Raw genomic sequence first — 57671 nt, forward strand, 5'->3', positions numbered from 1 at the left:
CCCCGCCCGGGGCCGTGCTGGTGGTGCTCAGCCAGGTGCCCGCCGGCACCCACACCCGGTGGCGCGGCGGCCCGCTCGCCGGACGGCCGGATCTGCGCCTGGTCCACGTGCCGGAGAACCTGCGGCTCGGCGAGGCGCTGGCGGACTTCCTGGAGCCGCCGCGCCTGGTGATCGGCGCCGAGGACGCGGACGCCGCCCGGCAGGCCGCGGCCCTGTTCCCCACCGTCGAGCCGGCCCGGGTCTCCCTCACGGAGGCCGAGTTGGTCAAGCACGCCACCAACGCCTACCTCGGGCTGTGTGTCGCCTTCGCCAACGAGCTGGCCTGGATCGGCTCCCGGCTGGGCGCCGACCCGACCGTGGTGGCCCGGCTGCTCAAGACCGACCCGCGGATCTCGCCCAGGGCCCCGCTGCTGCCCGGTGCCGCCTTCTCCGGCAGCACCCTGCAACGGGACCTGGTCGCCCTGCGCCGCCTGGGCGACGAGCACGGCCGGTCCGAGCTGTTCGCCACGGTGCTCGACGCCAACCGGCGGCACGCCCACTTCGCCGTCGACCTGCTGCGCGCCCACTACGGCGAGCTGGCGGGACGGCGCGTCGCCGTGGCCGGACTGACGTACAAGCCGACCACGGGGACGCTGCGGGACTCGCTGCCGCTGCGGCTGGTGCGCGGCCTCCTCGCGGAGGGCGCGGTGGTGTCGGCGTACGACCCGCTGGCCGAGGAACTGCCCGGCGACCTGGCCGTGGAGCGGGCCGGATCGCTGGCCGCGTGCGTCAAGGGCGCGGACGCCCTGCTCATCGGCTCGGCGCTGCCGGAACTGGCCGGTACGGACTGGTCCGGACTGGCACCCGCCGAACGCCTGGTGGTCGACGGCTGCGTGGCGCTCTCCCCCGAGGTGCTGCGCGCCGCGGGCTGGCGCTACCTCGGCATGCGGCCGGCCGCCGCGGACGGCTGACCGCCCAGGATGAGGTCGACGGCGGCGGCGGTCGAGGTCACCCGCTCGTAGGGCGGCCGCGGGGCCCGTTCGCGGTACCCGCGGTCGATCCACACCGCGCGGCAGCCCGCCCGGTGCGCGGCGCCGATGTCCCGCCAGCGGTCGCCCACGACCGTGCAGTGCGCGAGATCGGCGCCGAGGCCGCGCGCGGCCTCGACCAGCAGACCGGGGCCGGGCTTGCGGCACGCGCACCCGGAGTCGTCGTCATGGAAGCAGGTGAAGAAGGAACGGGTGGACAGCCCCAGACCGTCGGCGACCGCGCCGTTGATGCGGTGCACCGTCTCCTCGGTCATCAGCCCCCGCGGCACGTCCGGCTGATTGGTCACCACGGCGACCCCCCAGCCCGCCTCGGTCAGCCGGCGCACCGCGTCCGGCGCGTCCTCGTCGAGCCGTAACTCCGGCAGCGACCGGGGCGGATACGGCCGGCCGTCCCGTACCAGGGCCCGCACCAGCACACCGTCCCGGTCGAAGAGCACCGCGGGCCGTGAACCGCTCATGTTGCCTCCAGAGTCAGGAAGTTCCGACATGCATCATGACCCAACCGCCCACTCCGACGGCCTGACGGCGGCGGACCTGGTCCTGTCCGCGCAGGACTACGACTTCCTGCTGATCGAGCGCCCGGACTTCCCCGGGGTGATCGGTGTGGTCCATACCTACCGCGGGCGGGCGGACGCGTCCGCGGTCCGCAAGACGCTCTCCCGGCTCGCCCCCTACCTGGGCCGGCTGGGCGCGGTGCTGCGCAGAGCACCCCAGGACGCGGCCGAGCCGTACTTCGAGCCGGTGCCGTTCGACCCCGGCGCCCAGGTGGAGGAGTGGGCCACGGACGAGGAGTGGCCCGGCGCCGTACTCGCGGAGATCACCCGGCGGCAGCTGCCCGCCGACCGGCCGCTGATGCGGGTGCACGTCATCCAGGGCCCCCGCTCCTGGTGGCTGGTGTTCAGCTTCCACCACGTCACCATCGACGGCGCCACGATGGGCCGCCTGCTGCGCACCGACCCGGACCGCGACCCGGTCCCGCCCGAGCCCGCCCCCCTCACCGCGGAGACGGCCCTGCGGGTACGGCGCGACGCGCTCGACGCCACCCTGCCCGTCCGCACGGACGACTCCGCCACGGCGGCCGAGGGCTTCCCCGCGATCCTGCCCCCGCACTGGCGGCACCGGTCCCTGGCCACGGTCACGCTCGACGACCGGTGGCGGCGGCTGCGCGAGCGGACCGGCGCCACCAAGGGCGCCCTGGCCGCCTGGCTGTCCGGCGCGGCGATCGCGGGCGCGGTCACCGCGGCCCGTGGCGGCTGCGCCACCCTCGGCCTGAACGTCACCGTCGATCTGCGCCGCGCCTCCCCGCCCCCCATGGGCGGCAACTGGACCAGCACGATCCTGTGCCCCTGGACCCCCCGGGCGGAACCGGGCGAGAACCTGGCGGCGATCGGCGCCCGGCTGAGCGGCGCGGACCGGACCGAACTGGCCCGCCAGGCCCTCGCCTACGAGCACGAGAGCCGGGACGTGCCGTACGCCGTGCGCAGGGAGGCGGCGGCGGGCTGGGGCGAGAACAGCTTCATCGTCACCCCGGACGGGCAGCGCGCGGACTGGCACGCGATGGTGACCGTCCTGCCCCGACTGCCCGCCTGGCACGAACCGGACGAGTGCACGGGCCACTTCGTCCTGCCCGGCGCCTGGCTCGGCGCCCCCTGGTCACTGACCTGGGGAGTCGGCGAGGACAGCGCCTCGGTGTGCGCCCTGTCCAGCTCCCCCGCGGAGCCCGCCCAGGCCCTCGTCGACGCCCTGCTCCGGGCGGCGGACAACCCACCGGTCCTGCCCTCCGCCACTCCTGCCTGACCGGCCATCACCCTCCACGAGACGGGACGACAGACATGAAGAACTACGACGAGAAGACGTACGGCGACCAGATCGCGGACGTCTACGACGAGTGGCCGGGGGACGCGGGCCCGCCGCCGGACGGCAGGGAGGCCGCCGCGTTCATCGCCGCGCTGGCGTCCGGCCGTCCCGTGCTCGAACTCGGCGTCGGCACCGGCCGGGTGGCGTTCCCGCTGGCCGAGCTGGGTGTGGAGGTGCACGGTGTGGAGTCCTCCGAGCCCATGCTGGACAAGCTGCGCGAGAAGGCCGCGGCGCACCCCGACGGCCGGCGCGTCGTGCCCGTGCTGGGCAACTTCGGCAAGCTCGATCTGGGCGGGCAGCGGTACTCCGTCGTCTTCGCGGCGTTCAACACGCTGTTCTGCCTGCTGAGCCAGGACGAGCAGATCGACTGCATGCGCCAGGCCCGCGAACTGCTCGGTCCGGGCGGCACGTTCGTCGTGCAGTGCCTGAACCCGGCGGGCCAGCAGCTGGCGAACGGCAGCACCTTCGGCACCGTGGAGCTGGAGGACCACGCCGTCCACCTGGAGGCGAGCAGGCACGACCCGCTGGCCCAGACGCTCAGCGCCCACCACATCGTGCTCAGCGAGGACACCGGTGTCCGCCTCTTCCCGTACCGCCTGCGCTACGCCTATCCCGCGGAGCTGGACCTGATGGCGAAGGTGGCCGGGCTGGAACTCGTCGAGCGGCACGCCGACTTCGAACGCGGGCGCTTCACCGCGGCCAGCCGGTACCACGTCTCGGTGTACCGAGCGGCAGCGTCGGCATGAGCGAGGCGGAGTCCCTGGCCGGCACCGCCTTCAGCACGGCGGCACGGCTCGGCGCGGACCGTACGGTGGTCCAGCTGGTCCGGACGACGGTCGAGGACACGGTGGTGGACGCGGCGGTGGACGCTGACTCCGCGCCAGGGCACGAGCGCAGCGACCGGTTCGAGATCGCCGTACGGGTCCACCGGGACGGAGCCGTCGGAGTCGCCGGCGGCCCGCTGCTGGGCCGGTCCGGCGTCGTCGACCTGGCCGAACGCGCGGTGGAACTGGCCCGCGCCTCGGCCCCGGGCCGCCCGGGCATCCCGGCGCGGCACCCCGCGCCCGCGGAACCCGAGGAGCGCTCCTACCGCGGCCCGGTGGCCGTGGACCCCTTCGCGCTGTCCCCGGGCGAACGGGCCGAGCCGCTGCGCGAGGCCCGCGCCCGGGCCCTCGCGGTCCCGGGCTGTACGCACGCCGTGGCCAGGGCGAGCGCGTACCGGCGCGACAGCAGGCTGCTGTCCAGCGACGGCGGCCGGCTCCGTCTGGAGCTGACCCAGGCGGGAGGCTGGGTCAGCGCCGGGGCCGACGGCCCCTCCGGCCCGGCCACCCGCAGCTACCCCGAGCGCACCGGCCGTCACGACCAGGGCGGCTGGGAGCACGTCCTGGCGCTGGACCTGCCCGGCGGCGCCGAACGCGCGGCCCGCGAGGCGGTCCTGCTGTCCCGGGCGAAGCCCTGCCCCTCCGGCACCGGCCCCGTGGTGATCGACTCCAGCCAGCTCACCCTCCAGATCCACGAATCCATCGGCCACCCGCTGGAGCTGGACCGGATCCTGGGCTGGGAACTGGACTACGCGGGCGGGTCGTTCGTCGGCCTCCCGGACGTGGGGCACCTCGCCTACGCGTCGGACCAGGTGACCGTGGTCGCCGATCCGGTCTCCGGACGCGGCGTCGGCAGCATGCCGTGGGACGACGAGGGCACCCCGACTGCGGTGACCCCGCTGATCGACCGGGGCCGGCTGGTCGGGCTGCTGAGCAGCGCCACCAGCACGGCCGCGGCCGGGCTGCCGCCCGCCCCGGGCAGTGCGCGCACCGAGGGCGCGGGCCTGTCGCTGGTGCGCATGACCAACATCAATCTCCAGCCGGGGTCCGGTTCCCTGGAGGACCTGCTGTCCGACCTGGGTGACGGACTGTTCCTGCGCGGCAACCAGTCCTTCTCCATCGACGACGACCGGGACCGCTTCCACTTCTCCTGCGAGCTGGCCTGGAGGGTACGCGGCGGACGGCTGGTGGAGCCCCTGCGGGCGCCCCGCTATCACGGCCGCACGCTGGACTTCTGGCGCTCCTGCCGACGGGTCGCGGGCCCGGAGGAGTGGGCGATGCACAGCGTGACCTTCTGTATGAAGGGCAACCCCATCCAGACGGCCCGGGTCGGCCACGGAGCGGCCCCGGCCCTGTTCTCGGAGGTGTCGTACGGCTCCTGGGAGTGACCCCCGGGGCCGGGGTCCTCACCTTCCGCGCTGCTGCCTCGGTGGCCCGCCCCCCGGTGACGGCCTGCCGCCACGGCCGCCCTGGGGACGGCCGCCCCCGGGACGGCCGCCCGCGCCCGTATGCGGTCGCGCGGGCTGATGCGCGGCGAACAGCGCCGCCCAGTCCCCGGCGTCCAGATCCTTCACCCGCGTCTCGGGGAAGACTTCGGCCCGCCGCAGCCAGTCCGCCGGCTTGCGCACGTTCACCCGCCGGGCGGCCTCGCCGATCGTCAGCTGACCGGTGTTGAACACGGCCCCGACCAGTTCCTGGTACGCGGTTCGGTCCCGCCAGGGCACGAGCGGATCGCGGCGGGGATCCACGAAGAGCGTCGCGGTGTCGGTCTTGGGAACGGGACGGAAACAATGACGGGGAAACTCGAGCCCCAGATGGAACGTGAACCAGGGGCTCCACTGCGCGTTGAACAGATTCCCGCCCCAGGCGCCGGCCCGCTTGCGGGCGAACTCCAGCTGGAGCAGGAAGACGCCTTCGACGAAACGGTGCGGGCCGTAGCCGAGGCAGGTGCGCAGAATGTCGGTGCTGGCCCCGAAGGGCAGATTTCCCACGATCCGGAAGTGTTCGGCGTCCGGCCGCCAGGACAGGAAGTCCTGATTCACCATGGTCACGTGCGCGGGCAGTTCCTTGGCCAGCAGTTCCGCCCAATGGCCGTCGATCTCCACCACGGTCAGCGGCTCGCCGCGCCTGGCCAGCTCCTTGGTGATCATCCCGGAGCCCGGGCCGACCTCCACGATCGGCAGCCCCTCGACGACGTCGATCTGCGAGGTGAAACGACGCACGGCCGTACCGGACTTGAAGAAGTTCTGCCCCCAGACGCGGCGCCGCTCGTCCGCGTTCCCCGGCACCGCCGGTCCGCCGCCGCCACGGCCGCGTCCCGCACTCGCGCCCCCGGCCTGACGTAACCCGGCCGCACGCCGGCTTTCCGAAGCACCTTGTCCGGCCGGTTTCCTGCCCTGACCCCGGCCTTTCCGGTGCGTCGCTCCCCACTCGGTCATTCGGCCAGCCTAAGCCATATGTTCTGACGCACCGCCAAAAACGGGTCACGCGACCGGATTTGAGCCTGACCAGCCGTCAGCGCCTCTTGGGAACACAGGCAGAACACAATTAATTGAAGATCGAAACTATCGGAATCAGTAATTCCGCCATCCCGGTCACAACCAGCCGGACCGCCTTATCGCGGCCACACCCAAGGCGCCGAGACACAGACACCGACCGACCGCCAACTGTCGATCACGAAACCCCGGCCGCCCCGGGGCACCCGCACCCGCACCCGCACCCGGAGAACGCAAAGACCCCAGATCAGACATCTGACCTGGGGTCCCACTGGAGCCGCTTTCGGGATTCGAACCCGAGACCTACGCATTACGAGTGCGTTGCTCTGGCCATCTGAGCTAAAGCGGCGCGTCGTCCGCACTATGGTGCGATCGGCGACGTCGGTAAGTCTACACAGTTTCCGGGAGTGCTTCGCACCAGCCCCCGGGCGGGGCCCCGGGGCCGGCGCGGCTGCCGGTGACAGGCCGGCGCGGGGTCAGGAGCAGCGCTTCCCGTCCGCCGGCGGGGTGCCGCGCAGGAGGTAGGCGTTGATCGTGCGGTCGACGCAGTCGCTGCCACGGCCGTAGGCGGTGTGGCCGTCGCCGTCGTAGGTGAGGAGGCGGCCGGAGGAGAGCTGACCGGCCAGCGACTCGGCCCAGCGGTAGGGGGTGGCGGGGTCGCGGGTGGTGCCGACCACGATGATCGGCTTCGCGCCCTTGGCCTCGATGCGGTGCGGCTCCCCGGTGGGCGCGACCGGCCAGTACGCGCAGTTCAGCGCGGCCCAGGCCAGGCTCTCACCGAAGACCGGGGAGGCCTTCTCGAAGGCGGGCAGCGCCTTGCGGACGTCGTCGGGGCCGTCGAAGGAGGGCGGGAGGTCGAGGCAGTTCACGGCGGCGTTGGCGAACATCAGGTTCGAGTACGCGCCGTCCCCGTCCCGCTCGTAGTAGCTGTCGGAGAGCACCAGCAGGCCCGCGCCGTCGCTCTCCTTCATCGCCGAGGCCAGCGCCTCGCGCAGCTGCGGCCAGGCCGACTCGTCGTACATCGCCGCGATCACCCCGGTCGTGGCCAGGGACTCGCCGAGCCTGCGGCCGTCCGCGTCACCCGCGGGGATCGGCCTCGCGTCCAGCTTGTCGAAGAACGCCTTGAGGTTCTTCCCGGCCTGCCGGGGGCTGGTGCCCGGGCCGCCGAGCGGGCAGTCGGTCTGCCGCACACAGTCCTTCGCGAACGCCTGGAACGCGGTCTCGAAGCCGGCCGCCTGGTCCAGGTTCATCCGGCGCGCGGGCAGGGATGGGTCCATCGCGCCGTCCAGCACCAGCCGGCCCACCCGCTGCGGGAAGAGCCCGGCGTACGTCGCCCCGAGGAAGGTGCCGTACGACGCCCCCACATACGTCAGCCGCTCGTCGCCCAGCACCTCCCGCAGGATGTCCATGTCCCGCGCCGCCTCGACGGTGGACACGTGCCGCAGCAGCTCCGGCGCGTCCGCGCCGCACCCCTCGGCGAACTTCTCGTACGCGTCGACCAGCCCGTCCGTCTCCCGCTGGTCGTCGGGGGTGACGTCCGTCTGCGTGTACGTGTCCATGTCCGGCCCGTCCAGGCATTCGACGGGCTCGCTGCGGGCGACGCCGCGCGGGTCCACGGCCACCATGTCGTACCGCGCGCGGACCTGGGCCGGATAGCCGATCCCGGCGTACATCTGGAGGTACCCGATCGCCGAGCCGCCCGGCCCGCCCGGGTTCACCAGCAGCGAGCCCAGCCGCTCGCCGGGCCCGGTGGCCTTCTTGCGGGCGACCGCGAGCCGCACGTCGTCCTTGCCGGGATCGGCGTAGTCGAGCGGGGCGCGCAGGGTGGCGCACTCGAACCCGGGGGCGCCGCAGGCGCGCCAGCTCAGCTTCTGGCCGTAGTACGACGCCAGGGCGGACGGGGTGGCGCGGGGCAGGGCGGTCAGCGCGGCCTCGCCCGCCTGCGCCGCCCGCGCGGCCGAGCCGACGGAACTCGTGGAACTTCCGGTGCTGCAGGCGGAGAGGACCAGCGCCGCGGCGGCGAGGAGGACGGCTCCGGTACGGGACCTGGACCTGGACCTGCGGTGGGGACGCCTTGAGTTCATTCAGCGAGCGTAACGCTGCGCGACGATCCGTACGCGGTCCGTGCGAGGCGTGCCACGGACGGGTGGCGGTTGTCCAACGGATGAGGTACGCCGTCAATCCGTCGACGGGATTCACCCTGGCTCTCTCCGCCCGGGCCCGGCGTTCAGCCCGCTCTCAGCGCCATCGTCATCGCCTCCACCGCGAGCAGCGGAGCCACGTTGCGGTCCAGGGCGTCCCGGCAGGCGCCGATCGCCTCGATCCGGCGCAAGGTCGACTCCGGGGAGCTGTCGCGGGCGATCCGCTCCAGGGCGTCCTCGGCGTCGGTGTTGGCCAGGGCGATGCGGGAGCCCAGCTGGAGGGCGAGCACATCGCGGTAGAAGGCGGTGAGGTCGGTCAGGGCGAGGTCGAGGCTGTCGCGCTGGGTTCGGGTGCGGCGGCGCTTCTGCTTGTCCTCCAAGTCCTTGATCACACCCGCCGTGCCGCGCGGCATCCGGCCGCCCTGCACCGCGCCGAGGGCCGTCTTCAGCTCCTCGGTCTCCTTGGCGTCCATCTCCTCGGCGAGCTGCTTGGCGTCCTCCGCGGCGGCGTCCACCAGCTCCTGCGCGGCCTTGAGCGCGCCGCCGACGTCCGCGACGCGCAGCGGCAGCTTCAGCACCGCGGCGCGGCGCCCCCGCGCGGCCGGGTCGGTGGCCAGGCGCCGGGCCCGGTCGACATGACCCTGGGTGGCCCGGGCGGCCGCGGCGGCGACCTCGGGGTCGATGCCCTCCCGGCGGATCAGCATGTCGGTGACGGCGGCCACCGACGGCGTACTCAGGTTCAGGTGGCGGCAGCGGGAGCGGATCGTCGGCAGCACGTCCTCGATGGACGGCGCGCACAGCAGCCAGACCGTGCGCGGAGCGGGCTCCTCCACGGCCTTCAGCACCGCGTTGGCCGACTTCTCGTTCAGCCGCTCGGCGTCCTCGACGAGGATGACCTGCCAGCGGCCGTTCGCCGGTGAGGTGAACGACTTGCGGACGGTGTCCCGCATGTCGTCGGCGAGGATCTGGGTGCCGACGGCGGCGACGGTGGAGACGTCGGCGTGGGTGCCTACCAGGGCCGTGTGACAGCCGTCGCAGAACCCGCAGCCGGGCGCCCCGCCCAGCGCGCGGTCGGGGCTGACGCACTGCAGCGCCGCCGCGAACGCCCGGGCCGCCTGTGTACGGCCCGCGCCCGGCGGTCCCGTGAACAGCCACGCGTGCGTCATCTTCGACGCCTCCGGCAACGGCGCGTCGGCCGCGACCGCGGTGACCAGGGCGTCGGCGTCCCGAGCCGCGGCCTCCAGCTGCGTGCTCACCCGCTCCTGCCCGACGAGGTCATCCCACACCGACATGGGCCACCGTGCCCTTCCGTCCCGCTTCCGATACGCCCTCCATTGTGCGGGGCCCCACTGACAACGGGGGACGCCCGCACACCGGCGGAGGCGGAGGCGGAGGCGGAAGCGGAGGCGGAGGCGGAGGCGGAGGCGAAGTCAGGGCCGGGGACCGGCTCCGACCGAGGCCGGCGGCGGCACCGCGTGGCTCAGCGGCCCTTGCCCCGCCCGCCCCCGCGGCGCCCCTCGTCCCCGCGCTCGTCCTCCCGCGGACCCAGCAGTTCGTCCGCCAGTGTCGGCAGGTCGTCCAGCGGGGTTTCCTCGGCCCAGTCGGACCGGGGGCGGCGCGGTGCGTGGCCCTCCGCGTCGACCTGGGGCAACTCGCGCGTACGGTCGTCGGAGCCGTCGGCGGGCCCGGCCTCGCCCCGCTCGTCACGGAAGAAGCCCCGCGGAACCCGGTCCGCCGGACCCTCCCCGCGCACCGGGGGCAGCACCGCCGTCTCGTCGGCGGCCCCCGGCACGACCGGCGGCAGCACCGCCGTCTCGTCCACGGCACCCGGCGCGGCCTCCGCCACCGGCGGCTGCGGCAGCTCGGCCGTCACCTCCGAGTCGGGGTCACGCCGCCGCGCGTCGCGCTCCCTCACCGGCCGCAGCACCGTCGTCGCGTCGTCCGCCTCGCCCTCGGGCCGTACCACGGGCGTCGGCACGGTCACCGCCTCCGCCGGAGCCGCGGGAGCCACCGGCGCGGGCGGCTTCGGGCCCGCCTGCGCGGCGGCGGCGGCCTGCTCGGCCGCCCGCCGGGCCTCCTCCGCCCGCAGCAGGGCCTCTTCCGCCTTGCGCTGCTTCTCCAGCCGACGCGCCTCGGCCTCGGCCCGCAGCCGGGCCTCCTCCTCGGCCTGCCGGCGGCGCCGCTCCTCCTCGGCCTTGCGCCGGGCCTCTTCCTCGGCCCGCGCCTTCTCCTCGGCGAGCAGCCGCTGCCGCTCCTCCTCCGCGCGCCGGCGCGCCTCCTCGGCCCGCTGCCGGGCCTCCTCGGCCTGCCGTTCGGCCTCGCGCCGCTGCGCCTCCTCCAGCTCGCGCCGCTTGCGCTCCTCCTCCTCTGCGCGCAGCCGGGCGAGCTGTTCCTGGCGCTCGCGCTCCAGGCGCTCCTCCTCGGCCTTGCGGGCGGCCTCTTCCTCGGCCTTGCGGCGGGCCTCCTCCTCGGCCTTGCGGCGGGCCTCCTCGCGGGCCTCGATCTCGGCCTGGGAGAGCGGCAGCACCTGGTCGAGCCGGGCGCGGATGACGGTGGTGACGGCCTCGGGCTCCTGCCCGGCGTCGACGACGAGGTAGCGCCCGGGGTCGGACGCGGCGAGCGTCAGGAAACCGGACCGCACGCGCGCGTGGAACTCCGCGGGCTCCGACTCCAGCCGGTCCGGCGCCTCGGTGAACCGCTCGCGGGCGGTCTCCGGCGCGACGTCCAGCAGCACGGTCAGGTGCGGGACGAGCCCGTCGGTCGCCCAGCGGTTGATGCGGGCGATCTCCGTCGGGGACAGGTCGCGTCCCGCGCCCTGGTAGGCCACGGACGAGTCGATGTACCGGTCGGAGATGACGACCGCGCCCCGCTCCAGCGCGGGCCGCACCACGGTGTCCACGTGCTCCGCGCGGTCCGCGGCGTACAGCAGGGCCTCCGCGCGGTGCGACAGTCCGGCGCTCGACACGTCGAGCAGGATGGACCGCAACCGCTTGCCGACCGGCGTGGCGCCCGGCTCGCGGGTGACCACGACCTCGTGGCCCTTGCCGCGGATCCACTCGGCGAGCGCTTCGGCCTGGGTGGACTTCCCGGCGCCGTCGCCGCCCTCCAGGGCGATGAAGAAGCCGGACCCGGCGGGCGCCTGCACGGGGTCGTCGCCGCCGAGCACCGCGTCCCGCAGGTCGTGCCGCAGCGGCACTCCGGAGCGGTCGTCGAGCTTGGCGAGGACCAGCGCGGCCACCGGCAGCAGCAGCGCGCCGACCAGCATCAGGGTGAACGCGGCGCCGCCGTGCGCGAAGACGAACTTGCCGCTCTCCAGCCGGTGCGGCCCGATCAGCGCCGCCACCAGGGGCGCGAGCAGCGCGCCGAGGGCCACGAACACGCGGACGACGGCGTGCAGGTGCTCGGTGGTGCGGGCCCGCCGGTAGTCCTCGGTCTCCTGGTCGAGCAGCGCGTGCCCGGTGTTGGCGGCCAGGCCCGCGCCGGCACCGGCCAGGACGACGATCAGCAGCACGGTGGTGACGTCCGGGACCAGCCCGGCGGCCAGCAGGGCGACACCGGTGAAGGCGACGGCCAGCGCGAGCATGCGGCGCCGCGACAGCGACACCAGCATCTTGGGCGCCGTACGGATGCCGACGACGACACCGCCGGTCAGCGCGAGCACGAGCAGGCCGTACGTGACCGGGCCGCCGCCCAGGTCCTTGGCGTGCAGCACCGACACGGCGACCGCGGCGGCGACCGCGCCCGCGACGGCGGCGCAGGCGAGCACCAGCAGCGGGATCGCGCCGGTGCGGCCCTTGTCGGCGCCGGCGCCGGTCTTCGGGCGGCGCAGGCCCTCCAGCGGCGACCGCGCGCGCGGGGTGCGCGCAGTCGGCAGGTCGAGGAAGGTCAGGACGGACAGGGACGCGGCGAACAGGCCGGCCGCGACATACGAGCCGAGGGCCGCCTGGTGCTGGGAGAACCAGTCGACACCGGCGCCGAGGAGGTTGTTGAGCAGGGCGGCGGCGACGAGCACGGCGCCCGCGGCGGGGATCGCCACGAAGCTCGTGCGCAGCGACAGGCGGCGCAGGGCGTCCAGGTGGTCGGGCAGCGGCCGTACCGTCGCGCCCTCCGGGGGCGGTGCGGGCAGCAGGGCGGGCGCGGCGCTCTCCCGGCACACCGTCCAGAACCGCTCGGCGACTCCGGTGACGAAGACGGTGACCAGGAGCACGGCCAGCGCGTCGTCCGGCGTCCAGTCGATCCACAGCGGGGCGATGATCAGCAGCGCGGCCCGCACGCCGTCCGCGCCGACCATGGTCCAGCGGCGGTCGAGGGGGCCGTCCGGGGAGGTGAGCGAGGTGAGCGGGCCGAGGAGGACGGCGCCGAAGAGCAAGGTGGCCAGAATGCGCGCCCCGAAAACGGTCGCCACTGCGAACGCAACGCCTCGGTAACCGCCGCCGAAGGCGCCCGAGGCGATGGCCGCCTGGAGGGCGAGGAGGACCAGCACGAGAAGAGCGAGGACATCACCGACCCCGCTCACCAGCTGTGCGCTCCACAGCCGTTTGAGCTGCGGCTGGCGCAACAGGGAACGGACTGCGCGCTCGCGGGAGTCCGCGACCAGCGCGTCGTCGGGGTCCGGGTGAGGGGCCGTTGGCTGCTCGGCTCGCGTCATGCGTTCAGCCTATCGGGCCGCACCGACACTCCGGGGCGCGCGTCCGAACGCCCGCACGCCTCGACACCCGAACGTTGCCGGACCGTTGGGTTTCGCGAACGCCGGACGGGGAAGGCCCGTCCGGCGTTCACCAGAAATCACCCACGCGAGGTCAGTCCTCGGACGCCGCCTTGGAGGCCGTCGCCTTCTTCACCGCCGTCTTCTTCGCGGCGGTCGTCCTGGCGGCGGTCTTCTTCGCGGCCGTCGTCTTCTTCGCGGCCGTCGTCTTCTTCGCCGCCGTGGTCTTCTTGGCGGCCGTCTTCTTCGCGGCCGTCGTCTTGGCCGCCGCGGTCTTCTTCGTGGCCGCCTTCTTCGCCGTCTTCTTGGCGGGCGCCTTGGCCCGCTTCTCGGCGAGCAGCTCGAAGCCCCGCTCCGGCGTGATCGTCTCGACGCTGTCACCGGAGCGCAGGGTCGCGTTGGTCTCGCCGTCGGTGACGTACGGGCCGAAGCGGCCGTCCTTCACCACGACCGGCTTTCCGCTGACCGGGTCCTCGCCCAGCTCCTTCAGCGGCGGCTTGGCGGCCGCGCGGCCACGCTGCTTGGGCTGGGCGTAGATCGCCAGCGCCTCCTCCAGCGTGATCGTGAACAGCTGGTCCTCGGTCTGCAGGGACCGCGAGTCCGTGCCCTTCTTCAGGTACGGGCCGTAGCGGCCGTTCTGCGCGGTGATCTCCTGGCCCTCGGCATCGGTGCCGACGACGCGCGGCAGCGACATCAGCCTGAGCGCGTCCTCCAGCGTCACCGTGTCCAGCGCCATCGACTTGAACAGGGACGCCGTGCGCGGCTTGACCGCGTTCTTGCCGGTCTTCGGGGTGCCCTCGGGCAGGATCTCCGTGACGTACGGACCGTAGCGGCCGTCCTTGGCGACGATGGTGTGCCCGGTGGCCGGGTCGACGCCCAGCTCGAAGTCGCCGCTCGGCTTGGCGAGCAGCTCCTCGGCCAGCTCGACGGTCAGCTCGTCGGGCGCCAGGTCCTCGGGGATGTCCGCGCGCTGATGGCCGTCGGTGTCCTTCTCGCCGCGCTCGATGTACGGCCCGTAGCGGCCGACCCGCAGCACGATGCCGTTGCCGACCGGGAACGACGACACCTCGCGCGCGTCGATCGCGCCCAGGTCGGTCACCAGCTCCTTGAGGCCGCCGAGATGGTCCCCGTCGCCGTTGCCGGCGTCGGCGGCGGCGCTCTCGGCGGTGCCCTCGCCGAAGTAGAACCGCTTCAGCCACGGAACGGCCTGCGCCTCGCCGCGCGCGATGCGGTCGAGGTCGTCCTCCATCTTCGCGGTGAAGTCGTAGTCGACGAGCCGCCCGAAGTGCTTCTCCAGCAGGTTGACCACGGCGAAGGACAGGAAGGACGGCACGAGGGCCGTGCCCTTCTTGAAGACGTAACCGCGGTCGAGGATCGTGCCGATGATCGACGCGTACGTCGACGGGCGGCCGATCTCCCGCTCCTCCAGCTCCTTGACCAGCGACGCCTCGGTGTAACGGGCGGGCGGCTTGGTGGAGTGGCCGTCGACGGTGATCTCCTCCGCCGTCAGCGGGTCGCCCTCGGTGACCTGCGGCAGCCGGCGCTCGCGGTCGTCCAGCTCGGCGTTCGGGTCGTCGGCACCCTCGACGTAGGCCTTGAGGAAGCCGTGGAACGTAATCGTCTTGCCGGACGCGCTGAACTCGACGTCCCGCCCGTCGACGGCGGTGCCACCGATCTTCACGGTGACGGAGTTGCCGGTCGCGTCCTTCATCTGGGAGGCGACGGTCCGCTTCCAGATCAGCTCGTACAGCTTGAACTGGTCGCCGGTCAGACCCGTCTCGGCGGGCGTGCGGAAACGATCACCCGAGGGGCGGATCGCCTCGTGCGCCTCCTGCGCGTTCTTGACCTTCGCGGCGTACGTTCGCGGCTGCGGCGGCAGGTAGTCGGCGCCGTACAGCTGCGTGACCTGGGCGCGGGCGGCGGAGATCGCCGTGTCGCTCAGCGTCGTGGAGTCCGTACGCATGTACGTGATGTAGCCGTTCTCGTACAGCTTCTGCGCGATCTGCATCGTGGCCTTCGCGCCGAAGCCGAGCTTGCGGCTGGCCTCCTGCTGGAGGGTCGTCGTACGGAACGGGGCGTACGGCGAGCGGCGGTACGGCTTGGACTCGACGGAGCGGACCGAGAAACTGGTGTCCTCCAGCGCGGCGGCGAGCGCACGGGCGTTCGCCTCGTCGAGGTGGAGGGTGTTCGCGCCCTTCAGCTGCCCGAGGGAGTCGAAGTCGCGGCCCTGTGCGACACGCCGGCCGTCGACCGTCTGGAGCCGTGCGACCAGCGACGACGGGTCGGACGGGTCGCCCGCGCGGCCGGTGGCGAAGGTGCCGGTCAGGTCCCAGTACTCGGCGGAGCGGAACGCGATGCGCTCCCGTTCCCGTTCCACGACCAGCCGGGTCGCGACGGACTGCACACGGCCCGCCGACAGCCGCGGCATGACCTTCTTCCACAGCACCGGCGAGACCTCGTAGCCGTAGAGGCGGTCGAGGATACGGCGGGTCTCCTGGGCGTCGACGAGCTTCTGGTTGAGCTGGCGCGGGTTGGCCACGGCGGCCTGGATCGCGGCCTTGGTGATCTCGTGGAAGACCATCCGCTTGACCGGGACCTTCGGCTTCAGCACCTCCTGGAGGTGCCAGGCGATGGCCTCGCCCTCGCGGTCCTCATCGGTGGCGAGGTAGAGCTCGTCGGACTCCTTCAGCAGGTCCTTGAGCTTCTTGACCTGGGCCTTCTTGTCGGCGTTGACCACATAGATCGGCTCGAAGTCGTGCTCGACGTCCACGCCGAGGCGGCGCACCTCGCCGGTGTACTTCTCCGGCACCTCCGCGGCGCCGTTGGGGAGGTCGCGGATGTGCCCGACGCTCGCTTCGACTACGTAGCCGGGGCCGAGGTAGCCCTTGATCGTCTTCGCCTTGGCAGGCGACTCGACGATGACGAGTCGGCGGCCGCCCTGTGCGGTCTCGCTGGTCGGGGACAACTTCGCTCTTCTCTCCGGTCGACGCTGTGGCCTCCCCAGGCCTTCTCGTTCCCGGGGTCGGGTGGTGGTGACGCTGCGGAGTGTGACGGTACATCCCGCCCCGTTGTCAAACGGGAAAACCCGCAACGGCCACTCGAACGGTAACCCGACTTCCGCCATTCCTGCCGCCCGGTGTGTCCGTGGCCGCTTTCCGGCCGATCCGGAGCGATGGCCTCCTTCTCACCGGGGCAGCGCTCCTTCCATGATGCTCACAGCCGTGTGAAGCACCATGCCCCGACGGCGAGCGCGAGCACCGCGACGACGCCGGCGAGGGCCGCCGATGCGACCGGACTCACACCGTGCGCGACCGGCTTCCCCTGCCGGGCCCGCACCCCGGTCCACACCAGCAGGCCCCCTCCGAACAGGGCGAACACCATCCCCGTGAAGATCGCCGACCCGTTCTCCATGCTTCCCGTGCCCCCAGCTCCGCGTCCGTGCGTGCCCCGCCGCCCGGAGGCTGACACGCCCGGGCTGCGCGGAGGCGAAGCTGCGGTGAACGCGGGGCCGACGACCGCCCGCGCGGGTCGCCGAACGGCCCCGGGAGGTGCCGGAGGGGTCAGACGGCACCGGGCGCGGAAATCTTTCCGGTCGTCTTTTCGTTGTCGACCCGGCTGACCGTGCAGACCACCTTGGTGAAGCCCTTCTCCCAGTCCTCCTCGTCGGCCATCCAGCCGAAGACGGCCCGCTCGGAGCCGGGCGCCCAACTCGACTCGAACTTGTTCCCGCACAGCTTGGTCGCGTTGTCGCCCGCCTTGTCGTAGCTCATCCCGGCGGGCGCCTGCGCGGTGCCGATGACCTGGTCGGTGTGGGGTTCCGCGCAGTCGGTGAGCGGTGCCTCGTAGCCGTCGTCCAGGTCCTTGTAGACCCAGCAGTCGCCGACGCTCATCTGCCCGACCCACAGATCGGTGCCGGTGTCGCGGAAGCGGCCCACCTCACCGCCGATCGCCGCGTGCCGGCCGAGCACCAGGCAGGCCGTGCCACCGCCGGCCGCCTCGAAGCCCTCCCGGGTCGGCAGCACGGCGTAGCCGCCCGCGTCGGGCAGCGCCTCGACGACCGCGCGGCTCTGGTCCGCGCACCGCCGCGCCCCGTTCGCGCGCGCGTCGGCGTGGTCGGCGGCCGTGTCGACGGCCACGACCTGGCCGTCCGGCCAGTCGTCGGCGCAGTCCACCACACCCAGGTTCGGCGGCGACTCGAACGGCGTCCCCGTCCACACGGCCCGCACGCAGTCCCCGGCCGTCAGCGGCTCGGTCAGCCCGACCGCCTCCCCGTACGGCAGCACGGGCCCCGCCGGCGACGCCGAGCCCTCGGCGCGACTCGCCGAGGGGGAGGCCCCGCCCGCGGTGTCCTTCTTCCCGCCGCCGTCCCCCTTGGGCGAGAGCACGACCCAGCCGCCGAGCCCGATGGCGAGCACGACGGCCAGCACCAGACCGGTGACCAGGGCCAGCTTGCGGCGGTCGGTCCCGGGCGGGGGCGGCGGTGCGGGCTGGTGGGCCCTCCCCGGCGGATACGGCGGCTGCCCACCGGCGGCGTACGGGGCGCTCTGGGTCGGCGCGTAAGGGGCGCTCTGTGTCGGCGCGTACGGGGCGTACGGATTGCCCGGCGTCGGGGTGGACGGCCGGCCCGGCGTGGCGGGACCGCCCGCGCCGGCGGGGGTGGGCGGGGTCTGCGCGTACGCGTACGGCTGTCCCGGTGCCCCGGGCCCGCCCGCGCCCGCCGGCGTGTGCGGCGTCTGCGGTGTGCTGGGCGAGGCTGCGGACGCGCCCGGCGTCTCCGGCGTTCGCCGCGCCCCGGCCTCCCCGCCCCCGGCCCCGAACCCCGCCGGCGGCGGCCCGAACCCCTGCGGAGCGGCACCGGACCCACCGGCCCCGGCGCCCCCACCGGCACTCTCGCCACCGGCACCGGCTTCCGCCGCCACCACCCGCTCCAACCCCCGCGCCACCGTCTCCGGTGCCCACCTGCGGACCGGGTCCTTCACGAGCAGGCCCTGGAGTACGGGGGCCAGTTCGCCCGCCCGCGCGGGCGGTGTGGGTTCCTCGCCCAGCAGGGCGGTCAGGGTGGCGTACTCGCCGTTGCGGTCGAAGGGGCCGCGGCCCTCGACCGCGGAGTACAGGGTGGCGCCGAGGGAGAACAGATCGGCGGCCGGGGTGGGCGGCTCGCCGCGGGCGCGTTCCGGCGCCAGATAGCCGGGCGTGCCGAGGATGTTGGCGGTGGCGGTGAGCCGGGGCTCGGGGGACTCGGGCTGGAGGGCGATGCCGTAGTCGGTGAGCAGCACGCGCGCGTGGGGATCGCCGGTGGCGTCCGGGGCCAGCAGGATGTTGGCCGGTTTCACATCCCGGTGCAGGATGCCGATGCGGTGCCCGGCGGCGAGCGCGTCCAGCACGGCCAGGCCGATGCGGGCCGCCCGCGCGGGCGGCAGCGGGCCGGACCGCCGGATCACCGCCTGGAGGTCGACCGCGTCGGGGACGTACTCCATGACGATCCACGGCAGTCCCTCGTGAACCACCACGTCGTGCACGGTGGCCACGTGTGGGTGGCCGCGCAGCCGTGCCGCGTGCCGGGCCTCGCTGCGCGCCCGCGCGATGCGCTGAGCGGTCCCGTCCTCGTCCACCGGCCCGTCCGGCAGCGCGATCTCCTTCAGCGCGACATCGCAGGTCAGCTCCTGGTCGTGGGCGAGCCACACCCGGCCCATGCCGCCCGCGCCGAGCGTGCGCAGCAGCCGGTAGCGCCCGTTGATGACCCTGCCGTCGCCCTGACCCGGCGTCTCCCCCGCCATCATGCCTCCCCCGAGACAGCGCGCCTCCCCGAGGCCGCGTGGCCGTTCGTCCCTCCGAAGGTAGCTTCGCACCCACCACTGACAGGAGCCTTTTCCCGAAGCGATCCCGTAAAGGTGGAAACGTCGGTCCCGGGCGCACCGGCGGTCTCAGGAGTGACGGCGGGAGGGCATCACGCCGGTTCGAGGAACCCCTGCTCCACCAGCAGCCGGATCTGCGCCGGCGTACGGTCGCGCAGCAGGACCGGGTCCTCGCCGACGAGCTGGGCGATCGCGTCCAGGATCCGCCCGGCGGTCAGCGAGCCGTCACACACGCCGGCGAAGCCCGCGCCCACCGTGTCGACCCTGGTGGCCCGCCGCATACCGCGGTTCTGGCGCAGCACCACATGCTCGGGGTCCTCGGCGCCGGGCAGCCCGACCTGCTCCTGGACGACCTCGGGGGCGAGCCGGAAGCGCTCCTCCAGCAGGGCGGCGTCGTCATGCGCGCGGAGGTAGTCCAGGCGGGCGAAGTGCGCCCGGACCGTCTCGCCGAGCGGCTGCTCGACCGGGTGCGGCCATTCCTCGACCGTGACGGACGGCTCTGCTGAGGCGGTCCGGCGCAGGGTGATCCAGCCGAAGCCGACGCCCTTCACCTTGCGGGCCTCGAACTCGTCCAGCCAGGCGTCGTACCGCGCCTGGTACGCGGCCGGGTCGCCGCGGTGGTCGCCCGCGTCCCGCAGCCACAGTTCGGCGTACTGGGCGATGTCCTGCACCTCGCGCTGCACGATCCAGGCGTCGCAGCCGCGCGGCACCCACGACCGCAGCCGGTCCTGCCAGTCCTCCCCCTCGACGTGCTGCCAGTTGGCGAGGAACTGCGCGAACCCGCCCTCGTTCAGTCGCTCCCCCGCCTGCTGGACGAGCGTGCGGCACAGATCGTCCCCGCCCATGCCGCCGTCCCGGTAGGTCAGCCGGGCGCCCGGCGAGATCACGAAGGGCGGGTTGGAGACGATCAGGTCGTACGTCTCGCCCTCCTCGACCGGCTCGAACAGCGAGCCCTCCCGCAGATCGGCGGCGGGGGCGCCGGACAGGGCGAGGGTGAGCGCGGTGATGTGCAGCGCGCGCGGGTTGACGTCGGTCGCGGTCACCCGGGTGGCGTGCTGGGCGGCGTGCAGCGCCTGGATGCCGGAGCCGGTGCCCAGGTCGAGGGCGGCGGCCACGGGGGTGCGCACGGTGATCCCGGCCAGCGTCGTGGAGGCGCCGCCGACACCGAGCACGACGCCCTCGTCATGGCGTCCGATGCCCCCGGCGCCACCGACCGCGCAGCCCAGGTCGGAGACGATGAACCAGTCCTCGCCGCCGGGCCCGCCGTACGGCCGTACGTCCACGGTGGCCGCCAGCCCGTCCTGGCCGGCCCGCGCCAGCCAGCCGCTCTCCAGGCACTCCTCGACGGGCAGCACGTCCGCCACGCGCGCGTGCGGCACGGGCTGCTGGAGCAGGAACAGCCGGACGAGCAGTTCCAGGGGGGTGTCCCCGCGGGTGGCGCGGAGCGCGGGGACGGTCTCGCTGCGGGCCAGCGCCGCGTACGCGGAGGCGCCGAGCAGGTCGAGCAGTCCGTCGGCGGTGAAGGAGGCCCCGAGCAGGGCCTCCCGCAGCCGGGCGGCGGCCTCGGGGCGGTCGGTGGCGGGCAGGGGCGGCGGCGAGGAGAGGCTGGCGTTGCTCACCACCCCATTGTGTCGGCTCCCGCCGACAACGCACGCGCGCGTGGACGGGGCTCGACGCCGCCGCCCGCCGTTCAGCCCTGCGCCACCGACGGCGACGCCGACGCGGAGGCCGACTTGCAGCTCTGCTGCTTGGCCATGGCCTGGCCGACCTCGCCCTCCTCCAGCGTCTTCAGCGCGTCGCTGCCGGTCTTGCCGAGCTTCTTCATCTCGGCGGCGATGTCCTTGAGTCCGGCGGCGAACTTGCCCTGGTCCTTGGTGTCGAGCGCGTCGACCTGCTTCTGCAGGGAGGCGTAGGAGGCCGAGATGGCGTTCAGTTCCTTGACCGCGTCCTGCTGCTTCTTCTTGCCCTGGTCGACATTCGGCGGACCGGCCTTGGTCAGGGAGGTCCCGATCGCCTTGTAGGCGTCGGCGATGTCCTGGAACGCCTGCGAGTCGGCCTTCTGGACCTCCGCCGGCGTGCTGTTGTCCGAGGTCTCCTTCTGGATCGCGGCGTTGGCGGCCTTGATCGTCCTGGCCTGCGCCTGGAGGTCGTCGCAGACCTGCTTGGCCCAGGCGTCCAGCTCCTCGTTGCCGTCGTCGCCGGTGCATCCCGACAGCGCCAGTACCAGTACCGCACCGCCGGACAGTGCGGCCGCGAGCTTCTTGTTCACCGGATTGGTCCCTTCCATGGCTCTCGGCCCCGGAACATACACGCCATACGCGCGACCTCCACACACCGAATATCCGGATGGTTCGTGTTTGTCACTCTTTGCACGCGCGAGAGAAGGCTCACGGCCGGGACCCGACCGCCGTCCGGAGCGACCGTCGTCCGGAGCGCACAGCACGGGGCGGGCGGGTGACGCGTCAACGCGCGCCCCCCGCCCGCCCCTTGGGACGTGCGGTGCCCGGTGCCCTACGAAACCGCCGCCGCGTCCGGCGACTTGGAGCCCGTGGAGCCCGGCTGGTTGCCGTCCTCGTCGCCCATCGCGATCCCGCGCCGCTTCGAGACGTACACCGCGCCCACGATCACCAGGAACGCGAACACGGCGATCAGCACCCGTACGCCCACGTTCGCGTCGGCGCCGTACGAGAACTTGATGACCGCCGGCGCGATCAGCAGCGACACCAGGTTCATCACCTTCAGCAGCGGGTTGATCGCCGGACCCGCGGTGTCCTTGAACGGGTCGCCGACCGTGTCACCGATCACCGTGGCGGCGTGCGCGTCGCTGCCCTTGCCGCCGTGGTGGCCGTCCTCGACCAGCTTCTTGGCGTTGTCCCAGGCACCACCGGAGTTGGCGAGGAACACCGCCATCAGGGTGCCCGCGCCGATCGCGCCCGCGAGATAGGCGCCGAGCGCGCCGACCCCGAGCGTGAACCCGACGAAGATCGGCGCCATGACCGCGAGCAGGCCCGGCGTGGCCAGCTCCCGCAGCGCGTCCTTCGTGCAGATGTCGACGACCTTCCCGTACTCCGGTTTCTCGGTGTAGTCCATGATCCCGGGATGCTCGCGGAACTGCCGCCGCACCTCGAACACCACCGAACCCGCCGACCGTGACACGGCGTTGATGGCCAGTCCGGAGAAGAGGAAGACGACCGCCGCGCCCGCGATCAGGCCGACCAGGTTGTTGGGCTGCGAGATGTCCATCGCCAGGGTCAGCGGCGCGCCCTCGCCGCTGAGCTTCTCCCCGACGTCACGCGCCCCGGTGGTGATGGCGTCCCGGTACGACCCGAAGAGCGCCGCCGCCGCGAGCACGGCCGTGGCGATCGCGATGCCCTTGGTGATGGCCTTGGTGGTGTTGCCGACGGCGTCCAGGTTGGTGAGCACCTGCGCGCCCGCGCCCTGGACGTCGCCGGACATCTCCGCGATGCCCTGCGCGTTGTCGGAGACCGGCCCGAAGGTGTCCATCGCCACGATCACCCCGACCGTGGTGAGCAGCCCGGTGCCCGCCAGCGCCACCGCGAACAGCGCCAGCATGATCGACGTGCCGCCGAGCAGGAAGGCCCCGTAGACGCCGAGGCCGATCAACAGGGCGGTGTAGACGGCCGATTCGAGACCCACCGAGATCCCGGCGAGGACGACGGTGGCGGGGCCGGTGAGCGAGGACCTGCCGATGTCCCGCACCGGGCGGCGGTTGGTCTCGGTGAAGTAGCCGGTGAGCTGCTGGATGACGGCGGCGAGCAGGATGCCGATCGCCACCGCGACCAGCGCGAAGATCCGCGGGTCGCCGGCCTTCGCCAGGATCGCCTCGTCGGTGACCCCGTCCAGCTCGGAGTACTTCCCCGGCAGATAGGCGAAGACCGCGATCGCCACCAGCACCAGCGAGATCACCGCGGAGATGAAGAACCCGCGGTTGATCGCGCTCATCCCGCTGCGGTCGGCGCGCCGCGGGGCCACCGCGAAGATGCCGATCATCGCGGTGAGCACACCGATCGCCGGGACGAGCAGCGGGAACGCCAGCCCCGCGTCGCCGAACGCCGCGGTGCCCAGGATCAGCGCGGCCACCAGGGTCACGGCGTACGACTCGAAGAGGTCGGCCGCCATGCCCGCGCAGTCGCCGACGTTGTCGCCCACGTTGTCGGCGATGGTCGCGGCATTGCGCGGATCGTCCTCCGGAATGCCCTGCTCGACCTTGCCGACCAGGTCGGCGCCGACGTCGGCGGCCTTGGTGAAGATGCCGCCGCCGACCCGCATGAACATCGCGATCAGCGCGGCACCGAGGCCGAAGCCCTCCAGCACCTTCGGCGCGTCGGCCGCGTACACCAGCACCACACAGGAGGCGCCCAGCAGACCGAGCCCCACCGTGAACATGCCGACCACGCCACCCGTACGGAAAGCGATCTTCATCGCCTTGTGTGAGACGGCGGTGAGATCCTTTTCCGGCTCACCCGGCGCGGGAGTCGCCTCGCGGGCCGCCGCGGCGACCCGCACATTGCTGCGTACGGCGAGCCACATGCCGATATAACCGGTGGCCGCCGAGAACGCCGCTCCGATCAAGAAGAACACGGATCGTCCGGCGCGCTGATTCCAGTCGTCCGCGGGCAGCAGCAGGAGCAGGAAGAACACGACGACCGCGAATACGCCGAGTGTGCGCAGCTGCCGGGACAGATAGGCGTTCGCGCCCTCCTGCACCGCTGCCGCGATCTTCTTCATGCTGTCGGTGCCCTCGCCGGCCGCGAGCACCTGGCGCAGCAGCACCCCGGCGACCAGGAGGGCAGCCAGCGCCACGACTCCGATGACCACCACCATGGCTCGGTTGCCATCGGTGAGCACCGCTGCCGCGAGGGCTGTGGAGTGATCCAGCTGATCGAGCTGATCTGGAGAAGAAAGCCCCGCCATTCGTCCTCCTTGACGCTTGGGCTGAGCTCAAGATGTGGACGGATTCTAGAGATCTGTACCGGATCAAAACAGTACGCGGGAAACGGAATCCGTACACCCCGGCGTAGTCCGAGTAATGCCCCGAAAGCATTCTGGGCCATTCGAGTGAACGAGGGTGAACGGTGGCGATCCAGCAGTGATCGCAAATTGATCGTGAATTCCTTCACGAATTCCGCCGGGGGGCCGGCCTCGGCGAATCGGGGAAAAGAGTGAGGGCCCTGCTGAGCAGGGCCCTCGGTGTCGTGCGAGCGGTGCGCGTCAGGGGAGCACCGCGATCGGCGGGGGTGTGGTCGGCCAGGTCATCCGGATCGAACCACCGTCCGCTCCCGTGCTGACCTCCACGTCGTCGACGAGGCCGCTGATGACCGCGAGGCCCATCTCGTCCTCCTCGGTCTCCACGTCGACGTCCTCGGACGCCCCGGCCGTCCCGTCGTGCACCTGGTGCGGGGCCTCGTCGCCGACCTCGATGGAGAACTGCTTCTCCTCCTCGATCAGCAGAACCCGCACCGGCGCGGTGATCCCGCTGTGCTGGTGCAGTCCGACCGCGCGCGAGCAGGCCTCGCCGACGGCCAGCCGGACTTCGTCGAGGACGGCCTCGTCCACTCCGGCCTTACGGGCGACGGAAGCGGCCACCAGCCGGGCGGTCCTGACATGTCCGGGGACCGCGCTGAAGCGGAGCTCAACGGTGGCCATGCAATCCCCCTCGGAGCTACGGGCGTGCTGTCGGAAGGTCCGGGCCGCCGAAAGCCCGGACCCCCTTCCTTCCACTCTGCGACCCGGGCGACGGCCCGGACCGACGGGTCAGTCGGTCGCCTGCACCGCGTCCTCGACCGAGGTGTGAATGGGGAACACCTTGGTGAGTCCGGTGATGCGGAAGATCTTCAAAATGCGCTCCTGGTTGCAGACCAGGCGCAGCGAGCCCTCATGGGCACGCACACGCTTCAGGCCGCCGACCAGCACGCCGAGCCCGGTGGAGTCGAGGAAGTCCACGCCCTCCATGTCGACGACGAGGTGGAAACTGCCGTCGTTCACCAGCTCGACCAGCTGCTCGCGCAGCTTGGGCGCGGTATATACGTCGATTTCGCCACCGACCCTGACGATCGTGCGATCGCCCACGGTCTCGGTCGACAGGGACAGGTCCACGGATCCTCCAGCACCTTGCTATCGAGCGGTCGTCCTCGGGGCATCTCGGCTTTCAGCCCCCAGACGGTTCGCCAGCCGCGATGGCATTCAATCACTTACCGGCAGGCGTGCACGACGCCTTGGTCCCATTGTCCGTCACGCCGGTGACACACTCGGTGCCGATGGCCAAGAATCACCGTTCCGATCGATCCCCGACGGACCCCGTGTCCCGCCTCGCGCCGGGCACGCTCCTGGGCCGGCTCGCCTCGGGGCCGAGCCGGGCTTCGCGCATCACTCATACGGAGCACTTGCCCCCGCGCGCGGGTCGCCATGCCGTCTGGCCGGACCGGATCCGTCCGGAGGTCATCGCGGCGGTCCGGGCCGCGGGCATCGAACACCCCTGGGCCCACCAGGCGCGCGCCGCCGAGCACGCCCTGGACGGCGATTCCGTGGTGGTCGCCACCGGTACCGCGTCCGGCAAGTCCCTGGCGTATCTGGTCCCCGCCTTCTCCGCCCTTCTGGACGGCTCCGAGGCCCCGAACGGCCGCAGCTCCACCGCCCTCTACCTGGCCCCCACCAAGGCACTCGCGGCGGACCAGTGCCGATCGGTGAAGGAACTTTCACAATCTCTGGGCCATGCCGTTCGGCCGGCCGTGTACGACGGCGACACGCCGTTCGAGGAACGCGAGTGGATCCGCCAGTACGCCACCTACGTCCTCACCAACCCGGACATGCTGCATCGCGGCATATTGCCGTCCCACCCGCGTTGGGCCTCCTTCCTCAAGGCGCTCAAGTACGTCGTGATCGACGAGTGCCACACCTACCGGGGCGTCTTCGGCTCCCATGTCGCCCAGGTGCTGCGCCGGCTGCGCCGCCTGTGCGCCCGCTACGGTTCCGACCCCGTCTTCCTGCTGGCCTCCGCCACCGCCGCCGAACCCGCCGTCGCCGCCCGCCGGCTGACCGGCCTGCCGGTGGTGGAGGTCGCCGACGACGCCTCCCCGCGCGGGGAGCTGGTGTTCGCCCTGTGGGAGCCCCCGCTCACCGAGATGCAGGGCGAGAAGGGCGCCCCGGTCCGCCGCACCGCCACCGCCGAGACCGCCGACCTGCTGACCGACCTCACCCTCCAGGGCGTGCGCTCGGTCGCCTTCGTCCGCTCCCGGCGCGGCGCCGAACTGATCTCCGTCATCGCCCAGGAACGGCTCGGCGAGATCGACCGCTCGCTGGTGCGGCGCGTCGCGGCCTACCGGGGCGGCTACCTCCCCGAGGAGCGCCGTGCCCTGGAACACGCCCTGCACTCCGGTGAACTCCTCGGCCTCGCCGCCACCACCGCCCTGGAACTCGGCGTGGACGTCTCCGGCCTGGACGCGGTGGTGATCGCCGGCTACCCGGGCACCCGCGCGTCCCTGTGGCAGCAGGCCGGCCGCGCGGGCCGCTCCGGGCAGGGCGCCCTGGCCGTCCTGGTCGCCCGCGACGACCCGCTGGACACCTTCCTCGTCCACCACCCCGAGGCCCTGTTCGACCAGCCGGTGGAATCCACGGTCCTCGACCCCGACAACCCCTACGTCCTCGCCCCGCACCTGTGCGCCGCCGCCGCGGAACTGCCGCTCACCGAGGACGACCTCGAGCTGTTCGGGCCGCAGACCGCGGGCCTGCTGCCGCAGCTGGAGGCCGCGAAGCTGCTGCGCCGCCGCACCAGGGCCTGGCATTGGACCCGCCGGGAGCGGGCCGCCGACCTCACCGACATCCGCGGCGAGGGCGGGCGGCCGGTCCAGATCGTCGAGTCCGGCACCGGCCGGCTGCTCGGCACGGTCGACGAGGGCGCCGCGCACGCCTCCGTCCACGAGGGCGCCGTCCATCTCCACCAGGGCCGCACCTACCTGGTCCGCTCCCTCGACCTGGACGACTCGGTGGCACTCGTCGAGGAGGCCAGCCCGCCGTACTCCACGGTCGCCCGCGACACCACCTCCATCTCCGTCCTGGAGACCGACACCGAGATCCCGTGGGGCGAGGGCCGCCTCTGCTACGGCTCCGTCGAGGTCACCAACCAGGTGGTCTCGTTCCTCCGCCGGCGCCTGATCACCGGCGAGGTCCTGGGCGAGACGAAACTCGACCTCCCTCCTCGTACGCTGCGCACCCGCGCGGTGTGGTGGACGGTCACCGAGGACCAGCTCGACGAAGCCCGCATCAACCCCGAGATCCTGGGCGGGGCCCTGCACGCCGCCGAGCACGCCTCGATCGGCATGCTGCCGCTCTTCGCGACCTGCGACCGCTGGGACATCGGCGGCGTCTCGATCCCGCTGCACCCCGACACACTCCTGCCGACGGTCTTCGTCTACGACGGCCACCCCGGCGGCGCGGGCTTCGCCGAGCGCGCCTTCCACACGGCCCGGGCCTGGCTCACCGCCACCCGCCAGGCCATCGCCTCCTGCGAGTGCGACGCCGGCTGCCCGTCCTGCATCCAGTCCCCCAAGTGCGGCAACGGCAACGACCCCCTCCACAAGAGGGGCGCGGTCCGCCTCCTCACCGTGCTCCTGCGCGGCGCCCCGGAGGAGAAGCCGACAGAGGCGGAGGGCACGGAGGCGGAGGGTCCGGAGGAGCGACAGTCGGGGGCGGAGGGGGCGTAGCGCCCGGCAGTGCCTACGGCAGGCGCGGGAAGCCCGGCGCCTCTCCCTCCGAAGGGGAAGGGCCCATGCCGCCCGGCGGTGCCGGTGGGAGAGGCGGCGCCGGGCGGGCGGGGGCCGCCCCATCCGGGCCCGCCCGAGCTCTGACCTCGGCCGCGAAGGGCCCCGGACCCGCCGCCACCGACACGTCCGAGATCTCCCCGACGACCGCGCACCGCACGAGCCTCGTGCCCTGCGCCCGCGCCACCCGGTCCGCCCGGGCGCAGGCCTCGGCGGTGCCGCGCGCCCAGTGATCCGCCGCCGCGAGCGCCGCGAGGTCCGCGCCGCCCGCCGCGCGATGCCGGGCCACCACCGCCTGCCCCAGGGCGAGCACCACACCGAACACCACGCACAGCACGGCGATCACCCCGACGCTCCACACGGTGGCCGATCCCCGATCCGACCCGGCCCGGGCCCTCGCAAGGCGGCGCGTCACCGCCCTCATGACGACGCCCCCTCCACCGACACGCCTCCCGCTGCGCCTTCCGCTGCGCCCTCCCCGGACGCCCCTTCCACCGACGCACCCTCCCCTGACTCGCCCTCCCCTGACTCGCCTTCCACGGACGCGCCTTCCACGGACGCCACCGCCTCCTCACGTACCTCGAACGGCAGATCCCCCAGCACCGGCGGCGCGACGGTCACCACGACCCTGACCCGGTCCCCCTCCCGGGCGACCGTGACCTTCGCGCCGCGCGGCGCCGCCTCCCGGGCCAGTGCGGCGACCGCGTCGGCGGGGTCCTGGCGGGCCGCCGCACGGGCGCCGGTGCGGGCCGCGTCCACGCACTGGATCTGCGCGGCCACCACCAGCAGCCCCCACACCAGCGCCATCGCGACCGCCACCAGCACGGGCAGCACCACGGCCGACTCCGCCGTCACGAACCCCTCGTCCCGACGCGCCCGCCGCCGCTCACATCCCGGCATCGAGGGCCTGCTTCACGATGCTGTGCAGCTCCGCACTGACCTGTCCGCTGGTCACCACCTTGTACAGCACCAGCGCGAAGCCCGCCGCCGCGACGATCCCCACCGCGTACTCGGAGGTGACCATCCCGGCGTCCTTCCGCCCGCCGCGCAGTCCGCGCAGCACACCCACCAGGGCCCGCACGCGCGCCCGTACCACCTTGCTCATCCCGATCTCCTCACTCGTCCTCGTGCTCGTCGCTCGTACCTGTCCCGCTCGTTCTCGTCCGCCCTGGGTCACCGCAGCTCATCCACCACCTCCTCCCATCACCTCGCCCGCCATCCCGATCACCACGGGCAGCACGCCGACCGCGAGGAACGCGGGCAGGAAGCACAGCCCCACCGGTGCCGTCACCAGGACCGCCGCCCGCCGGGCCCGCACCGTCGCGGCGCGCGCCCAGCCGGCACGCGCGTCGGCCGCGAGCCGGGCGGCCGGTCCGGCGGCGGGCAGGCCCGACACATCGGCCCGTTCCAGCAGCCGTGCCAGCCCGTCCGCGCCCGGGATCGCGCCCAGCGCCCGCCAGGCCTCCCCCGGTTCGCCGCCCAGTCGCACCTCCGCCGCGCCCCGCGCCAGCGCCTGTCCGACGGGCCCACCCAGCGCCTCCCCTACGGCGTGCGCGGCCGTCACCGGGGCGGCGCCGGCGGCGACGCAGGCGGCCACCAGGTCGGCGGCGAGGGGCAGTTGCCGGGTGGCCGCACGGGCGTCCAGCACGGCACCGGCCGCCGTCCCGCGCTGCCGCCGGCGCCACCACCGCAGCGCCCCGGCCGCCAGCACTCCCGCCACGACCCCGGGAACGCCGCCGACCAGCGCCCACCCGGCGCCCGTCACGGCCACCTCGGGCAGCAGGCGCCGCGCCTCACCCGGCAGGTCCACACGCCGTCTCGCGGGCCGGGGCTCCAAGGGCAGCAGGGCCGCGAGCCGCCGCCGTACCCAGCGCCGCCGCCGCGCCGCCGCGATCCGGCGCACCAGCCAGCCGAGCACCAGCGCCGTCCCCAGCAGCATCCCCAGCCTGTGGACGGCCTCCGCGCCCACACCCGCCGCCTCCACGGCACTCACGCCGGCCGCCGCCTCCCCGCTCATGCCGCCTCCTCCGCGCTCCGGACGATCCGCAGCACCCACCACAGCCCCACGGCCTCCAGCACCCCGCCGAGCACCAGACAGGCCAGGCCCGGCCCGGTGTGCAGCAGCACGCGCAGGGGGTCGGCGCCCAGGGCGGTGCCCAGGAGGAGGCCCAGTGCGGGGAGTGCGGCGAGCATCGCCGCGGTGGCGCGGGCGCCGGACAACTGCGCCCGCAGTTCGGCGCGCTGGTCGCGTTCGGCGCGCAGGGCCGCTTCCAGCCGGTCGAGTCCGGCCGCGAGACCCGCGCCGTGGTCCACGGCGACCCGCCAGCACGCGGCGAGCCCCAGCAGCCCGTCGGCCCCCGGTTGCCGTGCGGCCGCCGTGAGCGCCCCCGGCACCTCGCCGCCGAAGCGGGCCGCCGCCAGCACCGCCGCCTGGGCGCCGGCGAGCCCTCCGGTGTCGCGCGCGGCCCGCAGCAGCGCCTCGCCGGGCTGCCGCCCGGCCCGCACCTCCCCGGCGAGCGCCGCGCACAGCGCGATCACCGCGTCGCCCCGGCGTTCCCGGGCCCGCCGCGCCTCCCGGGCCAGCCGCGCGCGGCGCAGCAGGGGCACTCCCGCCGCCCCCGCGACGACCGGCAGCGGCGACGAGCCCAGGACCGCGAGCAGCAGACCGGCGACCACCGCCCACCACTCGGCCCGCAGCCGCCCGCGCAGCCGTCGCCCCAGGTCCGCCCACCGCCGCGGCACCGGCGGCCCGGTCCCCACCGTCCCGCCGCCCGCGAGCAGCAGCCGGGCCCGGCGCGCCCCGGAGTGCGGGCCGCCCATCGCCCAGGCCGCGGCTCCGGCGCACAGCACCGCCGCACTCATCGCCGTCCCGCCCACCGCTGTCTCACCCATGTCGCGCTCCCTCGGTCCCCTCGTCGCTCCACTCGTCGCCGAGCAGCTCCCGCAGCCGCTCCCAGCCCCGCTCGTACGCGAACCCCCGCGCGCCCCACCGCAGCGCCGGCACCGTCCGCACCAGCCCGGTCGGGTCCCGCTCCAGCACCCGCACCTCGGCGATCCGGCGCCGTCCGGACCGGTCGCGTACCAGGTGCAGCACGACCGACAGGGCTGCCGCGAGCTGGCTGTGCAGCGCGGCCCGGTCGAGCCCGGCGGCGGTGCCCAGCGCTTCCAGCCGGGCCGGCACATCGGCGGCGGCGTTGGCGTGCACGGTGCCGCAGCCGCCTTCGTGGCCGGTGTTCAACGCGGCCAGCAGGTGGACCACTTCGGCCCCGCGCACCTCGCCGACGACCAGCCGGTCGGGCCGCATCCGCAGCGCCTGGCGCACCAGGTCCTCCAGCGTGACCAGGCCCGCGCCCTCCTGGTTGGCGGGTCTGGTCTCCAGCCGGACGACGTGCGGATGGTCCGGCCGCAGCTCCGCGGAGTCCTCGGCGAGCACGATCCGCTCACCCGGCCCGACCAGCCCGAGCAGGGCGCTGAGCAGGGTCGTCTTGCCACTGCCGGTGCCGCCGCTGATCAGGAAGGACAGCCGGGCCCGCAGCAGCGCGCGCAGCACCCGGTCGCCGCCCGGCGGCACGGTGCCCGCCGTGACCAGTTCGTCGAGCGTGAACGCGCGCGGCCGGACCACCCGCAGGGCCAGGCAGGTGCAACCGACCGCCACCGGCGGCAGTACCGCGTGCAGCCGGGTGCCGTCGGGCAGCCGGGCGTCGACCCAGGGCCGGGCGTCGTCGAGCCGTCGTCCGGCCACGGCCGCCAGGCGCTGGGCGAGCCGTCGTACGGCGCCCGCGTCCGCGAACGCCACGGACGTCAGCTCCAGTCCGCCGCCCCGGTCCACCCACACCCGGTCCGGTGCCGAGACCAGGACGTCGGTCACCGACGGATCGGCGAGCAACGGCTCCAGTGGCCCGCTGCCGACCAGCTCGGACCGCAACCGCTCGGCGGTGCCGAGGACTTCGGCGTCGCCGAGCACCCTCCCCTGCTCGCGCAGCGCCTGCGCCACCCGTGCGGGTGTGGGCTCTGCCCCGTGCTCGGCCAGCCACTGCCGAACCCCGTCCAGGAGAGGCACGGACAGGCCCGGCACGGACACGCCCGGCGGGGAGAGTCCCGGCGACGAGAGTCCCGGCGGGGAAGGGCTCCGCGCGGAGCGACCCGGCGCGGCGGCGTGCCGGCGGTTCATGCCGCTCCCGCCTCGACCAGCGCCCGCTCCCAGAAGTCCTTGCAGAACCGCGCCAGCGGCCCGCGACCGCCCGCGCCCGGCGGCGCCTTGCCGTCGACCGCGCGCGACAGCCCGGACTCCACGGGCAGTTCTCCGGCCAGGGGCAGCCCGAGCAGCCGGGCCACCTCGCGGTCGTCCAGGCCCGGGGCGTACGGCCCGCGGACCGCGACGCGCAGATCGCGCAGCACCATGCCGACGGCGGAGGCCACCCGTCCGGCCGCCGCGACGGCCCGCAGCTCGGCGGGGACGACGAGGATTCCGATGTCGAGCTGGGCGAGGACTTCGGCGACACCGTCGTCGATCCGGCGGGGCAGATCGACGACGACAGCGCCGCCGCGGCGCCGGGCGGCGGCGAGCACCGCCCGTACGGCCTGCGGGGCGATGGCGAGACAGTCGCCGCGGTCCCAGCTGAGCACCCGCAGCGCGTGCAGCTCGGGCAGCGACTCCTCCAGGGCGCCGCTGCCGACCCGGCCGCGCGAGGCGGCGAAGGCGGGCCAGCGCAGTCCGTCGGCGGTCTCGCCGCCGAGCAGGATGTCGAGCCCGCCGCCGAGCGGGTCGGCGTCCACGAGCAGGGTGCGCAGGCCCTCCCGCGCGGAGGTGACGGCGAGGGCACACGCGAGCGTGGAGGCTCCTGCGCCGCCCCGGCCGCCGATGACGCCGACGGTGAGCGCGGGCCGGCCGACGCCCTCGGCGACATCCGCGATCCGGTCGACCAGCCACTGCTCACCGTCGGGCAGCATCAGGACGTGATCGGCGCCGATCTCCACGGCGCGCCGCCACACCCCGGGGTCGTCCTGGTCCCGCCCGACCAGCACCACCCCGCCGTTGCGCGCGGTGCCGCGCAGCCGCCGCGCGGCGTCATCGCCGACCAGCACGAGCGGCGCCGCCTCCCAGCCGCCGCCGCGCTCGGGCGGGCCGTGCCGGACCTCGGGTGTGGCTCCGGCCGCCGCGCACAGCCGGAGCAGATCGTCGAGGAGATCGGGGTCCTCGGTGACGATCAGCGGTCGGCCCGGCCGCCCCCCGGTGGCGGACGGCTGATCGGATGTGATGGTTCCGGCCATGACGGATGTCCCCCTTCACTGTCTGAAGCTGTCCGAGCTGTCTGGGCTGTCTGGGCTCTTCAGCTGTCTGACCGTGTCGCTCATGGGCCTCGCAGGCCCGCGATAACGTCGGATGAAGAACCGGCGATCGGACCGCCCATATGAGCGGCCGACAGAAACCGGCCATACGCGCACCGCAAACGGAACCGTCCAGGAACTCGCCCGGAGCGATGCGCGTGGGAATCACGATGCGGCGAACGCGGAAATAATGTGGATCTTGGTCGATAACTGTGGACAACTGGATCCCTGTGAATATCGCCGTCACCCATACCGGTGAGTCCCTGGCGCCTCCACGCCATCTCCCGTGCGACTTCCGCAGAGCAGTCCGTCGACTACAGAGCGTGACGGATCATGGGCGTGCCGAAAGGGCGGCCGCAGCCGCCCGAACGCGGCGCCGAAGCCGCACAGCGAAGGGAAAAACCCACCCGGACATGCGACGACCCCCGCCGGGGGGGAGAGCGGGGGTCGTCCCCACGGCCGACTCGGGGGGGGAGGAGTCGGACCGGGTTAGCACGGTCGCGAACGATCCGTGACTTCCATGGTGTACCCGAGAGCCCTCTCAGGCAAACCCACGCGCCCCACCTTACGCCGAATGGGCTGCCCCTATGCTCAGGGGCGTGGAAAACCACTCCTTGCCCCGCACAGCGGCCTTCTTTGACCTGGACAAGACGGTCATTGCGAAGTCGAGCACGCTCACCTTCAGCAAGTCCTTCTACCAAGGCGGACTGATCAACCGCAGGGCCGCCTTGCGCACCGCATACGCCCAGTTCGTCTTCCTCGTCGGCGGCATGGACCACGCCCAGATGGAACGGACGCGCGAGTATCTGTCCCGGCTCGTCCGCGGCTGGAACGTCCAGCAGGTCAAGGAGATCGTCGCCGAGACGCTGCACGACCTCATCGACCCGCTCATCTACGACGAGGCCGCCTCGCTCATCGAGGAGCACCACATCGCCGGCCGCGACGTGGTGATCGTCTCCACCTCGGGCTCCGAGGTGGTCGAGCCGATCGGTGAGCTGCTGGGCGCCGACCGGGTGGTGGCCACCCGGATGGTCGTCGGCGAGGACGGCTGCTACACCGGCGAGGTCGAGTACTACGCCTACGGCCCCACGAAGGCGGAGGCGATCCGGGAACTCGCCGCGTCCGAGGGCTACGACCTGGCGCGCTGCTACGCCTACAGCGACTCCGCGACCGACCTGCCGATGCTGGAGTCGGTCGGATATCCGCACGCCGTGAACCCGGACCGCGCGCTGCGCCGGGAGGCCGTCGCGCGCGGCTGGCCGATCCTCGACTTCCATCGTCCGGTCCGGCTCAAACAGCGCATCCCCGCGTTCTCCGTACCGCCGCGCCCCGCCCTGGTCGCGGCGGCGGCGATAGGAGCGGCCGCGGCCACGGCGGGTCTCGTCTGGTACACCAGCCGGCGTCGCGCCACGCTTTAGCCGCCACCTGATCCCTATTTGAACCTAAAAGTAAAAAGTAGAGCCACCACTTCCGCTTGTTGCCGCGCTGGAGTACAATGGACTCAACGGCCCGCGAGACCAAGGACATCCGAGAGGATCACCTTAAGAACGCAATTGGCCCCACGGACCGAAGCATGAACACCGGGCACCCACGCGACGTCGACCCGTCGATTACGGGCCAGCCGCACCAGGTACGGGCGAAGTCCCCGACCTGATGGGCGACATTCGAGGACGCTTGGTAACTCGGTGATCATGCCAGCGGCGGTACGAGCACTCGTACCGCCGCAACCCTTTTCCCGGCCCTCCGCAGGCCTCTTTCCGGCCCTTCCCGCCGTCTACGCCGCTCCGCGCTGCAGCGCCTCGCAGACCGCGGTCGACTCGCGCACGCCCAGCTCGACCGCCTTGCCGCAGTGGGCGATCCAGGCCGCCATGCCCTCAGCCGTGCCGGACAGATAACCGTCGAACGCGGTCAGATAGGCATCCCTCCCCAGCTCGGCGTGGCCCACCTCGGCCGGACAGACCGACTTCGGGTCCAGTCCGCTGCCGACCAGGACGATCCGCTCGGCCGCGCGCGCGACCAGGCCGTTGCGGGAGACGAAGGGACGCAGCGCGAGCAGTTCGCCGTGCACGACCGCTGCCGTGACGAGCGCGGGGGCGGAACCCCCCGCGATGATCAGCTCCGCCAGCCCCTCCAGTCGGGCCGACACCTCGTCGGCGCCCGGCAGCGGCTGCTCGATCAGCGGCTCGTGGACCGGCTCGCCCGGCTGCCGCGGGCGGCCCACCTGGTCGGCGTTGTCGGCCGCCGCGACCAGGTGCAGCCGCGCCAGCACCCGCAACGGGGACTGCCGCCAGATGGACAGCAGCTGCCCGGCCTCTGCGGTCAGCCGCAGCGCCGCGCCCACGGTGCGGGCCTCGTCGTCACCGCTGAAGTCGGTACGCCGGCGCACCTCCTCCAGGGCCCAGTCGGCGCCGGACAGGGCCGCCGAACCCCGGGCGCCGCGCAGGGCCGCCTCCGAGGTGATCTCGTTGCTGCGGCGCCGCATGACCCGGTGCCCGTAGACCCGGTCCACGGCCTTGCGCACGGACTCCACGGAGTCGGCCACACCGGGCAGTGCGCCCAGGGCCGCGAGGGGGTCCCGATCGGCAGTCGCGCCTGTCGTACTCATGAGTACGACATTACGCATCCCGGGGCCGAACCCCACGAAGGAGTGGTCTTCTTCACGTCCGCTCCGCGCGCGCGGGGCTCGCACCACTAGGCTTACTGAACATGAAAATTGCTTTCGTCGGGAAGGGCGGGAGCGGCAAGACCACCCTGTCCTCCCTGTTCATCCGTCACCTGACAGCCACCGGCGCTCCGGTCGTCGCCGTCGACGCCGACATCAACCAGCACCTCGGGGTCGCGCTCGGACTCGACGAGACGGAGGCCGCCGCGCTCCCCGCGATGGGCGACCACCTGCCGCTGATCAAGGACTACCTGCGCGGCGCCAACCCGCGGATCGCCTCCGCCGCGACGATGATCAAGACCACCCCGCCCGGTGAGGGCTCGCGGCTGCTGCGGGTGCGCGAGGACAACCCGGTCTACGACGCCTGCGCCCGGCCGGTGGCCCTCGACGGCGGCACCGCCCGTCTGATGGTCACCGGCCCCTTCACCGAAGCCGACCTGGGGGTGGCCTGCTACCACTCCAAGACCGGAGCGGTGGAGTTGTGCCTGAACCACCTCGTCGACGGCCGTGACGAGTACGTGGTGGTCGACATGACCGCGGGCTCCGACTCCTTCGCCTCCGGCATGTTCACCCGTTTCGACATCACGTTCCTCGTCGCCGAGCCGACCCGGAAGGGGGTCTCCGTCTACCGCCAGTACAAGGAGTACGCCCGCGACTACGGCGTCCGGCTGAAGGTCGTCGGCAACAAGGTGCAGGGCCAGGACGACCTCGACTACCTGCGCGAGCAGGTCGGGGACGACCTGCTCGTCACGGTCGGGCACTCCGACTGGGTGCGCGCGATGGAGAAGGGCCGCCCGCCCCGGTTCGACCTCCTGGAGGACGCCAACCGCCGCGCCCTGCGGGCCCTGGGGGCGGCCGCCGACGCGGCGTACGACGAGCGCGACTGGGAGCGCTACACCCGCCAGATGGTGCACTTCCACCTGAAGAACGCCCGGTCCTGGGGCAACGAGCGGACCGGAGCCGACCTGGCGGCGCAGGTCGACCCCGACTTCGTGCTCGGCGAGAGCGTGGTGGCGAACGCCTGACACCGCTCCCGCCGAGCGCCGCCGGCTAGCCCTTGTCCGCCGGCGCCCCGGGAACGCCCTTCGGGGCCGGGGCCGGACGGCCCGCCAGGAAGGACGCCCAGCCCTGCTTCGGGGCCTCGCCGACCTTCAGCGTGCGCAGCTTCGCGAGGGTCTGTGGGTCCTGGGCGTCCAGCCAGTCGGCCAGCTGCCGGAAGGAGACGCAGCGCACCTCGGACTTGGTGCACACCCGCTCGATGACCTCCTCGACGGCGCGCATGTAGGTGCCGCCGTTCCAGGACTCGAAGTGGTTGCCGATGATCAGAGGCGCGCGATTGCCGTCGTAGGCGCGGCGGAAGCCCATGAGCAGGCCGTCGCGCATCTGGTCGCCCCACGCGTCGTACTTGTCGGGGTCACCCTGGGTGGTGGTGCCGGACTGGTTGACCATGAAGTTGTAGTCCATGGTCAGCTGCTCATAGGAGCGCCCGGGGAACGGCACGAGCTGCATCGACAGGTCCCACAGTCCCTGCTTCTTCCGCGGCCACACCTGGTCGTTGACCCCGCTGGTGTCATAGCGGAAGCCCAGCTCGCGGGCGGCCTTCATGAAGTTGCGCTGGCCCTCCAGGCAGGGCGTGCGGGCGCCGATCAGCTCCCTGTCGTAGTCGAACGGCAGCGGTGCCGCCTCGGCCATCCCGGTGTTGGTCTTCCAGGACTTCACGAACCGCTTGGCCTGGAAGATCTCGTCCTTCCACTCGTCCACCGACCACTCGCCGACGCCGCCGCCCTTGCCGCAGAAGTGGCCGTTGAAGTGGGTGCCGATCTCGTTGCCCTCCAGCCAGGCCAGCCGGAGTTGCTTCACGGTGTCGGCGATGCCCTGCCGGTCGTTGAAGCCGATGTCGGAGCGGCCCGGTGAGTGCTGCGGCGGCTTGTAGAGGTCGGCCTTGTCCTCCGGCAGCAGATACACCCCGCTGAGGAAGTACGTCATCGTGGCGTTGTTCGCCTTGGCGACCTTGCGGAAGTGGGAGAACAGCCGCTGGCTGTCCTCGCCGGCGCCGTCCCAGGAGAACACCACGAACTGCGGCGGCCGCTGTCCGGGCTTCATCCGCTCGGGCCGGGGCAGATGCGGCTGGGCACCGGTGAACGCCGTGGAGCCGTCGCCGATCAGCCGGAAGGGGCTTTTGGGGGCCGGGGCCGCCTTGGGCTTCTGCGGCCCGCCGGCGCCCTCCTTCACGGTGTCGGAGCCTGCCGAGCAACCGGCGAGCGACAGGGCACAGACCGCGGCGACCACGGCGCCCGCGGCGATCCTCTGGGTGGCGGCCATCTTCCGCCCACCTACTTCCTTCTCTCGGGCCAACGCCGCTGAGGGCGCTTTCAGGTGATGTGCGCGCTGTACGGCCGTCTGCGGTGTTATGCCGGGCCAAGCCGACAGCGCCGCCAAGGTCGCACGGGACCGAGAAGGAATTAGTACGACAAGCCGATCAAAGACTTGGTTCACTCTCTGGAGTGATTCTTTGACCTATTTGCCGGGATTACCCATGCCTGTCCTTTACTCTGCATTACGATTCGTTTACGGAGAGTTGATTCATCCCGCCGCTGCACGCCGTGACTCACGGCCGCGACCGACCCGCCACCCGGCGGACCGACCTGTTCCGCGACCGCTGCCCCGGAGGAGACGGGAAACATGTCAGCCTGCGTCCCCACGCGCACGACCGACCCCGACCGGCCGACCCCCGAACACCAGCCGCACAGCCCGCCGGCGCGGCGCCCCCGCCGTTTCCGGATCGCCGGCGCCGATGTGTCGGCATCCATCGCGGTCTTCCTGATCGCCCTGCCCCTGTCCCTCGGCATCGCCCTCGCCACCGACGCGCCCCTCCAGGCCGGCCTCGTCGCCGCCGCCGTGGGAGGGCTCGTCGCCGGGCGGCTCGGGGGCTCCCAGCTCCAGGTGAGCGGACCCGCCGCAGGGCTCACGGTCGTCACCGCCGACCTCATCCACCTCTATGGATGGCGGACGACCTGCGCCATCACCGTCCTGGCCGGCCTCGCCCAGCTGGGGCTCGGCTGCCTGCGCGTGGCCCGCACCGCCCTCGCGGTGAGCCCCGCCATCGTGCACGGCATGCTGGCCGGCATCGGCGTCACCATCGCCGTCGCCCAGTTGCACATCGTCCTCGGCGGCACCCCGCAGAGCGTGGTGCTGGACAACCTGCGCGCGCTGCCCGCCCAGCTCGCGGACCTGCACCCCGCCGCCGTGTCGACGAGCGCGCTCACCCTGGCCCTGCTGTTCCTCTGGCCCCGGCTGCCCGGCCGGGCCGGGCGGCTGCTGCGCAAGGCACCGGCGCCGCTGATCGCCGTCGCCGGGGCCACCGCGACCGCCTCGCTGGCCGGGCTCACCCTGCCCAAGGTGGAGCTGCCGTCCTGGAACAACCACGCGCTGGCCGGGCTGCCCGAGGGGCCGGTGCTCGGCCTGATGGCCGCCGTGCTGACCACCACGCTGGTGTGCAGCGTGCAGTCACTGCTCGGCGCGGTCGCGGTGGACAGGCTGGCCGCCGCCCGCCCCGGTCTCACCGGCCGGGTGCCGCGCTCCGACCTGGACCGCGAGCTGCTCGGCCAGGGCGCCGCGAACATCGTCTCCGGCGGCCTCGGCGGACTGCCGGTCGCGGGCGTCGCGGTGCGCAGCACGGCGAATGTGAACGCGGGTGCGGTGAGCCGGAACTCCACGATGCTGCACGGCGTTCTCGTAGTGGCGGCGACCCTGCTGATGGTCCCGCTCCTGGAGCAGATCCCGCTGGCCGCACTCGCCGCCCTGGTGATGGCCGTCGGCATCCAGATGGTGTCCCTGCACCACATCCGCACGGTGACCCGCCACCGCGAAGTCCTGGTCTACGCCGTCACCACCCTCGGCGTGGTGTTGTTCGGCGTCCTGGAGGGCGTGGCCCTCGGGATCGCCGTGGCCGTCGCCGTGGCCCTGCACCGCCTGACCCGCACCCGTATCACGCACGCGGAAGAGGAAGGAGTCCATCACGTCCAGGTGAGAGGCCAGTTGACGTTCCTCGCGGTGCCCCGCCTGAGCCGGGTGCTGCACCAGGTCCCGCAAGGCGCCGACGTCGTCGTCGAGCTGGACGGCTCCTTCATGGACCACGCGGCGTACGAGACCCTGCACGACTGGCAGAACACACACACCGCGCAGGGCGGCACGGTCCAACTGACCGGCCGTCGTGCCGGGATCCGCATCGCCGAGCCGGGCACCCCCGTGGAGGACTCCACCGGCGCGGGCGCGGAGGAACCGGAGGGTTCCACCGACTGCCGGTGCCGTCCCTGGACACCCTGGCGCAACCACCAGTGCGAGTGGGAGCTGCCCGGAACCGAAGAGGCGCCAGGTGCGGTACCGGGCACGGCCCAGGCCATCGGGCCGGACGACCCGGCCGGCTCCCAGGACCCGGGGGAGCCGTTGGGGCCGGCGGAGCCGCCGGAGGCATCGCAGCCGGTGGGACTGCCCGCGCCGTCGCAGCCGGCGAAGGACGGGGAGGAACCCAAGGGCTCGGGGAGCCGAGAGAGCACCGACGACCCCACCACGCCCACAGGACCGGCCCCCGCCGAGGGCTCCGCCCCGACCGGCGGTCATCAACTCGTCCGCGGCATCAGCGCCTTCCAGCGCCGGACGGCGCCGCTGGTGCGGGGCGAGCTGGCCCGGCTGGCCCGGGAAGGCCAGCGGCCGGTGCAGCTCTTCCTCACCTGCGCCGACTCACGCCTCGTCACCTCGATGATCACGTCCAGCGGCCCCGGAGACCTCTTCGTGGTGCGCAACGTGGGCAACCTGGTGCCGCTGCCCGGCGCGGAGAGCGGGGACGACTCGGTGGCGGCGGCCATCGAGTACGCGGTGGACGTGCTGAAGGTCCGGCACATCACCGTGTGCGGGCACTCCGGCTGCGGGGCGATGCAGGCGCTGCTCGGCGCGCGCGACGAGCCCCCGGAGGAAGCCGGTGTACCGCGGACGCCGCTCAAGCGGTGGTTGCGGCACGGGCTGCCGAGCGTGGAGCGGATGGCCGACGACAGCAGGCCCTGGGCGCGGCTCGCCGGACGGCGTCCCGCCGACGCGGTCGAGCAGTTGTGCCTGACCAACATCGTCATGCAGCTGGAGCACCTGCGCGCCCACGAGCCGGTGTCCCGCGCCCTGCGCGCGGGAGCGCTGGAGCTGCACGGGATGTACTTCCACGTGGGCGAGGCACAGGCCTATCTGCTCACCGAGGCGTCCGGTGCGGAGGTCTTCGACCATGTGGCCGAGGCCGAGGATCTGCGCAGCCCCGCGTAGCTCCACCCCGGCCGACCCCGCACGCACCACGTGCTCACGAGTCCCCGCTCAGCGGAGGCCGGACGGCTCCGCCGGGCGGGGCTCCGGGGCGCGTACGGGATCGCACGGGGCGATCCGGCCGCGGACGCCGTAGAAGCTGACGACCCGCTGGATGCTCCCGTCGGGCTGGCGCTGCCCGATCTTCTCGAAGGCCAGGGAGTCCCCGCGACGCAGGTTGATCGTCCAGATGGGGCCCTCGCCGCCACTCCGGTCGAAGTGGCCCCGGAGCGTCTTCCCCCTGGGACGGGTGCACTCGTAGCCGTTCGGCACGTCGTCCACGGCCACGTGGATACCCTGCGCCTCCAGCCGTTCGGCGAGTCCCTCCTGCAGGCCGCCGCCGAGGGAGATGTCGTTCACGGTGACGGTCACGCTCCCGTCCGGCTGCGGCTCCACCGCGTAGGCCGGGCTCTCGGCCGGGGAGCCCGGCAGCAGCACCCACGCGCCCGCGACGGCGGCACAGGCCAGGGCGACGAGGCCGAGCCTCGGCGCGGTGAGGGCCGTACGGCGACGGCCGTGTGCGGGTGCCGGGGCGGCCGTGGGGTCGCTCGTCCCGCTCACGCGCCGGTCGATCTCACGGTGCAGTTCCGCGAGCAGCCGGTCCTCGAAGGTGATCCTGGTGGTCATGCCTCTCCCTCGTTCTCTCCGGTGGCACAGGACGCGGATGTGGACGCGGACGTGGACGTGACATAGAGCAAGGAGGTGCCGTGCGGCCCGGCGGCGGGCTCACCCACCGCTTCGCCCCGCTCACCCGGCTCACCCCGCACGCCCCGCACGCCCCGCAGCGCCCGGCGCGCCCGGTGCAGTCGCACGCGTGCCGTCACCTGGCGGATGCCCAGCGCGGCCGCCGCCTCGGTGACCGTGAGCTGGTCGACCGCGATCAGCTCCAGTACGGCCCGCTCGCCCTCCGGCAGCCGTTCCAGGGCGGCGAGGGCGCGGCGGCCGGCCGACTCGGCGTCGAGCTTGTCCTCCAGGCGGGCGATGTCGTCGGGCTCCAGCAGCCGCCGGCCGGAGATCCGCTGATCGCGCCGGGTCTCGCGGGCGCGGCGCCGGTGCTCGGACGAGACGACGTTGCGGGCGATGCCGTAGAGCCAGGCCCGTTCGCCGCCGAGGCGGGGCCGGTAGGTGTGGGCCGAGTCGAGGACCGCGAGGAACACTTCGGCCGTCAGGTCGGCGACCGTGTGGACGTCGGGGACACGCCGGGCCACGAAGGAGGTCACGGCGTCCACATGGCGGCGGTAGAACTCCTCGAAGAGCTTGGGGTCGCGTACCGCCGCCGCGGGCCCGCCCCGTATGCCGTCCAATGCCTGTCCCCTCTCGTCGGGTCGTGCACGGTGGTGCCTCACCTGTACTTGGCCGTACGTGTGAAAGGCGTTACAGCCGCTGAACTTCGCCCCCGCGGCATCCGTGGGTACGGATGACCACCGCAGACGGACCGCCGCAGACGGACCGCCGCAGACGGGCCGACGTAAACGGACCGACGTAAACGGGCCGACGTAAACGGACCGACGTAAACGGGACCACCGCACAAGCCACCGTCCGAGCCACCCCGCAAGCCGTCCACCAGCCACCCCACAGGTCTAAACCAATTTCCCAACGACCCTTGTCATCGGGCCCTCGGGTCTGATGAGCTGTGGCCTGGGACACAACGGACACCCTGGGAAAGGGAGATGTCGTGAGCAACGAAAGCCTGGCCAACCTGCTCAAGGAAGAGCGCAGGTTCGCACCCCCCGCCGACCTGGCCGCGAACGCCAACGTCACCGCGGAGGCGTATGAACAGGCCAAGGCTGACAGGCTCGGCTTCTGGGCCGAGCAGGCCCGGCGGCTGAGCTGGGCCAAGGAACCGACCGAGACACTGGACTGGTCGAACCCGCCGTTCGCCAAGTGGTTCAAGGACGGCGAGCTGAACGTCGCGTACAACTGCGTCGACCGGCATGTCGAGGCCGGGCACGGCGACCGGGTGGCCATCCACTTCGAGGGCGAGCCCGGCGACAGCCGCGCGATCACCTACGCCGAGCTGAAGGACGAGGTCTCCCGGGCCGCCCACGCCCTGCTGGAGCTGGGCGTTCGCAAGGGCGACCGGGTGGCCGTCTACATGCCGATGATCCCGGAGACGGCGATCGCCATGCTGGCCTGCGCCCGGATCGGGGCCGCGCACTCGGTGGTCTTCGGCGGTTTCTCGTCCGACGCGCTCGCGACCCGGATCCAGGACGCCGACGCCAAGGTCGTCATCACCGCCGACGGCGGTTACCGGCGCGGCAAGCCCTCCGCGCTGAAGCCCGCCGTGGACGAGGCGCTCGGCAAGGTGGACAACGTCGAGCACGTGCTCGTGGTCCGCCGCACCGGCCAGGAGGTCACCTTCACCGAGGGCCGGGACGTGTGGTGGCACGACGTCGTCGGGCGGCAGAGCGCCGAGCACACCCCGGAGGCGTTCGACGCCGAGCACCCGCTCTTCATCCTGTACACGTCCGGTACGACGGGTAAGCCGAAGGGCATCCTGCACACCTCCGGCGGCTACCTCACCCAGGCGGCGTACACCCACCACGCGGTCTTCGACCTCAAGCCGGAGACGGACGTCTACTGGTGCACGGCCGACGTCGGCTGGGTCACCGGGCACTCGTACATCGTCTACGGCCCGCTGGCGAACGGTGCCACGCAGGTCATGTACGAGGGCACGCCGGACACCCCGCACCAGGGCCGGTTCTGGGAGATCGTGCAGAAGTACAAGGTCACGATCCTCTACACGGCGCCCACGGCGATCCGGACGTTCATGAAGTGGGGCGACGACATCCCCGCGAAGTTCGACCTGAGCAGCCTGCGCATCCTGGGGTCCGTCGGCGAGCCGATCAACCCCGAGGCGTGGATCTGGTACCGCAAGCACATCGGCGCGGACCGCACGCCCATCGTGGACACGTGGTGGCAGACCGAGACCGGCGCGATGATGATCTCGCCGCTGCCGGGTGTGACGGCGACCAAGCCGGGGTCCGCGCAGACGCCGCTGCCCGGCATCTGCGCGACCGTCGTCGACGACGAGGCCGCCGAGGTGCCCAACGGCGGCGGTGGCTATCTGGTCCTCACCGAGCCGTGGCCGTCGATGCTGCGCACCATCTGGGGTGACGACCAGCGGTTCATCGACACCTACTGGTCGCGCTTCGAGGGCAAGTACTTCGCGGGCGACGGCGCGAAGAAGGACGACGACGGCGACATCTGGCTGCTGGGCCGCGTCGACGACGTCATGCTCGTCTCCGGCCACAACATCTCCACCACCGAGGTCGAGTCCGCGCTCGTCTCGCACCCGTCGGTCGCCGAGGCGGCCGTGGTCGGCGCGGCGGACGAGACCACCGGCCAGGCGATCGTCGCCTTCGTGATCCTGCGCGGTACGGCGGCGGAGACCGAGGGCCTGGTCGCGGAGCTGCGCAACCACGTCGGTGCCACGCTCGGCCCGATCGCCAAGCCCAAGCGGATCCTCCCGGTGGCCGAGCTGCCGAAGACCCGCTCCGGCAAGATCATGCGCCGGCTGCTGCGCGATGTCGCCGAGAACCGCGCCCTGGGCGATGTGACCACCCTGACCGACAGCAGTGTGATGCAGCTGATCCAGGCGAAGCTCCCGGCGGCGCCCAGCGAGGACTGACCGCACGCCTCCGCGAGGGTGCCCGGCGCCGAGCGTGCCGGGCACCCCTGCCGCGTCTAGGGTGGACCCAGGTGACCACGATCACTACAATTAGATAAGCTAAACAAAAGGTGCGCCGGGAAGTCTGGTCGGCAAGCGTTTCGTGCTGCCCACCCCGGAGGTTCCCGTGTCCGCCCCCCGCACCCCCCGCAAGGTCCTCGGCCGGCTGTCCCTGCCGGAGCGGACCTACCTCGCGGACGCGCTGCGCACCGAGACGGTCGGCGGCGTCCTCCTGCTGGTCGCCGCCATCGCCGCACTGCTCTGGGCGAACATCCCCGTACTGCACGACAGCTACGAGACCGTCAGCCACTTCCACATAGGCCCGGCGTCCCTCGGCCTGAACCTCTCCGTGGCGCACTGGGCCGCCGACGGACTGCTCGCGATCTTCTTCTTCGTCGCCGGCATCGAACTCAAACGGGAACTCGTCGCCGGTGATCTGCGCGACCCCAAGGCCGCGGCCCTGCCGGTCGTCGCCGCGCTGTGCGGCATGGCCGCACCGGCGCTGGTCTACGTCCTCACCAACACCGCCGGCGGCGGCTCCCTGTCCGGCTGGGCGGTGCCCACGGCCACCGACATCGCCTTCGCGCTCGCCGTGCTCGCGGTCATCGGCACCTCGCTGCCGAGCGCCCTGCGTGCCTTCCTGCTGACCCTCGCGGTCGTCGACGACCTGTTCGCCATCCTGATCATCGCGGTCTTCTTCACCGACACCCTGGACTTCGCCGCGCTCGGCGGCGCCGTGGCCGGGCTCGCCGTCTTCTGGCTGCTGCTGCGCAAGGGCGTACGCGGGTGGTACGTGTACGTCCCGCTCGCCCTGGTGATCTGGGCGCTGATGTACAACAGCGGCATCCACGCCACCATCGCCGGAGTCGCGATGGGCCTGATGCTGCGCTGCACCACCCGTGAGGGTGAGAAGCACTCCCCCGGCGGACACATCGAACACCTCGTACGGCCGCTCTCGGCGGGCCTCGCCGTGCCGCTGTTCGCCCTGTTCAGCGCCGGCGTGTCGGTGTCCGGCGGGGCACTCGCGGACGTCTTCACCCAGCCGGAGACACTGGGCGTGGTGCTCGGCCTGGTGGTCGGCAAGACGCTCGGCATCTTCGGCGGCACCTGGCTGACGGCACGGTTCACCCGGGCCTCGCTCAGCGACGACCTCGCCTGGCCCGACGTGTTCGCGGTGGCGGCCCTGGCCGGCATCGGCTTCACCGTCTCCCTGCTCATCGGCGAGCTGGCCTTCAAGGGCGACGAGGCACTCGCCGGCGAGGTCAAGGCCGCCGTCCTGACGGGCTCCCTGCTCGCGGCGGCGCTGGCCACGGTGCTGCTGAAGCTGCGGAACGCCAAGTACCGCCAGATATGGGAGGCGGAGGAGCGCGACGAGGATCTGTCCGGCATCCCGGACATCTACGAGGAGGACGATCCGGAGTACCACCTGCGGATGGCCGCCATCCACGAACGCAAGGCCGCCGAGCACCGCCGGATCGCCCAGGAGAAGGCCGCGGCGCGCCACGCGGTTGCGGAAGTACCGGGCGGGGCAGGCGCGGAGAACGACGGTCCGGCATGATCTGACGAGACGGCACAAAAGACGGGACCGTCACCATCAGGCAGAAGAGGGAGACCGCGATGAGCGCACCCGACGGCAGCCCGGTCGGCGCCGAACGCAGCATCGGCCAACTGTTCGCCAAGGCGACGACCGAAATGTCCGCGCTGGTGCACGACGAGATCGCACTGGCCAAGGCCCAGCTCCGACGGGACGTCAAGCGGGGTGCGACCAGCGGCGGCGCCTTCATGGCGGCCGGGCTGCTCCTGCTGTTCTCCCTGCCGATGCTCAACTTCGCGCTGGCGTACGGCATTCGGACCTGGAGCCACTGGAACCTCGCGATCTGCTTCCTGCTGTCCTTCGCGGCCAATGTGCTCGTCGCGGTCCTCCTCGTGCTGATCGGCGTCGTCTTCGCGAAGAAGGCGAAGAAGGGCCGCGGCCCGCAGAAGGTCGCCGCGTCGATGAAGCAGACGGCGGGCGTCCTGCAGAACGCCAAGCCCCACCCGCGGCCCGAGCGGCCCGAGCTGCCCGCGGACCGCGCGCCCGAGGCCATCGAACCTGTGGCACGCTCGTCGTCATGACGGAACCCGACACCCCGTGGGCCCAGCCGGCCTCGCTCGTTCGGCTCGACCTGCCCGGACACGAGGTGATCCACCGGGACGTGGCCGCCAACGGCGCCCGCTTCCACATCGCCGAGCTGGGCGACGGGCCGCTGGTGCTGCTGCTGCACGGTTTCCCGCAGTTCTGGTGGACCTGGCGGCACCAGCTGGTGGCGCTCGCCGACGCCGGGTTCCGGGCCGTCGCCATGGACCTGCGGGGCGTCGGCGGCAGCGACCGCACCCCGCGCGGATACGACCCGGCCAACCTGGCCCTGGACGTCACCGGGGTGGTCCGCTCGCTCGGCGAGCCGGACGCCGCGCTGGTCGGGCACGACCTGGGCGGCTATCTGGCGTGGACGGCGGCCGTGATGCGGCCCAAGCTGGTCCGCCGGCTCGCCGTCGCGTCGATGCCGCATCCGCGGCGCTGGCGCTCGGCGATGCTCTCCGATGTCAAGCAGACCGCGGCCGGCTCCTGCATCTGGGGCTTCCAGCGCCCGTGGATCCCCGAGCGGCAGCTCGTCGCGGACGACGGGGCGCTGGTCGGGCGGCTCATCCGGGACTGGTCCGGGCCGCGGCTGCCGGACGACGAGGCGGTGCGGACGTACCAGCGCGCGATGTGCATCCCGTCCACCGCGCACTGCTCCATCGAGCCGTACCGCTGGATGGTCCGCTCCCTGGCCCGCCCCGACGGCTTCCAGTTCAACCGGCGGATGAAGCGGCCGGTGCGGGTGCCGACGCTCCATCTGCACGGCTCGCTCGACCCGGTGATGCGCACCCGCAGCGCGGCCGGCTCCGGCGAGTACGTCGAAGCCCCGTACCGCTGGCGCCTGTTCGACGGCCTCGGCCATTTCCCGCACGAGGAGGACCCGGTGGCGTTCTCCAACGAGCTGATCAACTGGCTGAAGGACCCCGAACCGGACCGGTGACGGGGTTCGGCGGCTCCCCGAGACGGCCCTCCCCGAGCGGTCTCCCCGAGCGGTCTCCCGAGCGGGCGGCCTCCCTGAGTGACCGGATGGACGCGCCCGGTGTCCGGACTTGAGCGATGGACCGGAACGACTGTCCTACGAACGGCCACATGCCCGGCGCATAGGCCAATTGGGCGGCCTCCAGGCGGTTATCGACCTTGGGGCGGGGGCACACGTCCGGGTATGGGCTGGACGCACGACTACAGTGACGCAGCAGCACGCAACCGCCGCTCGGGCAGCGCCCTGAGCTCCCCCCAGCGGGGCGCGCCGCAACTCGCGGGCGCGGACCCGCGCGTGGGTATTCCGCGCATCCTGCGCCGCCGGGCCCGCTGGGTCTCGGTACGGCTGCGTCACCCCCGCGGGTGACCCCCGCGCGCCCTACAGCGCGCAGTTGTCGGTGCCCACCTGCTGGTTGGCGGTACGCCCCGCGGTGATGTCCTCCCGGATCTCGTCCACGGTCAGCGCGTACCCCGTCTCGGCGTCGTCCAGCGACTTCGCGAACACCACGCCGTAGACCTCGCCCTCGGGGGTGAGCAGCGGGCCGCCGGAGTTGCCCTGGCGGACGGTCGCGTACAGCGAGTAGACATCGCGCCGGACCGTGCCGCGGTGGTAGATGTCCGGGCCGTTGGCGGTGATACGGCCGCGCACCCGTGCCGAGCGTACGTCGTACGCGCCGTTCTCCGGGAAGCCCGCGACGATCGCGCCGTCGCCGCTCGCCGCGTCGTCCTCGGTGAACCTCAGGACGGGCGCGCGCAGGTCGGGGACGTCCAGTACGGCGATGTCGCGCTCCCAGTCGTAGAGCACGACCTTCGCGTCGTACCGCTTGCCCTCGCCGCCTATCTGCACGGTGGGCTCGTCGACGCCGCCCACGACGTGCGCGTTGGTCATCACGCGGCGCTCGGCGAAGACGAAGCCGGTGCCCTCCAGGACCTTGCCGCAGCTCTGCGCGGTGCCCACGACCTTGACGATGGAGCGCTGCGCGCGGGCGGCGACCGGGCTGCCCGCGAGCGCCGGGTCGGGGGGCCGGACGTCGGTGATGGGCTCGTTGGCGAACGGGCTGAAAACCTGCGGGAAGCCGTTCTGCGCGAGCACCGAGGAGAAGTCGGCGAACCAGGTGTCGGCCTGCGCGGGCAGCGCGCGGGAGACGCCGAGCAGCACCTTGGAGTTGCGGACCTCCTTGCCGACCGTCGGCAGCGTGGTGCCCGCCAGGGCCGAGCCGATCAGCCAGGCGACCAGCAGCATGGCCACCACGTTGACCAGGGCGCCGCCGGTGGCGTCCAGAGCGCGGGCCGGGGACCAGGTGATGTACCGGCGCAGCTTGTTGCCCAGGTGGGTGGTCAGGGCCTGCCCCACGGAGGCGCAGACGATCACCACGACGACCGCGACGACGGCGGCGGTGGTGCTCACCTCCGCCTTGTCGGTCAGCAGGTCCCAGATCACGGGCAGCGCGTAGACGGCGACGAGGCCGCCGCCCAGAAAGCCGATGACCGACAGGATGCCGACGACGAAGCCCTGGCGATAGCCGACGACCGCGAACCAGACGGCAGCGAGCAGCAACAGGATGTCCAGCACGTTCACCGATTCAGGCCTCGCCTCTTCACTCTCCGGTCCCGCCGGCTCGGCCGGGGAGCGGGCCCGCCGCGACGCGGCAGACGGGCACGGCGCCCCCCGGAAGAACACGGCACGTGGGCCACCCTGTCATGCGTGCCAGTCGAGCGGGACCAGCTTGTCGCGGTCCCAGGGGCGCTCCCAGCCGGCGTAGTGCAGCAGCCGGTCGATGATTCCCGCCGTGAAACCCCAGACCAGGGCCGATTCGACCAGAAATGCCGGACCGCGGTGACCGCGGGGGTGGACGGCGGTGGCGCGGTTGCCGGGATCCGTGAGATCCGCCACGGGGACGGTGAACACCCGCGCGGTCTCGTTGGGGTCCACGACGCCGACCGGGCTGGGCTCGCGCCACCAGCCCAGCACGGGGGTCACGACGAAGCCGCTGACCGGGATGTACAGCTTGGGCAGGGCGCCGAAGATCTGGACGCCGGCCGGGTCCAGGCCGGTCTCCTCCTCGGCCTCGCGCAGGGCCGCCCGCAGCGGCCCGTCCCCCTGCGGATCGCCGTCCTCGGGGTCCAGGGCGCCGCCCGGGAAGGACGGCTGCCCGGCGTGCGAGCGCAGGCTGGTGGCGCGCTCCATCAGCAGCAGCTCGGGCCCGCGCTCGCCCTCACCGAACAGGACCAGGACCGCGGACTGGCGGCCCGCCCCGTCCTCCGGCGGCAGGAAGCGGCTCAGCTGGCGCGGCCGCACGGTCTCCATCGCGCGCACCACCGGGTCCAGCCAGCCCGGCAGCCCCTCCTTGCTGACCACCACGGCTTCGCCCCGCGTCTCACTCGCCCGGCTCATCGCCACCCCCGTCGTCCTGCTGCTTCCAACGCCCGGCGCCCCGGGGATCGTTCCGTCACCCGGCCGCCCCCAGCGGCGGGGCCGGCCGGCCGCCCGCGTCCAAGTACGCCCGCGGCGGGTTGAGGCGCTGCCCCGGGAAGCCGCCCTTCTCGTACTTGAGCAGTTTCTTCGCCTTCTCCGGGTCGGTCTCGCCCTCGCCGAACGCCGGGCAGAGCGGGGCGATGGGGCAGGCGCCACAGGCGGGCTTGCGGGCGTGGCAGATGCGGCGGCCGTGCCAGATGACGTGGTGCGAGAGATCCGTCCAGTCGCTCTTCGGGAAGAGCGCTCCGACGGCGGCCTCGATCTTGTCGGGGTCGGTCTCGTCGGTCCACCGCCAGCGCCGTACGAGCCGCTGGAAATGCGTGTCCACGGTGATGCCGGGGTGGCCGAAGGCGTTGCCGAGGACGACGAAGGCGGTCTTGCGGCCGACACCGGGCAGCTTGACGAGGTCCTCCAGGCGGCCGGGGACCTCGCCGCCGAACTCCTCCGTCAGCGCCTTGGACAGCCCTGTCACCGACCTGGTCTTGGCCCGGAAGAATCCGCAGGGCCGCAGGATCTCCTCGACCTCCTCCGGGTCGGCCGCGGCCAGGTCCTCGGGGGTGGGGTACTTCGCGAACAGCGCGGGGGTGGTCTGGTTGACGCGCAGGTCGGTGGTCTGGGCGGAGAGCACCGTGGCGACCAGGAGCTGGAAGGGGTTCTCGAAGTCCAGCTCCGGGTGGGCGTACGGAAAGACCTCGGCGAGTTCCCGGTTGATCCGGCGGGCCCGGCGGACCAGGGCCGTACGGGACTCCTCGCGCGGCGGCTTCGGCGCGATCGTCTTCGCGGGCGGGACCTCGCCGACGGCGGCGGAGGCCTTCTTGGGGGCGATCTCGGCCCTCTTGAGCGTGGCCTTGCGGACGGGGGCCTTGGCGGCGGGGGCCTTCCTGGCGGCGGTCTTCTTCGCGGGCACCTTGGCGGTGGTCTTCTTGGCCGTGGTCTTCTTGGCCGGGGTCTTCTTGGCCGGGGACGCCTTCCCGGCGGAGGCCGTTTTCTTCGCCGGGTCCGCCTTCTTCGCAGCCGCCTTCGTTGTCGAACTTGCCGCTTTTGCCGTTTTTCGTTCTCCGCCGGGGGCCTGTTCGCCCACAGCGGAATCACGACGTACACCCACCCGCGCAGCCCCCTCGGCCTGTGCTCTCACCGGCTTTTTGGACACCCGGCCAGCCTAAGGCCCGGCACTGACATCTGCCCCGGACCTGGAAGATCGGCGTCCAATTGGACCCCTGACGCGTACCCCGGGACACCAGTGCGGCATCCTTGTGACAGATCACACTGTTTGGACCGTCCGGCAAAATGGGCACCACGGTCCCCTGATACAAGGGGGAACAAGATCCCCTGAGCAGGTCGACAAGGAGAGAACTCGTGGACGACGTTCTGCGGCGAAATCCGCTCTTCGCGGCGCTCGACGACGAGCAGGCCGCGGAGCTGCGTGCCTCCATGAGTGAGGTGACCCTCGCGCGGGGAGACTCCCTGTTCCACGAGGGCGACCCGGGCGACCGGCTCTACGTGGTCACCGAGGGCAAGGTCAAGCTGCACCGCACCTCGCCCGACGGCCGCGAGAACATGCTCGCGGTGGTCGGCCCCGGCGAGCTGATCGGCGAGCTGTCGCTGTTCGACCCGGGCCCGCGCACGGCGACCGCCACCGCGCTCACCGAGGTGAAGCTGCTCGGCCTCGGCCACGGCGACCTCCAGCCCTGGCTGAACGCCCGCCCGGAGGTGGCCGCCGCGCTGCTGCGCGCCGTCGCCCGTCGGCTGCGCAAGACCAACGACGCCATGTCCGACCTGGTCTTCTCGGACGTGCCGGGCCGTGTCGCACGCGCCCTGCTGGACCTGTCCCGCCGCTTCGGCGTGCAGTCCGAGGAGGGCATCCACGTCGTCCACGACCTCACCCAGGAGGAGCTGGCGCAGCTCGTCGGCGCCTCCCGCGAGACGGTCAACAAGGCGCTCGCCGACTTCGCCCAGCGCGGCTGGCTCCGCCTGGAGGCCCGCGCGGTGATCCTGCTGGACGTCGAGCGCCTGGCGAAGCGCTCGCGCTGACACCGGCCTCTCAGGGCTCTGCGGCGACTCAAGGTTCTGCGGCGACGGGGTCCCGTCTCTCACGAGGCGGGACCCCGTCGCCGTACGCGCGCGCGTGCCGGGGCGGCTCAGATGAGCCCGTGCTCCTCCAGGTAGTCCATCTGCGCCCGCACCGACAGCTCGGCCGCCGGCCACAGGGAGCGGTCCACGTCGGCGTAGACGTGCGCCACCACCTGCGCGGGCGTGCGGTAGCCGTCCTCGACGGCCGTCTCGACCTGGGCGAGCCGGTGGGCGCGGTGGGCGAGGTAGAACTCCACGGCGCCCTGGGCGTCGTCCAGGACCGGACCGTGGCCCGGGAGGACGGTATGGACGCCGTCGTCGACCGTGAGGGACCGCAGCCGGCGCAGGGAGTCCAGATAGTCGCCGAGACGGCCGTCGGGGTGCGCCACGACCGTCGTCCCGCGTCCGAGGATCGTGTCGCCGGTCAGGACCGCCCGGTCGGCCGGGAGGTGGAAGCAGAGCGAGTCGGCGGTGTGGCCGGGCGCCGGGACGACCCGCAGCTCCAGGCCGCCCACCCGGACCACGTTCCCGGCGGCCAGGCCCTCGTCGCCGAGCCGCAGCGCCGGGTCGAGAGCACGCACGCGCGTGCCGGTCAGCTCGGCGAAGCGGGCGGCGCCCTCGGCGTGGTCGGGGTGGCCGTGCGTCAGCAGGGTCAGGGCGACGCGCTTGCCGGCCCGCTCGGCCGTGTCGACGACGCGCTTGAGGTGCCCCTCGTCCAGCGGGCCCGGGTCGACCACGACCGCGAGGTCGGAGTCGGGCTCGGACAGGATCCAGGTGTTGGTGCCGTCCAGCGTCATCGCGGAGGGGTTGGGCGCGAGGACGTTCACCGCCCGCGCGGTGGCGGGTCCGGAGAGGGCCCCGTCGCGCGGCCGGCCGGGAAGGGCGCTTGCGTCGGTCATGCCGGGCCTCCCCCGGTCGCGGTCGGGATGTGCTTGGTGAACTCGTCGTGGCCGGGCCAGGTGAGCACGATCTCCCCGCCCTCCAGACGGGCCTGTGCGAGGACGGGAGCCAGGTCCCGGTCCGGCGCGGCGGCCAGCGCCCGCGCGGCCGTCACATAGGGCGTCAGCTGGCGCAGGGTGGCGATGGTGGGCGGCATCATCAGCAGCTCGCCCCTGTCGTACGCCGCCGCCGCGTCCGCGGGCCGGATCCACACCGTGCGGTCGGCCTCCGAGGAGACGTCGCGGGTGCGCTGGCCCTCGGGGAGGGCGGCGACGAAGAACCAGGTGTCGTAGCGGCGGGGCTCGAACTCGGGGGTGATCCAGCGGGTCCAGGCGCCCAGCAGGTCGGAGCGCAGCACCAGGCCGCGGCGGTCGAGGAACTCGGCGAACGACAGGTCGCGGGCGACGAGCGCGGCGCGGTCCGCCTCCCAGGCGTCGCCGGTGGTGTCGCCGACGACCGTGTCCGGGCTGGGCCCGGCCAGGAGGACGCCGGCCTCCTCGTAGGTCTCCCGGACGGCGGCGCAGACGATCGCCTGGGCGGCCGTCTCGTCGACACCGAGCCGGTCGGCCCACCACGCGCGCGTGGGGCCCGCCCAGCGGACGTGACGCTCGTCGTCCCGGGGGTCGACTCCGCCGCCCGGATAGGCGTACGCGCCTCCGGCGAAGGCCATGGAGGCGCGTCTGCGCAGCATGTGCACGGCGGGGCCGCTGCCGGTGTCCTTCAGGAGCATCACCGTGGCCGCGCGCTTCGGGCGCGCCGGGGTGAGGGTGCCGTCCGCCAGCGCGCGGATCAGCTCCGGCCACTCAGAGGGGTACCACTGACCGTTCGCCATGGCCGGAGGCTATCCCGGAACGCGCGCATGTTCGAGAGCCAAATGATCACCCTCTTCCGGGGCCCTACGGCTGGGTCAGCTCCACCTGGATCTCGACCTCCACGGGCGCGTCCAGCGGCAGCACCGCGACGCCGACCGCGCTCCGCGCGTGAACACCCTTCTCGCCGAGGACCTCGCCGAGCAGCTCGCTGGCGCCGTTGAGGACGCCCGGCTGGCCGGTGAAGTCCGCGGCCGAGGCCACGAAGCCGACGACCTTCACGACCCGCGCGACGCGGTCCAGGTCGCCCGCGACGGACTTGACGGCGGCCAGCGCGTTGAGCGCGCAGATCCGGGCCAGGTCCTTGGCCTCCTCGGGTGTGACCTCCGCGCCGACCTTGCCGGTGACCGGCAGCTTGCCGTCCACCATGGGGAGCTGGCCGGCGGTGAACACGTACGGGCCGGACTGCACGGCCGGCTGGTAGGCGGCCAGCGGCGGGACGACGTCCGGCAGCGTCAGGCCCAGCTCGGCGAGCTTCGCCTCGACCGCGCTCACGCCTGCTTCTCCCGCTTCAGGTAGGCCACCAGCTGCTCGGGGTTGTTCGGGCCGGGCACGACCTGGACGAGCTCCCAGCCGTCCTCGCCCCAGGTGTCCAGAATCTGCTTCGTGGCGTGGACGAGCAGCGGCACGGTTGCGTATTCCCACTTGGTCATGGGGCGACTGTAGCCGCTGTCACGGGAGTGGCCCGCGGGCGGTCGGAGGGGACGTTATCCACAGCCTCCCGCTCGGGCCGGGCGCGGACTGGTTACGCTCGAAGGCGTGAGCAGGCTCCAGGTCGTCAGCGGCAAGGGCGGGACCGGAAAGACGACGGTCGCCGCCGCCCTCGCGCTGGCCCTGGCCACGGAGGGGAAGCGCACGCTCCTCGTCGAGGTCGAGGGCCGGCAGGGCATCGCACAGCTATTCGAGACGGAGGTGCTGCCCTACGAGGAGCGGAAGATCGCCGTCGCTCCCGGGGGCGGGGAGGTGTTCGCCCTCGCCATCGATCCCGAACTGGCCCTTCTGGACTACCTCCAGATGTTCTACAAACTGGGGGGCGCCGGACGGGCCCTGAAGAAGCTCGGCGCCATCGACTTCGCCACCACCATCGCGCCCGGCCTGAGGGACGTCCTCCTCACCGGCAAGGCCTGCGAGGCGGTCCGGCGCAAGGACAAGGCGGGCCGGTTCGTCTACGACCACGTCGTCATGGACGCGCCGCCCACCGGCCGCATCACCCGCTTCCTCAACGTCAACGACGAGGTCGCCGGACTCGCCAGGATCGGCCCGATACACAATCAGGCGCAGGCCGTGATGCGGGTGCTGAAGTCCGCCGAGACGGCGGTGCATCTGGTGACGCTGCTGGAGGAGATGCCGGTCCAGGAGACCGCCGACGGCATCGCCGAACTGCGCGCCGCCCGCCTGCCGGTGGGCCGGGTCGTCGTCAACATGGTCCGGCCGCAGCTGCTCGACGCGGCCGACCTCGACCTCGTACGCACCGTGCCCCGTCCCGAACTCGCCCGGTCACTGTCGGCCGCCGGGCTCGGCGGCGCCCGCCGCGGCCAGCACGCCGAGCGGCTGGTGGACCCGCTGCTGACGCAGGCCGACGAGTACGCCGAGCGGTACACGCTGGAACACGAGCAGCGCGCCGTCCTCGGCGAGCTGGGCCTGCCGCTGCACGAGCTGCCGCTGCTCGCCGAGGGCATGGACCTGGCGGGCCTGTACGAACTCGCCACCGAGCTGCGGAAGCAGGGGATGACATGAGTCCGGAGCCCACCCCGACCCACCCTCATCCGGCCCCCGCGCGCGTGCTCGACGTGGACCCGCTGCTGGACGACCCGACGACCCGGATCGTGGTGTGCTGCGGCTCCGGCGGCGTCGGCAAGACGACCACGGCGGCGGCACTGGGCCTGCGCGCGGCCGAGCGCGGCCGGAAGGTCGTCGTGCTCACCATCGACCCGGCCCGCCGGCTCGCCCAGTCCATGGGCATCGACTCCCTGGACAACACCCCGCGCCGGGTGAAGGGCGTCGAGGGCGACGGCGAGCTGCACGCGATGATGCTCGACATGAAGCGCACCTTCGACGAGATCGTCGAGGCGCACGCGGACGCCGACCGGGCCGCCACCATCCTGAGCAACCCCTTCTACCAGTCGCTCTCGGCGGGCTTCGCGGGCACGCAGGAATACATGGCGATGGAGAAGCTGGGGCAGCTCCGCGCGAAGGACGAGTGGGACCTGATCGTCGTCGACACCCCGCCCTCCCGCTCCGCGCTCGACTTCCTCGACGCGCCGAAGCGGCTCGGTTCCTTCCTGGACGGGCGGCTGATCCGGCTGCTGACCGCGCCGGCCAAGCTGGGCGGGCGCGCGGGGATGAAGTTCCTGAACGTCGGGATGTCGATGATGACCGGCACCCTCGGCAAGCTGCTCGGCGGCCAGTTGCTGAAGGACGTCCAGACGTTCGTGGCCGCGATGGACACCACCTTCGGCGGCTTCCGCACCCGCGCGGACGCCACCTACAAGCTGCTCCAGGCGCCCGGGACCGCGTTCCTGGTGGTCGCGGCACCGGAGCGGGACGCGCTGCGTGAGGCGGCCTACTTCGTGGAGCGGCTGGCCGCGGAGGACATGCCGCTCGCCGGGCTGGTGCTCAACCGGGTCCACGGCAGCGGCGCCGGCGGACTGTCGGCCGAGCGGGCGCTCGCCGCCGCGGAAAATCTTGCGGAGCCCCGCATTGTGGATCAGGGGGGCGGGAAAGCTGGACTTCGTAACTCTCCCGACACATACGGAAGTTCGGCCCCCGACGAAGGCTCCCCCGCCGACCTGGACGAGGCCGCCGACCTGGATGAGGCCGCCGACCTGAACGAGGCCGCCGTACCGGACGCCGACGGCTCTCCCGCCGACCCGGAACACGCCCCCGCGGAGCGGTCCGTCGACCGGCTCACCGCACGCCTGCTGCGGCTGCACGCCGAGCGCATGCAGCTGATCGCACGTGAGCGGCGCACACGTGACCGCTTCACCGCGCTCCACCCCGAGGTGGCGGTGGCCGAAGTGGCCGCGTTGCCCGGCGATGTGCACGACATCGCGGGACTGCGGGACATCGGAAACCGCCTGGCCACGTACCGGCCGCGGCCGGTGGAAGGCGCGCCGGAGGGCGACGGGCCGGACGGCGACATACCGCGGAGCGACGTACCGCGGAGCGACGTACCGCGGAGCGACACGCCGGAAGGCCGGTGAGGTAACTGGGCGCGGCGGCGGCGCGTGGCGCGGGTGGCTCCGGCCGGTGGCGCGCGCCTGCCCGTGCGCGGCGCCCGGCGACATCCACCCAGCTCATCGAACCCGCCGACCCACAGCTCATCGAACCGCCGACCCGCCGAGCCACTGTCCGGCTCCCGGGCCGCACCGGCCGACGGCACCCGGCGCACTCCGTCGGCCGGGCCCCGCAGGGCCCCGCTCAGCTGACCGCCGCGTAGTTCTCGTACACCTGGTCGTCGTCGAGAGGCACCAGCCCGGCGCCTCGCTCGTACTCCGTACGAGCCGTCTCCAGCAGCCGGCGCCAGGAGGTCACGGTG

At 72.9% G+C, this 57671-nt stretch carries 48 protein-coding genes and 1 tRNA gene (2 of these 49 cut by a window edge); 16 read left to right on the top strand and 33 right to left on the bottom strand.

What is annotated here, in order from left to right:
• On the top strand, positions 1–950 hold the 3' portion of the coding sequence (locus VE614_RS00535) for a nucleotide sugar dehydrogenase (protein WP_324930059.1). Its footprint begins 364 nt before the window's first position; 950 of the gene's 1314 nt are visible here — the last part of the coding sequence; the start codon falls outside the window, past its left edge; it ends in the stop codon at positions 948–950.
• Here the strand turns inward: VE614_RS00535 and VE614_RS00540 are convergent.
• Positions 914–1486 carry an HAD family hydrolase gene (locus VE614_RS00540; RefSeq protein ID WP_324930062.1) on the bottom strand — a complete coding sequence of 191 codons (573 nt, stop codon included), beginning with the start codon at positions 1484–1486 and terminating at the stop codon, positions 914–916. The two genes, VE614_RS00535 and VE614_RS00540, sit on opposite strands and share 37 nt — an antisense overlap.
• 28 nt (positions 1487–1514) lie before the next feature.
• Between VE614_RS00540 and VE614_RS00545 the strand changes: the two genes are divergently transcribed.
• The 3 genes from VE614_RS00545 to VE614_RS00555 are packed head-to-tail and all read left to right on the top strand — an operon-like array spanning position 1515 to position 5094.
• Positions 1515–2825: a wax ester/triacylglycerol synthase domain-containing protein gene (locus VE614_RS00545; protein WP_324930065.1), complete on the top strand. Its 1311-nt coding sequence runs from the start codon at positions 1515–1517 to the stop codon at positions 2823–2825.
• A gap of 35 nt (positions 2826–2860) precedes the next feature.
• A complete protein-coding gene (locus VE614_RS00550) occupies positions 2861–3631 on the top strand; it encodes a class I SAM-dependent methyltransferase (protein ID WP_324930069.1) in 771 nt (256 codons plus the stop codon).
• The gene (locus tag VE614_RS00555; RefSeq protein WP_324930072.1) at positions 3628–5094 is read left to right on the top strand and encodes a TldD/PmbA family protein; all 1467 of its coding nucleotides are present in this window, start codon (positions 3628–3630) and stop codon (positions 5092–5094) included. Before VE614_RS00550 ends, VE614_RS00555 begins: the two co-directional genes overlap by 4 nt.
• A gap of 18 nt (positions 5095–5112) precedes the next feature.
• Here the strand turns inward: VE614_RS00555 and erm are convergent, their stop codons facing one another.
• From erm to bldG, 13 genes are all read right to left on the bottom strand, one after another.
• Positions 5113–6144: a 23S ribosomal RNA methyltransferase Erm gene (gene erm / locus VE614_RS00560; RefSeq protein WP_349256425.1), complete on the bottom strand. Its 1032-nt coding sequence runs from the start codon at positions 6142–6144 to the stop codon at positions 5113–5115.
• Positions 6145–6473: 329 nt separating this feature from the next.
• Positions 6474–6550, bottom strand: a tRNA-Thr gene (locus VE614_RS00565).
• 127 nt (positions 6551–6677) lie between these two features.
• A complete protein-coding gene (locus VE614_RS00570; protein ID WP_324930075.1) occupies positions 6678–8285 on the bottom strand; it encodes an alpha/beta hydrolase in 1608 nt (535 codons plus the stop codon).
• Positions 8286–8428: 143 nt separating this feature from the next.
• Complete coding sequence (locus tag VE614_RS00575) at positions 8429–9634, bottom strand: DNA polymerase III subunit delta' (protein WP_324930078.1); 1206 nt, start codon at positions 9632–9634, stop codon at positions 8429–8431.
• A 188-nt stretch (positions 9635–9822) separates the two neighbouring features.
• Positions 9823–12990 carry a dTMP kinase gene (tmk, locus tag VE614_RS00580; protein WP_324930081.1) on the bottom strand — a complete coding sequence of 1056 codons (3168 nt, stop codon included), beginning with the start codon at positions 12988–12990 and terminating at the stop codon, positions 9823–9825.
• Positions 12991–13141: 151 nt separating this feature from the next.
• Positions 13142–16012 (bottom strand): type I DNA topoisomerase, encoded by a 2871-nt coding sequence (gene topA / locus VE614_RS00585; protein WP_324930084.1) that lies wholly within the window; start codon positions 16010–16012, stop codon positions 13142–13144.
• A 248-nt stretch (positions 16013–16260) separates the two neighbouring features.
• Positions 16261–16458 carry a hypothetical protein gene (locus VE614_RS00590; RefSeq protein WP_324930087.1) on the bottom strand — a complete coding sequence of 66 codons (198 nt, stop codon included), beginning with the start codon at positions 16456–16458 and terminating at the stop codon, positions 16261–16263.
• A 149-nt stretch (positions 16459–16607) separates the two neighbouring features.
• Complete coding sequence (locus VE614_RS00595; protein WP_324930090.1) at positions 16608–18824, bottom strand: serine/threonine-protein kinase; 2217 nt, start codon at positions 18822–18824, stop codon at positions 16608–16610.
• A 170-nt stretch (positions 18825–18994) separates the two neighbouring features.
• Positions 18995–20521 carry a class I SAM-dependent methyltransferase gene (locus VE614_RS00600; protein WP_324930093.1) on the bottom strand — a complete coding sequence of 509 codons (1527 nt, stop codon included), beginning with the start codon at positions 20519–20521 and terminating at the stop codon, positions 18995–18997.
• 71 nt (positions 20522–20592) lie between these two features.
• Positions 20593–21189, bottom strand: a complete 597-nt coding sequence (locus VE614_RS00605; RefSeq protein ID WP_324930096.1) for a small secreted protein — start codon at positions 21187–21189, stop codon at positions 20593–20595.
• A gap of 224 nt (positions 21190–21413) precedes the next feature.
• On the bottom strand, positions 21414–23837 hold the full coding sequence (locus VE614_RS00610; protein WP_324930099.1) for a sodium-translocating pyrophosphatase: 2424 nt from the start codon (positions 23835–23837) through the stop codon (positions 21414–21416).
• Between the two features lie 297 nt (positions 23838–24134).
• On the bottom strand, positions 24135–24569 hold the full coding sequence (locus VE614_RS00615) for an ATP-binding protein (RefSeq protein ID WP_324930102.1): 435 nt from the start codon (positions 24567–24569) through the stop codon (positions 24135–24137).
• A 108-nt stretch (positions 24570–24677) separates the two neighbouring features.
• Entirely contained in the window at positions 24678–25019 is a 342-nt protein-coding gene (gene bldG / locus VE614_RS00620) for an anti-sigma factor antagonist BldG (RefSeq protein ID WP_324930105.1), read from the bottom strand.
• Between the two features lie 80 nt (positions 25020–25099).
• On the opposite strand from bldG, the gene VE614_RS00625 reads away from it, so the two are divergent.
• Positions 25100–27622 carry a DEAD/DEAH box helicase gene (locus VE614_RS00625; protein ID WP_324930108.1) on the top strand — a complete coding sequence of 841 codons (2523 nt, stop codon included), beginning with the start codon at positions 25100–25102 and terminating at the stop codon, positions 27620–27622.
• Positions 27623–27635: 13 nt separating this feature from the next.
• Here VE614_RS00625 and VE614_RS00630 read toward each other — a convergent pair whose 3' ends face one another.
• From VE614_RS00630 to ssd, 7 genes are all read right to left on the bottom strand, one after another.
• On the bottom strand, positions 27636–28103 hold the full coding sequence (locus tag VE614_RS00630) for an Rv3654c family TadE-like protein (RefSeq protein WP_324930111.1): 468 nt from the start codon (positions 28101–28103) through the stop codon (positions 27636–27638).
• On the bottom strand, positions 28100–28534 hold the full coding sequence (locus tag VE614_RS00635; protein ID WP_414719462.1) for a TadE family type IV pilus minor pilin: 435 nt from the start codon (positions 28532–28534) through the stop codon (positions 28100–28102). The genes VE614_RS00630 and VE614_RS00635 overlap by 4 nt, the downstream gene beginning before the upstream one ends.
• A 31-nt stretch (positions 28535–28565) precedes the next feature.
• Positions 28566–28784, bottom strand: coding sequence for a DUF4244 domain-containing protein (locus VE614_RS00640; RefSeq protein ID WP_324930119.1), 219 nt, complete (start codon positions 28782–28784; stop codon positions 28566–28568).
• A gap of 78 nt (positions 28785–28862) precedes the next feature.
• Entirely contained in the window at positions 28863–29648 is a 786-nt protein-coding gene (locus VE614_RS00645) for a type II secretion system F family protein (protein WP_324930300.1), read from the bottom strand.
• Between the two features lie 44 nt (positions 29649–29692).
• The gene (locus VE614_RS00650) at positions 29693–30571 is read right to left on the bottom strand and encodes a type II secretion system F family protein (RefSeq protein WP_324930122.1); all 879 of its coding nucleotides are present in this window, start codon (positions 30569–30571) and stop codon (positions 29693–29695) included.
• Positions 30564–31850, bottom strand: a complete 1287-nt coding sequence (locus VE614_RS00655; RefSeq protein ID WP_324930125.1) for a TadA family conjugal transfer-associated ATPase — start codon at positions 31848–31850, stop codon at positions 30564–30566. The genes VE614_RS00650 and VE614_RS00655 overlap by 8 nt, the downstream gene beginning before the upstream one ends.
• Complete coding sequence (ssd, locus tag VE614_RS00660) at positions 31847–32950, bottom strand: septum site-determining protein Ssd (protein ID WP_324930129.1); 1104 nt, start codon at positions 32948–32950, stop codon at positions 31847–31849. Before ssd ends, VE614_RS00655 begins: the two co-directional genes overlap by 4 nt.
• 644 nt (positions 32951–33594) lie before the next feature.
• Here ssd and VE614_RS00665 point away from each other — a divergent pair.
• Positions 33595–34425: an HAD family hydrolase gene (locus VE614_RS00665; RefSeq protein WP_324930132.1), complete on the top strand. Its 831-nt coding sequence runs from the start codon at positions 33595–33597 to the stop codon at positions 34423–34425.
• Between the two features lie 356 nt (positions 34426–34781).
• Here VE614_RS00665 and VE614_RS00670 read toward each other — a convergent pair whose 3' ends face one another.
• Positions 34782–35612, bottom strand: a complete 831-nt coding sequence (locus tag VE614_RS00670; RefSeq protein ID WP_324930136.1) for an oxidoreductase — start codon at positions 35610–35612, stop codon at positions 34782–34784.
• 101 nt (positions 35613–35713) lie between these two features.
• Between VE614_RS00670 and VE614_RS00675 the strand changes: the two genes are divergently transcribed.
• Complete coding sequence (locus VE614_RS00675) at positions 35714–36694, top strand: ATP-binding protein (protein ID WP_324930139.1); 981 nt, start codon at positions 35714–35716, stop codon at positions 36692–36694.
• Between the two features lie 25 nt (positions 36695–36719).
• Here VE614_RS00675 and VE614_RS00680 read toward each other — a convergent pair whose 3' ends face one another.
• Positions 36720–37991 (bottom strand): hypothetical protein, encoded by a 1272-nt coding sequence (locus tag VE614_RS00680; RefSeq protein ID WP_324930141.1) that lies wholly within the window; start codon positions 37989–37991, stop codon positions 36720–36722.
• Positions 37992–38351: 360 nt separating this feature from the next.
• On the opposite strand from VE614_RS00680, the gene VE614_RS00685 reads away from it, so the two are divergent.
• A complete protein-coding gene (locus tag VE614_RS00685) occupies positions 38352–40976 on the top strand; it encodes a SulP family inorganic anion transporter (RefSeq protein WP_324930144.1) in 2625 nt (874 codons plus the stop codon).
• Positions 40977–41024: 48 nt separating this feature from the next.
• On the opposite strand, the gene VE614_RS00690 is transcribed toward VE614_RS00685, so the two are convergent.
• Both VE614_RS00690 and VE614_RS00695 read right to left on the bottom strand, forming a co-directional pair.
• Positions 41025–41639 (bottom strand): hypothetical protein, encoded by a 615-nt coding sequence (locus VE614_RS00690; protein WP_324930147.1) that lies wholly within the window; start codon positions 41637–41639, stop codon positions 41025–41027.
• Entirely contained in the window at positions 41636–42316 is a 681-nt protein-coding gene (locus VE614_RS00695) for a sigma-70 family RNA polymerase sigma factor (protein WP_324930150.1), read from the bottom strand. Before VE614_RS00695 ends, VE614_RS00690 begins: the two co-directional genes overlap by 4 nt.
• 329 nt (positions 42317–42645) lie before the next feature.
• On the opposite strand from VE614_RS00695, the gene acs reads away from it, so the two are divergent.
• From acs to VE614_RS00720, 5 genes are all read left to right on the top strand, one after another.
• Positions 42646–44643: an acetate--CoA ligase gene (acs, locus tag VE614_RS00700; RefSeq protein ID WP_324930153.1), complete on the top strand. Its 1998-nt coding sequence runs from the start codon at positions 42646–42648 to the stop codon at positions 44641–44643.
• A gap of 166 nt (positions 44644–44809) precedes the next feature.
• Entirely contained in the window at positions 44810–46240 is a 1431-nt protein-coding gene (nhaA, locus tag VE614_RS00705) for a Na+/H+ antiporter NhaA (RefSeq protein ID WP_324930156.1), read from the top strand.
• Between the two features lie 59 nt (positions 46241–46299).
• Positions 46300–46797 carry a phage holin family protein gene (locus VE614_RS00710; protein ID WP_324930159.1) on the top strand — a complete coding sequence of 166 codons (498 nt, stop codon included), beginning with the start codon at positions 46300–46302 and terminating at the stop codon, positions 46795–46797.
• Complete coding sequence (locus tag VE614_RS00715; protein ID WP_324930162.1) at positions 46794–47741, top strand: alpha/beta hydrolase; 948 nt, start codon at positions 46794–46796, stop codon at positions 47739–47741. Before VE614_RS00710 ends, VE614_RS00715 begins: the two co-directional genes overlap by 4 nt.
• Before the next feature lie 222 nt (positions 47742–47963).
• Complete coding sequence (locus VE614_RS00720; protein WP_324930165.1) at positions 47964–48146, top strand: hypothetical protein; 183 nt, start codon at positions 47964–47966, stop codon at positions 48144–48146.
• Between the two features lie 12 nt (positions 48147–48158).
• Here the strand turns inward: VE614_RS00720 and VE614_RS00725 are convergent, their stop codons facing one another.
• The 3 genes from VE614_RS00725 to nth form a co-directional block, all read right to left on the bottom strand.
• On the bottom strand, positions 48159–49358 hold the full coding sequence (locus tag VE614_RS00725; RefSeq protein WP_324930167.1) for a MarP family serine protease: 1200 nt from the start codon (positions 49356–49358) through the stop codon (positions 48159–48161).
• A gap of 120 nt (positions 49359–49478) precedes the next feature.
• On the bottom strand, positions 49479–50174 hold the full coding sequence (locus VE614_RS00730; RefSeq protein WP_324930170.1) for a CoA pyrophosphatase: 696 nt from the start codon (positions 50172–50174) through the stop codon (positions 49479–49481).
• A gap of 55 nt (positions 50175–50229) precedes the next feature.
• On the bottom strand, positions 50230–51336 hold the full coding sequence (gene nth, locus VE614_RS00735) for an endonuclease III (RefSeq protein WP_324930173.1): 1107 nt from the start codon (positions 51334–51336) through the stop codon (positions 50230–50232).
• 275 nt (positions 51337–51611) lie between these two features.
• Between nth and VE614_RS00740 the strand changes: the two genes are divergently transcribed.
• Complete coding sequence (locus VE614_RS00740; RefSeq protein WP_029382547.1) at positions 51612–52286, top strand: Crp/Fnr family transcriptional regulator; 675 nt, start codon at positions 51612–51614, stop codon at positions 52284–52286.
• A 107-nt stretch (positions 52287–52393) separates the two neighbouring features.
• On the opposite strand, the gene VE614_RS00745 is transcribed toward VE614_RS00740, so the two are convergent.
• The 4 genes from VE614_RS00745 to VE614_RS00760 form a co-directional block, all read right to left on the bottom strand.
• The gene (locus VE614_RS00745) at positions 52394–53224 is read right to left on the bottom strand and encodes an MBL fold metallo-hydrolase (protein ID WP_324930176.1); all 831 of its coding nucleotides are present in this window, start codon (positions 53222–53224) and stop codon (positions 52394–52396) included.
• Positions 53221–54096 carry an NUDIX hydrolase gene (locus tag VE614_RS00750; RefSeq protein WP_324930179.1) on the bottom strand — a complete coding sequence of 292 codons (876 nt, stop codon included), beginning with the start codon at positions 54094–54096 and terminating at the stop codon, positions 53221–53223. Before VE614_RS00750 ends, VE614_RS00745 begins: the two co-directional genes overlap by 4 nt.
• 64 nt (positions 54097–54160) lie before the next feature.
• Positions 54161–54628, bottom strand: coding sequence for a RidA family protein (locus tag VE614_RS00755; RefSeq protein ID WP_043502815.1), 468 nt, complete (start codon positions 54626–54628; stop codon positions 54161–54163).
• Positions 54625–54786: a DUF4177 domain-containing protein gene (locus VE614_RS00760; protein ID WP_003975360.1), complete on the bottom strand. Its 162-nt coding sequence runs from the start codon at positions 54784–54786 to the stop codon at positions 54625–54627. Before VE614_RS00760 ends, VE614_RS00755 begins: the two co-directional genes overlap by 4 nt.
• A 106-nt stretch (positions 54787–54892) precedes the next feature.
• Between VE614_RS00760 and VE614_RS00765 the strand changes: the two genes are divergently transcribed.
• Positions 54893–55870: an ArsA family ATPase gene (locus tag VE614_RS00765; protein WP_324930184.1), complete on the top strand. Its 978-nt coding sequence runs from the start codon at positions 54893–54895 to the stop codon at positions 55868–55870.
• Positions 55867–57336 (top strand): ArsA family ATPase, encoded by a 1470-nt coding sequence (locus VE614_RS00770; protein ID WP_324930187.1) that lies wholly within the window; start codon positions 55867–55869, stop codon positions 57334–57336. Before VE614_RS00765 ends, VE614_RS00770 begins: the two co-directional genes overlap by 4 nt.
• Before the next feature lie 217 nt (positions 57337–57553).
• Here VE614_RS00770 and wblA read toward each other — a convergent pair whose 3' ends face one another.
• Positions 57554–57671, bottom strand: the 3' portion of a protein-coding gene (wblA, locus tag VE614_RS00775) for a transcriptional regulator WblA (protein ID WP_063608098.1). It continues 221 nt past the right edge of the window; 118 of the gene's 339 nt are visible here — the last part of the coding sequence; the start codon falls outside the window, past its right edge; it ends in the stop codon at positions 57554–57556.

The organism is Streptomyces sp., from assembly GCF_035645055.1.
In the GTDB taxonomy this organism is placed as follows: domain Bacteria; phylum Actinomycetota; class Actinomycetes; order Streptomycetales; family Streptomycetaceae; genus Streptomyces.

Excerpts from the sequence above, each read along its gene's own strand:
- VE614_RS00595 (WP_324930090.1), bottom strand. The coding sequence starts at position 18,824 with ATGGCGGGGGAGACGCCGGGTCAGGGCGACGGCAGGGTCATCAACGGG.
- VE614_RS00605 (WP_324930096.1), bottom strand. The coding sequence starts at position 21,189 with ATGGAAGGGACCAATCCGGTGAACAAGAAGCTCGCGGCCGCACTGTCC.
- VE614_RS00770 (WP_324930187.1), top strand. The coding sequence starts at position 55,867 with ATGAGTCCGGAGCCCACCCCGACCCACCCTCATCCGGCCCCCGCGCGC.
- VE614_RS00625 (WP_324930108.1), top strand. The coding sequence starts at position 25,100 with ATGGCATTCAATCACTTACCGGCAGGCGTGCACGACGCCTTGGTCCCA.
- VE614_RS00685 (WP_324930144.1), top strand. The coding sequence starts at position 38,352 with ATGTCAGCCTGCGTCCCCACGCGCACGACCGACCCCGACCGGCCGACC.
- tmk (WP_324930081.1), bottom strand. The coding sequence starts at position 12,990 with ATGACGCGAGCCGAGCAGCCAACGGCCCCTCACCCGGACCCCGACGAC.
- VE614_RS00655 (WP_324930125.1), bottom strand. The coding sequence starts at position 31,850 with ATGAACCGCCGGCACGCCGCCGCGCCGGGTCGCTCCGCGCGGAGCCCT.
- erm (WP_349256425.1), bottom strand. The coding sequence starts at position 6,144 with ATGACCGAGTGGGGAGCGACGCACCGGAAAGGCCGGGGTCAGGGCAGG.
- VE614_RS00575 (WP_324930078.1), bottom strand. The coding sequence starts at position 9,634 with ATGTCGGTGTGGGATGACCTCGTCGGGCAGGAGCGGGTGAGCACGCAG.
- VE614_RS00590 (WP_324930087.1), bottom strand. The coding sequence starts at position 16,458 with ATGGAGAACGGGTCGGCGATCTTCACGGGGATGGTGTTCGCCCTGTTC.
- VE614_RS00545 (WP_324930065.1), top strand. The coding sequence starts at position 1,515 with ATGCATCATGACCCAACCGCCCACTCCGACGGCCTGACGGCGGCGGAC.
- VE614_RS00670 (WP_324930136.1), bottom strand. The coding sequence starts at position 35,612 with ATGAGTACGACAGGCGCGACTGCCGATCGGGACCCCCTCGCGGCCCTG.
- VE614_RS00640 (WP_324930119.1), bottom strand. The coding sequence starts at position 28,784 with ATGAGCAAGGTGGTACGGGCGCGCGTGCGGGCCCTGGTGGGTGTGCTG.
- VE614_RS00680 (WP_324930141.1), bottom strand. The coding sequence starts at position 37,991 with ATGGCCGCCACCCAGAGGATCGCCGCGGGCGCCGTGGTCGCCGCGGTC.
- VE614_RS00665 (WP_324930132.1), top strand. The coding sequence starts at position 33,595 with ATGCTCAGGGGCGTGGAAAACCACTCCTTGCCCCGCACAGCGGCCTTC.
- VE614_RS00555 (WP_324930072.1), top strand. The coding sequence starts at position 3,628 with ATGAGCGAGGCGGAGTCCCTGGCCGGCACCGCCTTCAGCACGGCGGCA.
- VE614_RS00720 (WP_324930165.1), top strand. The coding sequence starts at position 47,964 with ATGGGCTGGACGCACGACTACAGTGACGCAGCAGCACGCAACCGCCGC.
- VE614_RS00570 (WP_324930075.1), bottom strand. The coding sequence starts at position 8,285 with ATGAACTCAAGGCGTCCCCACCGCAGGTCCAGGTCCAGGTCCCGTACC.
- VE614_RS00745 (WP_324930176.1), bottom strand. The coding sequence starts at position 53,224 with ATGACCGACGCAAGCGCCCTTCCCGGCCGGCCGCGCGACGGGGCCCTC.
- VE614_RS00610 (WP_324930099.1), bottom strand. The coding sequence starts at position 23,837 with ATGGCGGGGCTTTCTTCTCCAGATCAGCTCGATCAGCTGGATCACTCC.
- VE614_RS00715 (WP_324930162.1), top strand. The coding sequence starts at position 46,794 with ATGACGGAACCCGACACCCCGTGGGCCCAGCCGGCCTCGCTCGTTCGG.
- VE614_RS00540 (WP_324930062.1), bottom strand. The coding sequence starts at position 1,486 with ATGAGCGGTTCACGGCCCGCGGTGCTCTTCGACCGGGACGGTGTGCTG.
- VE614_RS00550 (WP_324930069.1), top strand. The coding sequence starts at position 2,861 with ATGAAGAACTACGACGAGAAGACGTACGGCGACCAGATCGCGGACGTC.
- VE614_RS00760 (WP_003975360.1), bottom strand. The coding sequence starts at position 54,786 with ATGACCAAGTGGGAATACGCAACCGTGCCGCTGCTCGTCCACGCCACG.
- VE614_RS00710 (WP_324930159.1), top strand. The coding sequence starts at position 46,300 with ATGAGCGCACCCGACGGCAGCCCGGTCGGCGCCGAACGCAGCATCGGC.
- VE614_RS00690 (WP_324930147.1), bottom strand. The coding sequence starts at position 41,639 with ATGACCACCAGGATCACCTTCGAGGACCGGCTGCTCGCGGAACTGCAC.
- VE614_RS00675 (WP_324930139.1), top strand. The coding sequence starts at position 35,714 with ATGAAAATTGCTTTCGTCGGGAAGGGCGGGAGCGGCAAGACCACCCTG.
- VE614_RS00730 (WP_324930170.1), bottom strand. The coding sequence starts at position 50,174 with ATGAGCCGGGCGAGTGAGACGCGGGGCGAAGCCGTGGTGGTCAGCAAG.
- VE614_RS00630 (WP_324930111.1), bottom strand. The coding sequence starts at position 28,103 with ATGAGGGCGGTGACGCGCCGCCTTGCGAGGGCCCGGGCCGGGTCGGAT.
- VE614_RS00650 (WP_324930122.1), bottom strand. The coding sequence starts at position 30,571 with ATGGGTGAGACAGCGGTGGGCGGGACGGCGATGAGTGCGGCGGTGCTG.
- ssd (WP_324930129.1), bottom strand. The coding sequence starts at position 32,950 with ATGGCCGGAACCATCACATCCGATCAGCCGTCCGCCACCGGGGGGCGG.
- VE614_RS00615 (WP_324930102.1), bottom strand. The coding sequence starts at position 24,569 with ATGGCCACCGTTGAGCTCCGCTTCAGCGCGGTCCCCGGACATGTCAGG.
- VE614_RS00750 (WP_324930179.1), bottom strand. The coding sequence starts at position 54,096 with ATGGCGAACGGTCAGTGGTACCCCTCTGAGTGGCCGGAGCTGATCCGC.